This window comes from Lysinibacillus sp. NPDC093712 (genome assembly GCF_050280025.1).
Classification (GTDB): domain Bacteria; phylum Bacillota; class Bacilli; order Bacillales_A; family Planococcaceae; genus Lysinibacillus.
On the sequence record NZ_JBNNUU010000002.1, the window covers coordinates 686,705 to 744,375 of the forward strand.

Consider the following 57,671-nt stretch of genomic DNA (forward strand, 5'->3'; position numbering starts at 1 on the left):
GGATCGCTTTACAGCCTCACGAAAAATTTCTCTCGGATGCACAATCGACGCATTCAAGCCCCCGATAAAAATCGTTTTTTTATGAATGATTTGATTTTTTACATCAAGAAAAAGTACAACAAAATGTTCCTGACTAAGTGAGGTCATATCAGGCATTAAGTATGCAGCGGCATCTTGTGGAGAACGAACCGTATATTTGTCATCATTTTGCTTTTGAGACAAGCGCCTACCAAGCTCGATTGCAGCTAAAATTTGGATTGCCTTTACCTCTCCAATACCTTTTATGGCAACCATTTCTTCAATTGTCGCATGTTTTAAATGATGTAAACGTTCAAATGTACTTAAAACACGATTGGCAAGTACAAGTACTGATTCTTCCTTCGTGCCTGTCCTCAGTAAAATGGCCAGCAGCTCCTGATTGGATAAGCTCTTTGCCCCTTGCCTTAAAAGTCTTTCACGTGGTCGATCTGCTATATTGACGTCGCGAATCATCATTTCTGGTAAAACATCTATTGGCAATAGCTTCACTCCTTCGCAAATTGGATAATTTGTCGTGCTACCAATTGCGCAAACAACGATGCAAGTGGTAAGCCCACAACATTGTTATAATCTCCTTCAATTCGCTTAACTAAAAGGGTTCCAGCTGTTTGTATACCATAACCGCCTGCTTTATCATAAGGGTCTTCAGATGCTACATACGCTTCTATAAGCTCCTGCGATAAAGTATGGAATACCACAGCTGTTTCTTCCACAAATGTCGTTTCCAATCCATTTGGTTCAATGATGGCAACAGCAGTCATGACCGCATGACGCTTGCCTGATAAACGTGATAGGTGAGAAATTGCTTCCTTACGGTTTTTTGGCTTATGCAGTAGTTCATTGTCAAAGACGACAATCGTATCTGCTCCAATAATCGTTGCATTTGGTTCTTTTTGTGCTACATCCCGCGTTTTTAGAAGTGCCACACCTTTTACGTAATCTTGCATTGTTGTTGCTGTTACGCTTGTCTCCTCTACATTACTTGTCACAATTTCAAACGGAAGGTCAAGCATAGCAAGCAATTCTTTTCGTCGTGGTGAGGCGGAAGCAAGCACTAATTTATGAGTCGTTTCAAACATTATTTCACCATTCCTCCTTCTCTCTATCATAACGGAGAATGTGGTATTTGAAAATTTTCTAAAAATCAAGATAATGCACTTTTAGCTAAATTATCTACTTAAAATTTCGTTTGAAGACAAGCATTTTTTGATTTGTAATGCGCGAAAATTTGAAGGCGTACAATGCTTATATCACTGGAAATAGAGGATGCAGCCTTGCCAATGCTTTGCCAATCGGAAGGTAGCGTAGAATCATTTGCCGCCTCACTAAAATTTAATTTTTTAGTATTTTTATCAGCTAATACATTTGTTACTTCTGCAATTGTCGCCTCTTTACAACTATCGCCACTAACACTAAATGCTTTTTTAAATGTTGGGGGATCCTTTAAAAAAACTAAGTCATTTTCCGCTGTCACCATACTTGTCCAAACATAAAATTTACCCTCTACTTCTACTACTGCACTTTCTTGCAGTGTAGGATGTTCTGCTATAAATGCACTTGCACTTTCATAATTTGAAAATACACCAGCTTGACTCGCATAAAACATAGTTGAGGTCCCAGTACCTCCTGCTGTCGGTATTGTTTCTGAATCTGTCTCTGCTTGTGTTTCAGTTTCGTTTTTCGCTACCTCGCTGTCCTTTTTTAAAGAAAATTGGGTACTCGCCTGGAGAACGCCTAAAAAAATGGCTACACCAAAAAGCCCGACGATGCCACCAATTAGCATTGCGCGCACTATTTGTTTTCTTATTACCTGACTAACAATTTTCATACGTTCATCACCTCTTATTTCAACCTATCAAAATAAGGTTAAAAAAAGACGAGACTGCTGTCGTCTCGCCTAAAAAATTTATCGCTATTAATTACCAAATATCGTCCATAACTTTCAAAGCTCGTCACGTCACCCTATCTAGCCTATGTTTTGTGTTCTCTTGATCCATTGGGCTAGATATTATAGAAAGCAGTACATATAGCTTGTTTCAAACCTCTGTTAAATTCAGAAAAACTGTTATTTATCAAAAGTAATGTTACGTTGTTTTCAGTAGAACGATGACGAATTACTTGTCTTACTAGCAATTAGATAAACATAATTTGACGCAATGAGGTGAAAATGGCTTAACGTACCTAATTGTTTTGTTGTAGCAACCTACTACGCACTTCTGTTAACAAATATAAAGAGCCTGATACAATTGTTCTACATTTATTTTCTGATTGCTGCTGAATAAATTGAATATAATCACTTAAAACCGCTTTGTGCGGTGCATTACTTAGTTCTACCATATTTTTTGCTGACATTGCACGTGAATTATCAAAATCAACAAAATAAAAGCTATCACTTATTTGCTCAAAGTATTGCAAAACTTCTTTTACATCTTTATCACCCAATATGCCTATAACGAAAGTAACCGACTCATTAGGAAATTCAAGACGAACAGTTTCTACCAATTTCTCTGCACTAGCAGGATTATGTGCACCGTCAAAAATAATATAAGGCATTACTTCTTCAAATCGTCCTAAAATACTTGCCACTTTTATTCCATGGCGTATACTTTCTTCGTTAATAGCAACGTCTAGTGCTGTAGCCACTTCGATAAAAGCAGTGATGGCTAATGCCATATTATTTCCTTGATGTGGTCCTTTCATATTACGTGTAAGATTGGAGATACAGATGTTTTTTTCATTATTTTTATAGCACTCAAAATGATTCGATTGCTCTAGCGTAAATTGTTTTTTAAGCTCAAGAATTGGTGCTTGCTTTGCATGTGCAACATTATTAATTATTGCCCTCGCTTTTAAAGGTACCTCACCTATAACAACTGGACGATTTTGTTTAATAATCCCTGCTTTATGCTCAGCAATACTTTCAATTGTGGAGCCTAAAAATTTCGTATGCTCTAGCGCTATACTTGGAATAATGGAGACAATTGGCATCACTACATTGGTGCTATCCAATAAGCCCCCCATTCCCGCTTCAATTAAAGCCACATCGACATCACAATTAACAAAGTGTAAGAATGCAGCAACCGTTAATAACTCGAAATCTGTTAGTTTACCGCTAAGTCCAGCGCTTTTCATTTGTTGAAAAACGCGATCCATCTCTACTTCTGTAATGGGCTTTTTCATTACTTGTATTTGGTCATGCACATCTAAAATGCATGGAGACATAAACTTGCCTACTTTTAAGCCATGCTCCTGTGCAATTGACTCTAAAAATGTAAGTGTTGAGCCTTTGCCGTTCGTACCTGCAAGATGTACAATCTGTAGTTTTCTCTCTGGGTTTCCAACGAGTGCTAATGCCTCTTTAATAGCTTTTAGACCAGGCTTAATGATATCATCGCTTGTTAATGCCCATTTTTTCTTATATATATCAAACTGTGGAATCATCGTATTTCCTCCTGCAACCATTGGCGAACTTCCGCTATAAAATAAAGTGAGCCAGTAATAACAACAATATCTTGAAGGCCCTTGCTTTGTATAACAGAACGGACGATTGCCTGCCAATTTGCATCATATTGTTTGTCATTATGCGTAGACAGCATCGCTAATTTTTCAGCTGGCATAGCATTTGGCAGTCCAATTTGCGTAAAGGACATGGATGAAGCTATTCCATCCATTAAAGCAATACTATTTGCATGATCTTTATCAGACAGCGCTGCATAAATGAAGCGATAACGATGATTTGGATAAACAGTCTGAAGTGTTTGAATCAACGCGGCAGTTCCTTCAGAATTATGAGCACCGTCTAGCACGATATTATTGGGAAATTGTTCAAAGCGGCCTGCCCACTGTGCATTTTGCAACGCCTGACGCATTGATTGTTCTGTTAGTTGTATATGTCCTTGCTCACGCAAAATATCCATCGCTGTAATGGCAAGACTGGCATTAGCAATTTGATGCTCACCAGCCATTTTTAGTTGCATATCATTTATTTCAACATTTGCATTACGATAGTTAAAGGTTTGCATAACAATCCCTTGATTTTTTGCCACTACGTGAAAATCGTTTCCTAAAACAAGGCATTTCGCATGACGTTCTTGTGCAACTTTTTGAATAACATCAAGCGCCTCATCGTTTTTAACGCCTACCACAACAGGTACTCCTTCTTTAATAATACCTGCCTTTTCAAATGCAACTTTCGCATACGTATCGCCTAAAAATGCTGTATGCTCCAATGAAATTGTCGTAATAATTGAAACAAGTGGTGTGATAACATTTGTCGCATCTAAACGACCGCCAAGCCCTGTTTCAATTAGTGCAAAATCTACTTCTTCTTCAGCAAAATACTGGAACATAATAAGTGTTACGACCTCAAAAAAGCTCGGATAGTCCCCATTATAATGCGCCTCAATAATTGAAGCGATATTGTTCATATACTGTAAAAATTGCTCGTCAGAAATTTGCGTGCCATTGATAGTCATTCGTTCATTAACGCGCGTTAAATGTGGAGAAGTAAAAGCTCCTACTCGATAACCTGCATCCTCTATCATTTCCCTCAATACGTTTACTGTAGACCCCTTGCCATTGGAACCAGCTAAATGTATAGTTCGTAGCTTGTTCTGCGGGTCTCCCAAACGGGCCAATACTTCACGCATCATTACTAATGGCTCACGTTTAAAATCAACTGCTTTTAATGTAAAAATAAAATCTGTACATGCTTTTATCGTTGTAAACAAAAGAAACACTCCCTTTCACACTAGTATAAAGGGTGCCAGGCACACAAACAATTCAGACACAATTTTAAAAACACACAGAAAAGCACTTTAGGAGTGCTCATCTGTGTGTTTTCAACTAGTATATTTCAAATAAACAGCAAATTAATGTAATTGATGGACACCTAATAGCGCACCCATATCATCTAAAATAATTTTTGCATCATTATTCAAAAGTGGCAAAACATCCGATCTTTGCACTAATTCAAACGAGTTCTTTAATGTTCTTTTCAACATCGAAATATCAAAGTTTGAACAATACTCATTAATCTTATTAATAACTAGTAAATCTGTACGTGTTAATGTTTTCTTCACTTCATTTTGTCCATTGCTATTCGCTAAAACATGTTTAATAAGAACGCGCCCACTTGCGTTTAATAAGCGATAGTATTTCGCTTCCGATAGCTTTAGTAGATTTGCCTCTATCAGCCCTCTTGCATTAACAAAATCTGAATCATCACAGGCTTTGTTCACCTTCACAACTACTGTTCCAATATTTCCAGACATGATAAACCTCCATTTTTATTTTTCATAACTTTTTCATACCAAAGAAAAAAGCCATTCTAATCAACATAGAATAGCCATAAGATTAAATGACATTACTTTAAATGGTAACCAGGCAATCGTAGTTGAAAGAATACAATTCTCTCTTCACCTTAGACCCTAGGCTTTGCGCCCTAACCTTTCGGATAGTTTACCTTATCTATTATACTAACTACATTGTATAATACTATACATTTTTTCCTAACTCAACACATATCTTTTGGCTCACAAAACGAAAAACAGCAGATGACTTTTTCGCCATCTGCTGTTACTATCATTCACTATGTTATTACATATTTTTTAGTTCTTCTAAACGTTTTAATACAACGGCATGTTTTTCTTCATAGTCCGCTAATTTTTCGCGTTCTGCGTTGACCAACGCCTCTGGCGCTTTTGAAACAAATTTTTCATTTGACAGCTTACCAGTTACGAGCTTCACTTCTTTAGCCCATTTTTCTAATTCTTTTTCAAGACGAGCAATCTCTTCTTCCAGGTTGATAAGTCCCACAAGTGGTAAGAATAGCTCTGCCCCTGTTACTACAGCAGTCATAGACTGTCCTGGAGCCTCTAAGCCTTCACCAATTGTTAATGACTCTGGATTACAGAATTTTTCTAAATAGCCTTTATTGGCTTCAAGAATGGCAACCGTAGCAGCATCCTTAGCAGAAATGTATAATGGTACTTTTTTGCTCATTGCTGTGTTAACTTCCGCACGAATATTGCGCACTGAACGTATAATATCCATAAGAAGCTTCATATTGTCTGCTTCCTCTGCAAAGTGAAGGTCTGTGCGTACAGTTGGCCATGCTGCAACTGTAATCGACTCACCTTCATGTGGTAAGTGTTGCCAAATTTCTTCTGTAATGAATGGCATAAGCGGATGTAATAGACGCATTGTTTGGTCTAGTACATAAGCTAATATAGAGCGAGTCGTTTTCTTAGCAGCTTCGTCTTCACCATTCATTGGTAATTTCGCCATTTCAATATACCAAGAACAGAAATCATCCCAAATGAAGTTATATAGTTCACGACCTACTTCACCGAATTCATAGCGTTCTGCTAATGATGTTACACGTTCAATCGTTTCATTTAAACGAGTCAGAATCCACTTATCAGCCACTGATTTTTCACCAGTCAAGTCGATTTCATCATACGTCATACCATCCATGTTCATTAATGCAAAACGAGAAGCATTCCAAATTTTATTAGCAAAATTCCAAACAGACTCTACTTTTTCAGTTGTATAACGTAAATCTTGACCCGGAGAAGAGCCTGTTGCTAAGAAATAACGAAGTGAATCAGCACCGTATTTCTCAATAACATCCATAGGATCCACACCATTACCAAGTGATTTACTCATCTTACGTCCTTCACCATCACGTACTAATCCATGGATTAATACATCTTTGAATGGGCGTTGTTCTGTAAATTCAATTCCTTGGAATATCATACGAGAAACCCAGAAGAAAATAATATCATAGCCCGTTACAAGCGTACTTGTTGGATAGTAGCGTTGATATTCTTCATTTGCCTCGTCTGGCCAACCCATTGTAGAAAATGGCCATAGTGCAGATGAGAACCATGTATCTAATACATCTTCATCTTGTGTCCAATTTTCTACATCAGCAGGAGCTTCTTTCCCTACGTAAATCTCGCCTGTTTCATTGTGATACCAGGCAGGAATTTGGTGTCCCCACCATAATTGGCGAGAGATACACCAGTCACGGATATTCTCCATCCAACGAGAATATGTGTTTTCAAAACGTGATGGAACGAAATTCACTTTACCTTCCTCGTCTTTTTGAAGCTCTAAAGAGGCATCTGCCAGTGGTTGCATTTTAACGAACCATTGTGCTGATAGGTAAGGCTCTACAACCGCTCCAGAACGTTCAGAGTGCCCTACAGAGTGCATATGCTCTTCAATGTTGATTAAGACACCCGCTTCTTGTAAATCTGCTACGATTTGTTTACGACATTCAAAACGATCCATGCCATTGTATTTACCAGCAAGCTCATTCATTGTGCCATCTTCGTTCATAACAAGAATTCGTTCTAAGTTATGACGGTTACCAACTTCAAAGTCGTTCGGGTCATGGGCTGGAGTCATTTTTACAACGCCTGTACCGAATTCCATATCAACGTAATCATCTGCTACGATTGGAATTTCACGGCCCACAATTGGTAAAATAACTGTTTTACCAATTAAGTGTTGATAACGCTCATCTTTCGGGTGAACTGCTACACCAGAGTCACCAAGCATTGTTTCAGGGCGTGTTGTTGCAACTTCCACATAGCCCGAGCCATCCGCTAACGGGTATTTCATATGGTAGAATGCACCTTGAACATCTTGATAGATTACTTCAATATCCGATAAGGCTGTTTTCGCTGCTGGGTCCCAGTTAATAATACGCTCACCGCGATAAATTAAGCCTTTCTCATATAATTGAACGAAAACCGTTTTAACAGCATCTGATAGCCCTGTATCGAGTGTGAAACGTTCACGAGAGTAGTCTAATGCAAGGCCAAGCTTCGCCCATTGTGAGCGAATGTGCCCAGCATACTCTTCTTTCCACTCCCAAGTTTTTTCTAGGAATTTTTCACGTCCTAAATCATAACGTGTAATATTATCCTCACGCAGTTTTGCTTCTACTTTTGCTTGAGTTGCAATACCTGCATGGTCCATTCCTGGTAACCAAAGTGCATCATAACCTTGCATGCGCTTCATACGGATTAAAATATCTTGTAGCGTTGTATCCCATGCGTGACCAAGGTGTAATTTACCTGTTACGTTTGGTGGTGGAATTACGATGGAATATGGTTCCTTTCCGCTTTTAGGTTGTGCTTCGAAAAATTTACCTTGTAACCACCATTCATAGCGACCCGTTTCAATTGATTGTGGATCATATTTCGTTGGCATTGAAATGTTTTCTGTCATATTGTCTCCTCCTGTTGGTAAATAATTTTGACCTACGTCAGCTTTGGCAAACTAGATAACCACCCGTCTTGATTTTTCAGTGTATTCACACCGAATAAATCCGTGACAATTGCACGTGGCTTATTCGCTAATTAAATGCATACATCTTTTTAGCAAATAAAAAAACTCCTATCGTCAACAAAAGGACGAAGGAGTTTAAGTTCGCGGTACCACCTTTAATTCCAGCATTTTAAGATTAGTACTCTTACACACCACTATTTGTCATTTAATAAGTGCTCTAAATGCCCTTATCATCTCGAAATAATGATTCATGCTTGATTTACTTAAGCTTATTACAGCTGGCTCTCAATTCGTTAACGGTGTTTAACCGGCTTTAACTACTACTAGTTCACTAAAGCTGCTCGAGGGCTACGTTCAATTACGCACAAATAGAAACTTTTCAGCTACCGTTTCCTCTCTATAAATGCACAAATAATCTACTCTTCCCTGTCATAGCATCCATATTCGATTTTACACATTGTACCGCAAATTCATGTATTTTTTCAAGTGATTTCGTCAATTTCAGCTAGTCTTAAAAAGTAAATAGAAAAAGGAAGTGACTATTCATATGCGACGACGTAAGTATAACCCTTGGCTTTTACCACCTTGGCTACGACAATTCCGATTTTATTGTAGAACAATTATTGTACCGATTTGTGGTTTTCAGTTTATACGTGTCATAATCATCCCAACTTCTGGCGACCTTATCATCTTATTACTTTTACTGCTTCTATGCTATTTACTTTTGAAAGATGTCATTTGATACACGAACTTTGAGTGGTGTATAGCCTTCTGTTAAATCCCATATCATCGTCGGCACTTCATGCCATGAACTTGATTCTCGCACAGCAGTAAGGCTTGAAGACTCTCTAAGGACGATTCTTTGCTCGGCAGGTGCCGATTGTTTAGATTTTGAAGTAGCTGCACTAGCTTCTACAGTTGTCGGTTGCTTTACTTGAACAGATTGCGCAACAAATGCAGGCTCTTCCATCACATCATGCGTTGGTGCTTCTACAAGCTTTTCTTCTAAAGCATCGACGTGTTCGACTACTGGCACCGATTCGCTAAACGTACTTGTCACTGTCCATTCTAATTGGCACTTTTGATTGGTAAGTATCGGACGAATGTCTTTTACCATTAAGTCCTCAATCGATGCCTCTTTTGGTAAATCAACATTTAATGGGACCGCATACTCAAAATAACCTGTGTCTCCTTGAACATCAAGCGCATCAATACTTATTAAGTCTTCAGCATCCATGAAAGTTTGCATGTCTTGAAAATCAAAGCGTACATGCGCTGTAATATGATAAATACCATTTAATCTTAAAGAATCTTCTAATTGCATTGACTGCCATTGTGGCTTTATCTGTACAGCAGCAATTTCTGTTGGGCAACCGTACCCCGGAAAACAAAATGTCTCTCGCATATTCCAAGTTTTCTTTTCGATAATAATCCCTCCCTTTGCATCATATGAATTGCAATTGGAATGTATGCTAGCCATTCTATAACTAGCATGTTTGATTTCATACAAAAAGCATGCCTGAGAGAATCAGGCATGCTCAGCTTGTCGACAAAAGGGATTAAGAATAGAAATCTTAATCCCCTTTGTTGTTTTTATTGTGAAAAATAGGTTCTTACTTTCGTCTTGCCATACTCGAGCATCCCCTCTCTATGAAGCTATTTGCCATGTCCAAGTAGCAATTATAGTAGACTGCTAGCAATACATAAAAGTTGATTGGAGTGGAGGGCGGGCGACTCCTGCTCAGAACGCACAGTACGTAAGACGCAACAGACTTCGCGTTAGCGAGGGGTGCGGCTTACGATGTGCCCGCGGAAAGCGCCCGACCGTAGCGGAAATTAACGGCAGTAGACCTCTAAATTTATTTAATGATTAAAGCAGACGACTATCCAATATAATCATAAGTGCGATAATTGTACTGTATTTTAACTTTTCCCTTCGAAAGAGCGTGTTGACACTAGTTGATCGGAGTGGAGGGTGTGCCCGCGGAAAGCGCCCGCCCGTAACGGAAATCAACGGCAGTAGTCATCCCCTTTATTAGTTTTAAATAAAAAAAGACTATAGACAAACTCGAAAATCTTCCAGTTTGTCTATAGTCTGAACCATGCCTGAGAGAATCAGGCATGCTATTTTTACTTAAACGTTAACCATTTTAATTTTATTTGCTACACGATCAGTTAAAACTTGGGTAGCTTTTGGAACGATTGGCTTAAAGATAGGGTTTAAAATAGGACCAGCTAAGCCCCCTGCTGTTACTTCTAAAAAGCCTGTCATTTTTGTATTGTCTGCATCAATGCTTTCAGCAAGGAAATAACCGTTTCCTGTGAAATTATCTGATAACCCTTTTAAATTGAACGTTACTTTTGATGGTGCTGTCCACTCTAAAATTGTAATTTCTACTTCAACTGTTTTTTTCAGTACACCAACATTACCTTTAAATGTCCATGTAGATTGCTTATCATCTATCATTGTATGTGCATTATAGCCTGGGACAAGCTTTGCCCATTTTTCCATATCGCTAACAAATTCCCATACATGCTCGATTGCTACGGGTACTTCTACTGAATGTGTGCCTGTTGCCATTTTAATTCACTACTTTCTATTATGAATAGTTTTATTATAAACTAAAACGCCCACAATTTGGCTATGCTGAAAGTTTTAATTTTAATAAAAAAAGCCACCCTAAATGGATGGCTTTATGTTATTTTGCTAATTGTTCAAACACTTTATGGAAGGCTGCGACAGTTTTCGCAATATGCTCTTCTGTATGTGCAGTCGAAATAAATAATCCTTCAAATTGTGAAGGTGGTAAGAAAATACCTTCCTCTGCCATTAAGCGGAAATATTCCGCAAATAATTGTAAGTCAGACGTTTTTGCTGAAGCAAAATCTATTACTTCTTCATTCGTAAAGAAGAAACCAATCATAGAACCTGCACGATTAACAGTATGTGGAATATTGTATTTTGTAGCAGCTGCACGGAAACCTTCCTCTAATTGATCTCCTAATTTTTTAAAATACTCATAGGAGTTTGCATCAAGGCGTGATAAAGTTTCATAGCCTGCTGTCATTGCTAATGGATTACCTGATAGTGTGCCAGCTTGATAAATTGGCCCAGCTGGTGCTACTTGCTCCATAATTTCCTTTTTACCAGCAAACGCACCTACAGGCAGACCGCCACCAATTACTTTTCCTAGCGTTGTCATATCAGGTGTCACACCAAAATAACCTTGAGCACAGCCATAGTCAACTCGGAAGCCCGTCATTACTTCATCAAAGATTAACAATGCACCATGTTTAGTTGTTAACTCACGTAAACCTTCGAGGAAACCTGGTTGCGGCGGTACAACGCCCATATTACCTGCCACTGGTTCAACGATTACTGCAGCAAGCTCTGCACCAAATTTTTCGAATACTTGTTGAGCACCTTCTAAATCATTGTAGGCAACCGTTAATGTATTACGAGCAATATCCGCTGGTACACCAGGGCTATCAGGTAAGCCTAATGTTGCTACACCTGAGCCAGCTTTAATAAGTAATGAGTCACCATGACCATGATATGATCCTTCAAATTTCAAAATTTTATCGCGTCCTGTTACACCGCGCGCTACACGTAATGCAGACATCGTTGCCTCTGTTCCAGATGATACAAAGCGAATCATCTCCATACCAGGCAGACGATCCAATACTAATTTAGCTAATCGATTTTCTGTATAACTAGGTGCTCCAAATGAAGAGCCTTTTGCTGCAGTTTCAGCAATTGCTTTTACAACGTCTGGATGAGTATGACCTAAAATTAAAGGACCCCATGATAATACGTAGTCGATATATTCATTGCCATCAATGTCTTTAATAATTGCACCGTGACCAGATTCCATAAATATTGGGTCCATGTTCACAGATTTAAATGCACGAACTGGACTACTAACCCCACCTGGCATTAAGTTAATAGCTTCTGCATATGCTTGCTTTGATTTTTCATAAGAACGCGCCATTTATTTCTCCTCCAACCAACGTGCTACATCTTTAGCATGATATGTGATAATTAAATCAGAGCCTGCTCGCTTCATGCCTAGCAATGTTTCAAGCACGACTTTTTTCTCTTCAATCCAGCCATTAATAGCTGCAGCTTTAATCATTGCATATTCACCAGATACGTTATAGGCAACAATCGGTAATGTATAGTTATTTTTCATATCTCGAATAATATCTAAATAGCTAAGAGCTGGTTTCACGATTAAGAAATCTGCACCTTCTTCGATATCAGACTCTGCCTCACGGAATGCTTCCATACGATTTGAAGGGTCCATTTGGTACGATTTACGATCCCCAAATTGCGGTGCACCATCAGCGGCATCACGGAAAGGACCATAGTAGCTTGATGCATATTTTACGGCATATGACATAATCGGTACATTTTCAAATCCAGCTTCGTCAAGACCAGTACGTATTGCAGCAACAAAGCCATCCATCATATTCGATGGCGCAATAATATCTGCCCCTGCTTGTGCTTGTGATACAGCAGTGCGTGCTAAAACATCAAGAGAAGCGTCATTTAAAATCTGATTACCCTCGATTAAGCCACAATGACCATGGTCTGTAAATTCACAAAGGCATGTATCTGCAATAACTAAAAGATCTGGATGACGTTCTTTAATAAGGCGCGTAGCTTCTTGTACAATGCCATGATCATGGAAAGCACCCGTACCAACCGCATCTTTTTCCGCTGGTAAACCGAATAAAATAACAGAAGGTATACCTAAAGCAACAACTTCATCAACTTCAGCACCTAGGTTATCTAATGAAAATTGAAAAACACCTGGCATAGACTGAACTTCATTTTTAATATTTTCGCCTTCAATAACGAAAATCGGATAAATTAAGTCCTCTTTGTGTAAATAAGTTTCTTTTACCATAGATCGAATCGTTGCATTTGCGCGTAAACGACGATGTCTTTGAAATTGTAAATTTGTCATTTTCTTTCCTCTACTTTCGTTAATTCCTCGATGACTGCTTGCATCGTATAAACACTCGGCTTAATGTCTACAGCAGCACCGTGGTTTAAAATAGCTGCTTCTGTAATATGACCGATTGCTGCCACACGTACCTTTTCCCAACCAACGATTGATGCTATATCCATTGCATATACATCTACAGCTGAAGGACTTGCAAATATTACTGTGACGTCTGCATGCTCCTGAATACAATCAATAATTACTTGTTTTTGGTCGTGGCGCTCAATCGTTTCATAAACGGTCCATTCTTTGAGTTTAAAGGGCAAACCTTCCTTTAACGTTTTTTTCGCTTTTTCTCCACGAATAAATAAACAAGTTGGATTGTCCCCTGCAATAATTGGAAACTCTTTAACAAATATATCAGCACTAAATACTGAAGGCATGAAGCTAACTTGAAATCCTAACTTTTCTAATGCCTCGGTAGTTTTAGTTCCAATAGATGCAATTTTCCCTTGAAAATGACTTGCACGTAAATGACTGCGATCCATCTTCTTAGCAAAAGCATCTACCGCATTTTGACTCGTAAAGATTAGCCAGTTAAATTGACGCGCACATTCTAAATGCACGCCATCATTTATATCGATAATTTCGCAAGTTTCTATCAATGGGGCAAAAACTGCCTGACCACCTAAAGAGGAAATATCTTCTACAACTGTTGCTGTTTTAGATGTTCCTGTTAAAACGATTGTTTTACCCTGTAAAGGTAAACTATTGTGCATCTTGCTCTGCCTTCACACGTTGAATTAAATCATAGGCACCTTGCTTCGTTAACATCTCAGCAAGTTCTTTGCCAATTGTTTCGGCATCAATACCATTTACAGTCTCTTTATAGATTACAGATGCATCTGGTGCAGCAACTAAACCTGTAAGTGTAATTTCTTCCCCATTAAGCTTTGCATACCCTGCGATAGGCACTTGGCAACCGCCATCCATAGCTGCTAAGAAAGCACGTTCTGCATGTGCCTCTTGCCATGTAGCATTATCAGTTAATTTTGCTAGTTCAGCTAATAATTCAGCGTCATCTTTACGGCATTCAATACCTAAAGAACCTTGCGCTACTGCTGGCAGGCAATTTTCAACTGATAAAAATTCTGTTACGACATCATCGCTCCAGCCAAGTCGTTTTAACCCTGCAGCAGCTAAAATAATTGCATCATATTCTTCTGTTTCAAGTTTTGCTAAACGTGTATCTACATTCCCACGAATCCATTTTATTTCAATATCTGGACGCATCGTTAAGAGTTGAGCGCTACGTCGAAGAGAACTTGTCCCGACTATCGCTCCTGCAGGAAGATCTGCAAACTTCACATGACCTTTAGAAATAAATGCATCACGCGCATCTTCACGTGGTGGAATACAACCAATGACTAAACCTTCAGGTAGTACCGCAGGCATATCTTTCATAGAATGAACAGCAAAGTCAATTTCCTTATCAAAAAGTGCCTGTTCAATTTCTTTTACAAAAAGCCCTTTACCGCCAACTTTAGAAAGTTGAACGTCTAAAATTTGATCGCCTTTTGTCACAATTTCTTTTACTTCAAATTCAAACGGCGCACCTGCTGCCTTTAGCTCATTGATGAACCAATTTGTTTGCGTTAATGCTAATTTACTTCTCCTAGAACCTACAATAATTTTTCTCAACAGTCTCCAACCTTTCTTCTAATACCATAAATGGAATCGAGATAAGCTACTCCCTAAAAAGAAGTTTACAACAACTAATAAATATGCATAGATATGTACCCACGCATAATTAGTACCTGTCAGCTTACTTTTACGATTCACATATAAAATACAGCAATATAATACTAAAATGATAAAGGACCCTATTATCTTCGCATCAAAGATAGATAAACTCTCTAATCTTAATAATGCCCATTCAAACCCTAAAATTAAACTTATGAATAGCATTGGAATACCAATAAAAAATGATATGTTCATCCAATTGCTCGTTTGCTGTAGTGACGGCAAACGTGTCCATAGTTGTGACCACTTTTTCTTTTTTAGTAAACGATATAAGATTAAATACAATATCGCAAACACAAAAGTTAACGTAAAAGCCGCATACGATAAGATCGCAAATGAAATATGGATAAAGAGCATTTCTGAAATTAAAGTCTCTCCTACTGCACCCGTCGGTCTTTTCGGCATAAATGTGAATATAGTAGCAAATACAAATCCTAATATATTGATAATAAATACTGGTAAATCGACTCTCGCTATACAATGGAGAATAATCGACAGTGATACAAGTAACCAAGAATAGAAAAGAATCCCCTCATATAAGGATAAAATCGGGAATCGTTTTGTTTCTACAAAAGTTAAAATAATAATGGCACTTTGAATTACCCATACAAATGAAACAAGCCAAAAAGCAATTCGCCTTGTTTGTACTTGCTTATAAAAGTAATCAGTAAAGTAAAACACTAGACTGATCGCGTACAAGACGATCATTACTTCATAGAGCCTTGTCATTGTCAAATCAGCCAATGGACATCCCTTCTTTATATCAAAAAGTGCTAAAGTTACTATAAACAGTATCCCAGCCTAAAAAAAGACGTTTTCGTATCTTTAGTTTACCATACAGATACGAAAACGCCTCATGTAATTTCAAGTTCGCACACGTCAGCAAAACTACGCAATTAGCGCTATTGCTACATGACTCACATCGTGAATCTCAAGCGATTGTGGAGCTCGAATGTCTAGACATATCTAGAAAGAATACTTTGGTTCGGTAGGTGTTTGCGATGACTGTAAACGTTCTTTACGCTCAAGCTCTTGCTTGCTCATCATATCTACTTCTACTTCCACAGCATCTTCAATGCCAAAAATTTGTTGGAATAAACGTAACTGTTCATTTGCTTTTGATGAATTTGCCATTTCTTTAGCTTGTAAGATAGGCTCTTTTAACAATTGATTAATAATTGATTTTGTATGCTTGCTTAAAATCTTACGTTCACGATCCGTTAACTCTGGCATTTTATTTTCAATACTGATCATTGTTTCTTCTTGAATTTGATTTGCTTTTTTACGTAAAGCCGAGATAACTGGCACGACACCTAGCGTTGCAAACCAATCTTTAAATTGTACAACTTCTTTATCAATCATTTGTGTAATTTCTGCTGCTGCACGTTCACGCTCTGCTAAGTTTGCTTCTACAATACCTTGCAAATCATCGATATCATATAAGAAAACGTTTGGTAAGTCTCCAACACGCGGATCAATATCACGTGGTACCGCAATATCTACCATAAATAATGGTTTACCTTTACGTAAACGTTCAACAAGTTGCATTAATTCATAATCAATAACAAAATCTGTTGCACCTGTAGACGTAATTAAAATGTCCGCTTCAAGTAACGAGCATTGTAATTCCCTCATTGATTTTGCTTCGCCTTGGAATTTAGCAGCTAAAGTCTCTGCTTTTTCAAACGTACGGTTAATAACCGTTACTTTTCCTACGCCATTGCCATATAAATTTTCAATGGCAAGTTCGCCCATTTTACCTGCACCTAAAATAGCAACATGCTTGCGCTGTAAAGATCCAAAAATTTTCTTTGCTAATTCTACTGCTGCATATGAAACAGATACCGCATTCTCTCCGATAGCTGTTTCGCTATGTGCTCGCTTCGCAAATGTGACTGCTTGTTTAAATAACTGATTGTAGACCGTACCTGTCGTCCCAATCTCTTGTCCATTTAAGAAGCTTTTCTTCACTTGTCCTAAAATTTGAGTTTCACCAAGTACCATTGAATCAATTCCAGCTGTTACTTTAAACAAATGCTCTAATGCCTCATCTTCTTCTCGAATTGTTAAATAAGAAGAAAAAGTCTCCACAGGCAAGTTAAACCAATCTGCTAAAAATTGCTTTACATAGTGTCGGCCAGTATGCAATTGATCAACTACTGCATATATTTCTGTCCGATTACACGTCGAAACTATGACGTTTTCCAATATACTTTTTTGTTTTTGCAGCGCTTCCATTGCTTGTGGTAGCTCGCTCTCTATGAAAGATAGCTTTTCACGAATTTCAACTGGCGCTGATTTATAATTCAAGCCTACTACGATGGTATGCATGAATAACACCTCACACGTTCTAATTCACAAATCTCATTATAGCACAGTTCGACAATAGTTCATCTATAATTTGTGAACATGTCATGAAGAACTATAATTCATTTTCTACATTAGAATTATTATAAACTAAGTTTAACAAATTATACTGTCTGTTTCAAATTTAAAAACTGGACGCAAATATGCAGTAGCATCTTGTGTCGAAAATAAGAAAAATACAGTTGATGGTGAAGGTTTAAATAGAAATGAGCTCTACTTCACAACACAATAAAAATAGACTGTAGACGACTCAAAAAATCATTTGAGTTCATCTACAGTCTAGAATCGCTCTATATAAGAGCAGTGTTTTTAATTTGTAATTTTCACAGTTTGCTGCGAAATTACATTTCCGTCTTTATCATATGCTAGAAACTCGATGTCGCCATTAACTTTAAAGTCATACATAGTTTGTACATTTTTAGTCAACATAAACACACTATCACTACGCTTTTTAAGTTCAAATTGAACATCCCCGCTAACAGAAGAATAACGAACAATGACATTTGCAACATTTGAACAATTACCATCAATTCTTGCATTCATAGTAATATAACCTTTTCGTAATGTTACTTCCGCTTCTTCAAATAAGTCCTCAGGATTAATACAACTTGAAGGCGAAGTTTTACATAAAATCGAATCAATTATTTTTTGAGCAACCTGATGGAATTGTAAATTATCAATAGCATGATAGTAAATACCACCAGTTTCCGTAGCTATTTGTGTAAGGATTGCCTCATTGATTTGATTTTTCTTGCCCATACTTACAGTGTAAATTTTAATGCCTTTCTTTTTCGCATCATTGATTACTTTTGTCATTTTTGTTTTGCTTGTTTTACCATCAGACACAACAACAATGGACTTAGAAGTTTTTGTATCGTTCGAGAATTTAGTTAGAGCCAACTCTATACCCGCAAAGATATCTGTAGCACCTTTATCCGTCGATGTACGATATAAATCTTTCTTTAAGACATTTTCGGTGCTGCCCTCACCCAATAAGTTTGCACTTGTATTCGTTTCAATCACAATATTGTTTTTCGCTTTTATTTGATTAATCAGTTCCATCATTTTTGTACCACGATAATTCGTTTGGTCAATTCGTTTCATAGAGGATGAGTAATCAACTACATATGCGACTTCAGTTGCTAATGTACATGCATTTTTACTAAAGTAAGGATTTGTGAAAATTTCTTTCGTAATCGTTTTATCCGTAAGAGACTTCAATATTGTTGCATAACGTGGATCAATTTTATTGACGAGTGTTGCTTCTATTTTAGACTTGCCATAAATGATTGAGTCAAAATAAGCGACCGCAGTTCCAGGACCACCTGTATTATTCAAATAATCCGAAGTATTCGTGACGAAGGAAGCTGTTTTCTCAACACCATCAAATTTGATTTTTACAGTTCCTTGATAGTCGGTAATAATTTCTCCACCTGGACTCACTAACGTCACCATTACTTGTGTATATCTGTCCTTACCATTTGGCCTTGCGGCAGCGTCAGCACTTTCTTTTAACGCCTCTACACGTTTCTTATATGCTTCTACTTGTCCTAGTAATTTACCACCTTGGTATTTCAATAATACTGTACGCTCATAATTACTTAGGCTCGTTAAAATTGCATAAATTTTCATCACACTATCATAATGCTCTAATGTCAAATTCTTTTCTTCCGGCATATATTTTGGACTCATTAATTGAATGATTGCACCAACCGGATTGATGTTTTCAACTTGTGACGCAATATTATCATCGATTCCTTGGATGCGATAAATCGGACGACCATCTTCAGAAATCATATACATAATCTCAGTCTTAGCTGGCGTCGTCACTGAGTCTTTTAGTCGATCATTCAGTATTTTTTCAAATAAATATACCGAAATATTGTAGTTTTCAAATTGTAAAATTGCATTTTCATATCCGAGTGCTGGATACTTCGGATCTGAGCCACCATATTGTAAGTAGATATTTTCTACTTGACCAAGGGCATTTGTAACATTCGTTCGTTGCCCAATGCTGAATTTCTTTTCATCTGCATCCGGTTTTAACGGTACAGGACCATATACATCAATCAAATTTTCTGTGAAAAACTCAGGTGGCTTTTCATATTGTACATATGGTGGTGTTACACTTCCGTTATCATCCGTGTTCGTTGGGTCATACACTTTAAAATCAATGCGTAATTCTGGCTGTGGTAAGTAACGAACGTGTGCATTTATTTTTTCTCCAACAAGACATTTCATGCTAGGATCTGTATTGTTAATAAGCTCAAAAGTAATCGTATCACGCACTGATTTCGTTAACTTTTTCGCTTTAACAAATGCTGTTACTGTTGAGCCGTCAGATTGTACATTACGAACAGCTTCCCCAGCTGCATTTACAATATCCGCTCCATTTGAAGAAGTCACACGGAACGTATATGACTTATCATCGGCAATAGGGTCACCATTACATGCCTTTAAAGATACAGTAATTGGCGTCATATCCTCACCATTCGCAATTAAATCTGGTTTTTCAATTTCAATACTTTGTAATGCATTATTAACATAGTCGGGACCAGTAAAATCATTTTCATTATCCTTTGGTTCTTCAAACTCACCACTATTAGAGCCCATAAAACCTGCTGGCAAAGTAATTTTATCATTATCACGTCCTGCTGCAGATCGTTTCAATCCTTGTACAGCAAAGGAATTATTTTGCACAATACGATATAAGAACTCAGCTGCATCGCCGCGAGATAGTTTCGTAGAAGGATTAAAATCAGCAAATGTTTTTTTTCCAGTATTACCAGTTGAAATATCATTTGTATATAAATATTGTACAGCTTGTGGCTCATCCAAATCTAAACCTTGAAATGCAGCATAGATACGTGCAAAATGACCTCTAGTTATAGATTTTGAACGATTCGCCATGACATGTGTTCCATCAAACGGTAAATACAAATCACTATAAAAATTATAAGCAACGTTCTCGTTATAAGATAACGCATAGTTTTTATCAAGCTTAGCAAACATTGTTACTAGCTCTCGCTCAGTTACTTGTTCGTTTGGTAAAAAGTTATTCGCACTATTTAACGATAGTAAATCGTTATCGACAGCCCATGAGATAGCTTTGTATTTACTATTAGATGTTGGTACATCTTGAATCGTTGTAGCAGCCAGTGTGACTGATGGTGTTAAAGTCATAAAGGCTAGTACAAAACAGGCTAGTAATAGCAATGCTTTTTTCGCATACTTCATTCATTTCAATCCTTTCATTAGTTAAAGAATAAAATATCATCTCGATAGTTTTGTTTTAAATCATTTTCTAAATAGTTTAAGAATCGTTCAAGCACAACAGATGCTTGTGCACGCGTTAACGGTTGGTTTGGATTAAAACGCCCAGTTACTGGGTCGCCTGTCATTAGACCAAGCTCATTGACGATATAAATTCCGTCTCTTGAATAGTCTGGAATTTGAGCATCATCTTTAAATTCCGTAACATAGCCAGGTTCTGGTGCTTTATTTTCAAGCCCTAATGCACGTACAAATATTGCAGCTGCTTGCGCACGTGTAATCGCATTATCAGGTTTAAAATAATCTGGTGTCACACCTTTAATAATGCCTTTATTTACTGCTGATTCAATATATGGATAATCTTTAACAGTACGCTTAACATCCTTAAAGACACTTGTGGATGTTTTTTTTGTATTCTTTTCTTCCATTACACGGAGATCGACTGCTTTCCCAATCGCTATTGTAAAGTCAATTCGCTTCATCGGTGTGTTTGGTGAAAAGAAATTACTTGTATCTGAATAGATTCCTAAAGAATATAATTTCTCGATAGCACTTTTAGCATAATGATTAGATAAATCTCGGAACTTCGGAATTATAAGACGTTCAATTGTTGGCGTAAATTCAGTATCCAAATCAACTTTACCTTTTTTACCAGAAGCTAAGTCATACGTATATTCTGAGATTACGTCTTTCTCACTAACGACCGCATAGCCCCCATCGAAGCTAGCTAAACTACCTGGGTTTTCCTCATAATTGAGGACACGTGATTTACTAGTTGATAAACGGTTTTTCACATGGCTAGTTGTACCATCACTGTACGTATAAATAGATTCTGTAATTTGCGTTTCAGTTGCACCCCAGAAATTTTCGTAGCCTGCATGACGACTATCAGTATCTATCGTTACCGTATTTGTTTTTGCATTTTTTCCTGAGCCAGTTTGATAGGTATATGTTTTTCTTGAAATAACATTGCCTGAAAAATAATCAGAAGCTGCACGGTTATCCGTTACTGTACCTTGTGAAAATTGATAGTCTGCTAATGTATACGTAATTTTTCCATCAACAATTTTTTCAGAGTATTTTTTGACAACCCCATTGGATGTTTTTTGCCCAATCGTATCATAATTAACAACATCAGATTCATAAGCAATATTTCTTGTTAATGTCGCCCCATTACTTGCTGTTAGTTTTAAATTATATGTTTCTGTTAATTTACCTTTTGTTTCTTTTTGTGTAATCTTAATATCTTTACTCGTACCTTTAAAAATAATTGGTGTTCCAGTAATGAACACTGCTTCTTCATATGTATATTCATTTTTTACAGCACCTGTTGTTTCCACCGATGCAGCGGAGGCATCTACTAGAATACTTGTCCCCAAAACGAACACCATTAGAATGGCTAACATTACTTTATATAAATGGTTTCGCATCTGTTCTTTTCCCCTCTCTTTCTTCCCATGCATATGCACAGATGAAGCTATCTCGTATTGTAGAGATAGCTTCTATCTTGTTAATCAACTAAAATGAAATGTGCTTTTACAAATCGGTCAGATAATACGACTAAACGATCAGAAGGATTCAAATCAGATGGTTGAATGACTTTCCCTGCTTTAATCAGCGTAGCTTGATCAATATTCATATCAACCATTTGGCCAGCTTCATACCAACGGCCATTTTGCCATTGACTCACACTTTTCACATTAATAGTAGCTGGATATGTCGATTTTACTGACTGTAGTTTACCGACTAGCATTAGTGGGGCAACAGGTTTAGCATTATCTAACATGTGAAGAGCCTGAACATGCCCATTGTTTACATAGAAGTAACCATAATCGCCTTCCGATAAATACAGTTCAATATCTGGCATTACGCTGTACGTTTTATTACCATCGTCTACCATTGCTTTTGTTGTATTACTAACAGATAGTACGGTACTAGCTGTTTTTTTGAAAACATTTGATTCAATCTTCATTGCATCATCAATTTCAATTAAGTAGCCATCTGCTTGTGCTAAACGGCCATAATATAATTCATGCGAAGCTAAATTTGGTGACATAAAGCTATCACTTGTAACTTCTACTACTTGCGCATAATGATCGCGAGCAGTACCGTCTGTAATGACAAATGCTGTTCCATATGCCAATAATCCTGTTGGTTGAATAAAACGACCATTTCGAATTAAAATTGACCCATCATGGAAGTACAGCGTACCAGCAGTTTTAAGTTTTAATAATTGATAATCTGTATCGACTGCAATCATCGGCTCGTAGTACGTACGTTCATTGTTTTTCAACACGACAATCTTTTCAATAACTTCTTTACCAAATTGCTTCACCGTTGCGTAATATGCTTCACTGCCAATATAATTTTTCAATTGGCCCTTTTCAATTTTCGTATTCCCAACGTAAATTGGTACCTTTGTTGAAAAATTCATCGTTGAAAGAGCAGTTGTTGACGCTGAGCCAAATTGCCAGTTCACAAAGGCATTTTGATTTTTTACTGTTAATTTGTTCGCATTGATATTAACTGCTTGAATTTCACCTTTGTATAAATTTTCAACTAATGTCCCAGTCTCACTAATATCTACTTTTGTGACAATCGATGTACTTTTATTTTTTAAATTAAGCTTTACACGATCACCTACATACATCCCACTAATATCTACCGATGAAGAACCCTTTTGAAAAGCAGTATCCTTATTCAAATAATATGTAGTTTCTTTTCCAATATCCGGCTTCACTATTATGAACAAACCTTTTGGGTCGATGCTTGTGATTACACCAGCAATTATTCTAGGATTTTGAGCAACTGTCGTTGATTCTTCAGTAGTATTGGAAGTACCGCGGAGCTCAACCACACTACGAAGGTTAATTTCAGCCTCTACTTTCATGCCCATCTTAAAGCCCTCAATCGTAGTTTCAGTGTTATTAATGTACAGGCGGGCATTATTGTTAATATTGTATGTTACTTGACGGCCACTAGCATTTTCTAATGTAATTTTACTAAGCTGCCTTTCTACTTCCCCGTTTGAATTCGTATATTCTGAATAGGTTACATCAACGAAGGTTCCTGTTACTAACTGTGCGGCATGGACAGTCGGTAGTGATGGCAAACTAAGTGCCATTAACAACAGGACAATCAATATGTATGGAATCTTCTTCAATAATTCCCGCCTCCTTAAAAAATTGTTATTTATAAATAGTATATCGTATTATTGGTAGTTTTTCTTATTCAAAAAGTTACATTTTAACGTGTTTTAATATTTTTTTGAATCTACCATTAGACATAAAGATAGAGGTAGCTTCCAACTTCAAGCTACCTTGCCATCATCATACTTGGATGTCAATTGTATGTCCAGCTGTTGGATGTGGAGCATCTAGCATCTCAACTAGCTGTTCAGTATTTTGCTGTTGCATTTCCATTGCTTGCTTTGTAACAGCTAAAGATACATTTTGCATTAGATTAGATTGATGCATTGCGATTGATAAAGCTGCGATATCCATTTTAGTCCACCTCCTATTTAATTTATCGGCTAAACTTGCCATTCATCAAGTAATTTCCTCATATTTATCCATAACTTTCAGACTAGCAGCAGAACAGCTTATTCACTCCTTTTCATACAAAGAGAGCAAAAAAATATTGTGTATCGTTCAAAAATTAAGCAATAAAAAAACATCTACTGTGCTCCTAAACGCAATAGATGTTTTTTGATTACATTTTATTTTCAATCGTGCGCCAAGCTTCTTCAAAACCGATACCCTTTTCAGAAGAGAACACAATAAGTGGATCATTTTTATCCATATCTAGAGTTTCCTTGACAACTTTTTTGTGCTTATCCCATTTACCTTTTGGAATTTTATCTGCCTTCGTTGCAATGACAATACAAGGGATATTGTAATGTTTTAAAAAGTCATACATCATTCGATCATCAGCAGTTGGAGGATGACGTAAATCAACAATTTGAACTACCGCTTTTAATTCTTCACGGCCAGTGATGTAACGTTCAATCATTTTCCCCCATGCTTCACGCTCTGTTTTTGAGACTTTGGCATAACCATATCCCGGAACATCGACGAAAAACAGCTGTTCTTCAATTTTGTAAAAATTTAGCGTTTGTGTCTTCCCAGGTTTAGAAGAAATACGTGCTAACGCCTTACGCCCAATCATACGGTTAATAAATGATGACTTCCCAACGTTTGAGCGACCTGCTAATGCAAACTCTGGCAGTCCATCTTCTGGGTATTGGTCCGGTCTTACTGCACTTATGACCATTTCGACATTATGGACTTTCATTTCCTTAAAAACCTCCGTCCAGCGCAATTGCTAATACTTCATCAGCAGATGACACTAGTTTAAATGTGAGTTGTTCGCGTACACTTTCAGGAATATCTTCAATATCACGTTCATTATCTTTTGGACAAATGATTGTTGTTAAACCTGCTCTGTGCGCGCTTAATGTTTTTTCTTTCAAACCGCCAATTGGTAGTACACGACCACGTAACGTAATTTCACCAGTCATTCCTACTTCACGACGAATCGGACGATGTAAAATAGCTGAAACAATTGCTGTCGCCATCGTGATACCTGCAGATGGTCCATCTTTTGGTACTGCTCCCTCAGGTACATGGATGTGGATATCATGTGTTTCAAAATATTCTGAGTCTACATTGAGATCCTCTATTTTAGTTCGGACATACGATAATGCTGTTTGTGCGGATTCCTTCATAACATCTCCAAGTTTCCCTGTTAACTGAATTTTGCCCTTACCAGGAGTTAAGGAAACTTCGATTTGTAATGTGTCACCACCAACAGTTGTATATGCTAGTCCTGTTGCTACACCAATTTGGTTTTCCTCTTCCGCTTGTCCATAGCGGAAACGGTGCTTACCAAGATATTCGATTACTGATTTTGAATTTACTGTTACACGTTTCTTTTCTCCAGAAACAATAATTTTAGCAATTTTACGACAAAGTGTTGCTATTTGACGCTCTAGTCCTCGGACACCTGCTTCACGTGTATAGTAACGAATAATGTCCAACACTGCTTCATCTTTGATTACTACTTGCGTTTTCTTCAAGCCATGTTCTTTTAATTGCTTTGGTATCAAATGATTTTTTGTAATTTGCGCCTTTTCAATTTCTGTATAGCCTGCAATCGAAATTACTTCCATACGATCTAATAAAGGTCCAGGAATCGTACTTAAATCATTAGCTGTAGCAATAAATAATACGTTAGATAAGTCATATGGTTCTTCGATATAGTGATCGCTAAACGTATTGTTTTGTGCAGGGTCCAGCACTTCTAACATTGCGGCTGCAGGATCTCCTCTGAAATCATTTGACATTTTATCGATTTCATCAAGTAAAAATACAGGATTAATCGTACCTGCTTTTTTCATTCCTTGAATAATACGACCTGGCATCGCACCTACATACGTACGACGATGACCTCGAATTTCGGATTCATCTCGCACCCCGCCTAAAGAAATACGAATAAATTTTCGATCTAAACTTTCTGCAACTGAGCGTGCTAACGATGTTTTACCTACTCCAGGAGGGCCAGCTAAACATAAAATTGGCCCACGTAATGAATTTTTTAGCTGACGCACAGCTAAATATTCAAGCACACGTTCCTTTACTTTATCGAGTCCAGCATGATCTCTGTTTAAAATTTCCTCAGCATGATCAATATTCATTCGATCTTCAGTTGATTTCGTCCAAGGTAAAGACACTAACCAGTCAATATAGTTTCGTATTACTCCACTTTCCGCACTTGCACTAGGTAGTTTTTCATAACGATCAAGTTCTTTAAGCGCTGCTTCTTTTGCAGACTCAGGCATACCTGTTTCATCAATGAGCTTTCGTAATTCCGTCACTTCACCAGTTTTACCTTCTCGATCTCCAAGCTCTGTTTGGATAGCCTTCATTTGTTCGCGTAAGTAATATTCCTTTTGCGTACGCTCCATTGATTGCTTTACTTTTGAATTAATTTTCTTTTCAAGATCCAGGACCTCTTGCTCATCGTGCAGGCGAATAATTAAATGATCTAAGCGTTTCTTAACATTTAGCATTTCTAAAACTTCTTGTTTATCCGCAATTTTAATTGGTAAATGCGAGGCAATAATATCAGCAAGACGGCTTGGTTCTTCAATGTCTGCAACTGTATTAATTGTTTCTGTTGTTATTTTGTTGGAGGATTTCGCATATCTTTCAAAATACGTTAACAATGTACGCATTAAGGCCTGTGTTTCCACATCTTTATCGATTTTCTCCTCTTTAACATCAATATCCACAACTGTATATTTCTCTAATGCTTGATAGTTGGACCACGTTGCACGTGCTACACCTTCCACTAAAATACGTAGCGTACCATTTGGTAACTTTAGCATTTGCTTTACATAAGCCATTGTACCTACTTGATATAAATCCTGCTCTTCTGGCTGTTCATCGTGCATTTCTTTTTGTGTTACCAATAAAATCAATTGGTCCTCTAACATCGCTTGTTCTAGCGCCGCTACAGAACGATTTCTACCCACATCAATATGTAACACCATCGACGGGTATACTAAAAGTCCACGTAAAGGCAATAATGGTACATTTGTTGTTTTTTGAATTGTTACCATGCGGGTATTCACCTCCGTCAAAATTTTCTTGTTCACAATCCCGCGCTTCTAGTATGTGTTTAAATAACCGATTCACACTATCTATTCAAACGAGCCAAAAATTTCATCTATTTACAGTCGTCAGCTTTATGTATGAATAAAAAGCTGACTCCCGATATGTGCGAACATTGCACAATCGAAGTCAGCTAAGTTACTCTTTTTCTCATAACAATAGACGCTACGTCTGTTTATTATGCCGAAGTTTTTGTGTCGCTACCTTCATCGAGTTCAGTGCCATCTTCAAGAAGCAATTTCGGTTTTTCTTTTTCCGTAATTGTTTTTGCAGTAATGATACATTTTTTCACATCATCACGTGAAGGTAATTCGTACATTACATCAAGCATTGTTGACTCAATAATTGAACGAAGACCACGTGCACCTGTTTTACGTTCAATTGCTTCCTTTGCAATCTCAGAAAGGGCACCTTCATCAAACTCAAGCTCAACGCCATCTAGTTCAAGCATTTTTTGATATTGCTTCGCAAGCGCATTTTTTGGTTCCGTCAAAATTTGTACAAGTGCTGCCTCATTTAATTGCTCTAGGCTTGCAAGTACAGGTAATCGACCGATGAATTCTGGTATTAGACCAAATTTCAACAAATCTTCAGGAATCAATTTCGCCATTAATGAACCTTCGTCCACTTCTACTTTATTAGGATCTGAACCGAAACCAATTACTTTTTCACCTTGACGACGTTTAATGATGGACTCAATACCATCAAATGCTCCGCCTACGATAAATAAAATATTTGTTGTATCAATTTGTAAAAATTCTTGGTGCGGATGCTTACGTCCACCTTGTGGAGGTACACTTGCAACAGTGCCTTCTAAAATTTTTAGCAACGCCTGTTGGACCCCTTCACCAGAAACATCACGAGTTATCGACGGATTTTCTGATTTACGTGCAACTTTATCGATTTCATCAATATAGATGATTCCTTTTTCCGCACGTTCAATATCATAATCTGCTGATTGGATTAATTTTAATAAAATATTTTCAACGTCTTCACCTACATAACCAGCCTCTGTTAAAGAAGTAGCATCTGCAATTGCGAAAGGAACGTTTAGTATACGTGCTAATGTTTGAGCTAATAATGTTTTACCGCTACCTGTTGGGCCGATTAACACAATGTTCGATTTTGCTAATTCCACATCATCGATTTTACTATTAGTATTGATGCGTTTGTAGTGATTGTAAACCGCAACCGCTAAGGCTTTTTTAGCACGCTCTTGTCCAATTACATACTCATTTAAAATCGATTGGATTTCTTTCGGTTTCGGAATATCTTGGAAATCGATTTCTTCCTCAACACCTAGTTCTTCTACAACGATTTCTGAACAAAGTTCGATACATTCATCACAAATATAAACACCGGGACCTGCAACTAATTTACGTACTTGTTCTTGTGGCTTACCACAGAATGAGCATTTTAAATTGCCTTTTTCATCATTAAATTTGAACAATATGTTTCACCCCTATTCAAGCTACAATCTTACAAGATTATTGAACCATTATCAAATAAATTGATTGCAACATTTACGTCATGGCGCAAATGCGTCTAGATTTTGAAGTATTTTCAAAGTCTTCAAGCACGAGGACAGTTAGCTAGGAATCGGCAGTTTTTTGCGCTAAAAACATTAACCGCCGTATGCCCGCTTTCATGCAAATAGTTCGTGTTGATGCGACCATTCAGACTAACCCATGACCACTGATTGATTATTTAGCTTCTTTCCTTCGAGGTTTAGTTCCCTCACTCGTAAAACCTATGTGCGCTCTTCTTCCATTATAATGGCGGCGCTATAATTACTGCTACTTTTCGGCTCTACTACAATGATGTTAAAATTTAGCATCGTGTAAAAAGTTAAACAACAATACTATGTATAAGTAAATTAACTAAAGTGGCCTCCAAAAGTATAACAGTTAGTAAAAATCAGACTTACTTTTTGTCGTCCTTGACCTTGAGAGGTTGGGGCCCCTTTAGCCTAAACTAAAAAGCTATGTGTGATAAAACAAGGCACGGTTTTACGCCGTACCTTGTCTTCTTAATTTTTCTATCTAGTTACGCAAAATCTTATTCAGTAATTTTAGCGTTTTCTACTAAAAATTCAACTGTTTTTTGGATTTTAATGTCATTTTCAAGAACAGCAGTACCGCCTAGAGCGCCAGTAATTTGTTCTTTTGTCATATTGAATTGAGCAGCCATTTTTTCTAATTCAGCTTCAATATCAGCTTCAGTAGCTTCAATTTTTTCTGCATCAGCGATTGCTTCAAGAGTTAATGAAACACGTACACGGCTTTCAGCTTCTTCTTTCATTTGACCGCGTAAATCTTCTTCTGATTGACCAGAGAATTGGTAGTAAAGCTCTAAGTTCATACCTTGCGTTTGTAAGCGTTGACCAAACTCTTGTAGCATACGATCTGTTTCAGAGTTAACCATGCCAGCTGGTACTTCAAAGTCTGCATTATCAGCAGCTTTTTCTACTAATTCATCGCGAAGTGTAGCATCTGATTCTGCTTGTTTTTGAGTAGCAGTTTGTTCTTTAATTTTAGCACGTAATGCTTCTACGCCTTCAACTTCAGGATCTAATTCTTTTGCAAACTCATCGTTTAGCTCAGGAAGTACTTTTGTTTTCACTTCTTTAATAGTTACTTTGAAAGTAGCTTCTTTACCAGCTAATTCAGCAGCATGATATTCTTCTGGGAAAGTTACAGTAACATCTTTCTCTTCGCCAGCTTTTACGCCTACTAATTGCTCTTCAAATCCAGGAATGAATGAACCTGAACCGATTTCTAATGGATAGTCTTCGCCTTTTCCACCTTCGAAAGCTTCTTCGCCTACGAAACCTTCAAAGTCAATTACCGCTGTGTCGCCTTCTACGATAGCTTCATCTTCTTTAATTTCAAGTTCAGCTTTACGTGCTAATTGTTCTTGAATTTGAGCTTCAACTTCTTCGTCTGTTACTTCAACTGGAAGTTTCGTAACTTCTAAGCCTTTGTAGTCGCCAAGTTTTGGTTCTGGTTTCACTGTTACTTGAGCAGTGAATGAGAAGTCTTGACCATGAACGAAGTTTTCTGTACCAGAAATTTCTGGGTAATCAACTGGCATAATACCAGCTTCGTCGATTGCTTTCGCATAAGAATCTGGAACAATGATTTCTAATGCATCTTGATATAAAGATTCAATTCCAAAGCGTTGTTCAAACATTTTACGAGGCATTTTACCTTTACGGAAACCTGGTACGTTAATTTGTTTCACAACTTTTTTGAACGCTTGGTCCATCGCTGCATCTACTTCAGTAGCTGGTACTTCAATTGTAAGAGTACCGATATTTCCTTCTTGTTTTTCCCATTTTGCTGACATGTATAAATACCTCCAAAATAATCTAGTTTCAATTACGCATGACGTAATTGTGTTCGGATTTCGATTTCTCGATAATTTTTTGTAAATCCGCAACTTGTGTCAAAGACTTAGCATTTAGTTAAAGTTTTAATCCCCTACTAAATAGTAAAAGCCTTTGACATTCATCCACTTACTTGTTAAGTAGGGGACTTCGGTTGAATCAAGTTTAAATGTTAGACAATTTATTCGTAACTACGATTTTGACAACCATTTTAGTATATCATAGATGCGCATAGTTTCAACTTATTTCATACTTCATGGAGTTCTGTTAGTTTTTCTAACATTTGTAAAAAGTCGATGATTTCATAGTCCATTTCCTGCACCTTACCAAGCATTGCTTTTACAAAATCAATATAACTATAAGCAATATCATCGGCTACAAACGGATGCCATTCAAATGGATACGTAACAATTGCATGCTTAGCCATTAAATATTGTACCATTTCCAATGTTGATGGGTCTTGTTCTAATTCCGATTCTATAATTTTTTTTACTTCACCATACTGCTGTAATTGATTAGGTAACGCAAGATCAATCGGATTAATAGTTTTTGTTTGCTCAAATTTTGTAACAGTCACTTCGATTGAAACTTCTTGCTCTACTAGCAAAATAAGTGCAAGACTCTGCACAAACGGATGGATTTCCGAACATTCGATAATAGCCTTTAACGGCATTTTTAACTGCCTTACATTCGTATCCATTAGGCGATGCAACCGCAACGATTGTTCATTCGATGTTAGTGCTGTAAATTTTCCTAATTCATATTCTTGCGCTTCTATCAATTCTTGTACATCTTCTCGTTGTTGAAGATTTTTAGCGACTTCACTATTTATACTTTTTAAGCGTTCAAATTTTTCTAACTGTGCTTCTGGAAGAACTTTTTCCTCTATTAACGTAGTTATTATAGACTCAACTTGATGATATTCCTTTAACTGCATGCAAATCGTAATGTATAGTTCCATCACTTCAACATACATAGAAGTGCCCATAGCTAACAATTGCTCACATACTTCTTTGGCCTTCACATATAGTTTCAGCTCATATAAAGCATACGCATAGGCACTTAAAGCTTTTTCATCTCCCTTGTCATATAAAAACGCCTTTTCAAAACATGCAACTGCCTCTTCATATTGATATTTTTCCACATACATATGGCCCTCACGAATTAGCGTTTGGGTTGCACCAGGAAAAACAACAATATTGTCATGTTTAATAACATGGCGCTTTTGCTTTGTCATTTTTCTCACCTCTTTTAGTTCACTAGTTCCTAATTGTTTATTTTTAACAAAAATAATTGAATTTATATTCATATTTTGTAATGAATTGAATTATAATTAATAATACCTAACATTATTTACCTTATTGATAGAAAGTGCTTCAACCATAGTCATTGTTAGCTAGACGAAAACAAGTTGTTCACAAGGAGTGTAATACATGCCATTAATGGATACAATCATTGAATTCGATAGTCGCATCTCCCCCGCTTTCGAGGCACTATCAATTAAAGTCATATCGATTACAACAGCACACGGTCCGCTACAAGATTATTCAATTGACTTCGAATTTTTTACACGTACAAAAATTAATACGTTTACGAAAGAAGCAACGACACATATCTCAAGTATTCAAGGGACTATACCCGGTTCCATCTCAATTGGGCATCATCAGGAGTCACTTTATATTATTCCCCAAAGTGTTCACATTGAATGCAATTATAAGATTCTGCATATTGACACAAAAGATATGGAACGCATTTTACAGCATCCCAACCCAACGCTCTATTATAGTGAGTGGCTTTTAGATGCCATCAAAAATGCGAGTATCCTTGTTGAATTAAAATCGAATCAAAACACATTTATCGAATGGCCGCTCGGCATAAAGTCTGCTGTTATATTATAGGAAGCAAAACAAAAACCTTTTATGTAGATGATGCTTTTGAAACCGACTAGCCCATAAACTATTCTTATGTCTGAGGCATACTTGAAAAGTATGTCTTTTTGTCATGAATCAAACACCAATCCTTCATTCGTTGCGCTATAATCATATCAGCTTTCGATAGATTCTGGTATTCCTATTGCGAAAGTAACCATTAAAAAATTCACATCTGACAAATTTCTTTAGTAAAGAAGGTATAATAAAAAAATAGATTTATTATTGGAGGCAATTATCATGGATATAAAAGAAGCATTACAAACATTTTCTTCAATGACACTTACAGCAAGACAAGCGTTTTTTGAAAAAGAAGGCGACTGGCTATTGGAGGAAATGTTAACGCACATCGGTTCAACTGATGAAAGGCTACGTGACCACCTTATATATCGAACATTTATCGACCTGATCAGTGATAACTTACTAAATTCACAGCAACTCCAAAATTTGTTCGATACGGCAATAGGTGACGATTACTTATATGCAAACATCGGGGAACAAACGGAAGATAGTGTATTCACACGCTCCTTTTCAGCGTTACTTGTAGCTAGCATTCTTGCAAAAGATAGTGAGCTCCTTATTTTAAATGACACAAGCTTACAATCTTTCTTTAAAAAAATCGGTCGTTATTTGTTACTTGAAAAGGATACAAGAGGACACGTCGAAGGCAAAGGTTGGGCACACAGCATTGCACACGGGGCCGATTTAGCTGCCATGACAATTAAACACCCTAAGTTTGACTTGCAATATGCACCATCCATCTTACACGCACTGAAATTGGCAACTTGGAAAGATGTTGTCTATGTAAACGATGAGGAAGAACGCTTTGTAAATATCATTGAGGCATTATTAGCAAGAGACTATTCTGAAGAAGCCTTATCAGAATGGGTGGAGCAAGCTTTTGATAAATTCGAAATGCATTTGGTAACGCAAGGTTATAATGAAAGCTTTTTTAGCGGACGTACTTGCACATTAAATGCGATGAAGACATTATATTTCGCTTTAAAAATGAATAATCAAGCACCTAAACTTCAAAACACACTGTACATCCAAGTAGCAAAGTGGCTGAAGCTCGGTTCTTAACTTTTGATAGAGCATCCAAATCAAATTGGATGTTCTTTTTTCAGGAATCACCAATATTGATATACTAATTTCTGTTAAATATTGAAAGCGCTTAATTATGTTAACATAATTTTATCATTGTTCCAATATCCTTTCTCTTATCATTCCTTACATAGAAAATTTATCCTTTAATCTTCAAAAAAACGTCTTTTTATATACTCCTTTTTTAAAAAAAACGCAACTAAAAAGAATTAAAAACAGAGGTATAACAAGGACTTTATTACAAAACGTCGTCTAAAATGTGAAATAGGATTTTTCACAAATAATTTGTTTACTTAGTTAAATACGATAAACTCAGTATTTTCAACGTTTATACAGTGCTTATTTAACAAAACCTAAAAATACCAATAGCAAAATAGCTTTTTTTGTTCAAAAAATGTTCATATTCACCCCCCTTTCATTATCATATTTATAATTAATTATTTTTTTTTTTGGTGAAGCGGGCGTATAATCCTATATGCAAACAAAGTCATGATGTGACCATCGACATTAAAATTTTGTCCAATTTATGGTGCATAAATCATCATGTATGTGAACGCTTGCACCAGACCAATCAATTACAAGACATTATGTTTCATATTGAACCATGCCATTGTCATTGTAAATGCAACTGTACTTGATTGGTACATCAGATAAAAGAGGTGACCTCAATACCCACTATTTATAAATGTGAATCAAGACTACTACACATGAAATTTATGAATAGCCGTTTTATAGAAAGGAGTCAAACATGAATAAAAAATTAAGCTTAATGTTTTTAGTATTTGGCGCTATCGCAATCCTGTCTGGATGTGAACCATTAACAGTTTTCAATCCAAAAGGACCGAATGCTCAAACATTATCAAACACAATTATTTTATCCATTATTACAATGGCAGTTATTTTACTAGTCGTGTATGTGCTTTTTGCGTTTATGCTAACAAAATACCGAGCATCAAAAGCATCTGCCGATTATGAGCCACCTCATGAAGAAGGTAGTCACGTACTTGAAATTACGTGGACAGTTATTCCTATTATTATCGTAGCATTCCTAGCAATTGTTACTGTTAAAACAACTAGTACGGTAGAAACAACACCAGAAGGTTATGACAATAAAGAACCACTTGTTATTTATGCAGCATCTTCAAACTGGAAATGGCATTTTAGCTATCCAGAAGAGGGTATTGAGACTGTGAACTATGTAAACATTCCAACTGATCGTCCAATCGAGTTCAAATTGTATTCATTCGGACCAATCACAAGTTTCTGGATTCCACAGTTAGCTGGTCAAAAATATGCGATGAGTGACATGTTAACAACTATTCACCTTGCAGCTGATGAAGTTGGCTCTTTCATGGGTCGTAACTCAAACTTTAACGGTCGTGGATTTGCGGAAATGGAATTTGAAGCACAATCTATGACACAAGCAGACTTCGATCAATGGGTTGCTGATGTAAAAGCGAACGAAAAACCATTAACTGAAGAGAAATTCAAAGAATTATTAGCAGCTGAACACGTAGGTCGTTCAAGCTACTCATCTACTCACTTAGATTTCAGCCCAGCACCAATGGCACATGGTGATATGGATATGGGGGGTATGGACCATAGTGACATGGACATGTCTGACGAAGACATGAATCATGAAGATATGGACCATTCAAACACTGATGCCAAATCAACACATTCACACTAATTTTCAAATTTGAAAGGAGCGCATCCTATGAGTATGGAAGAATTATTCCATCCACTGCAAGAACCGATGATTTTAGCGGCAGCTATCAGTATCGTAGTTGGTGCAGTTGTTGTCGTAGCAGGCCTTACTTATTTTAAAAAATGGGGCTACTTCTATAAAAACTGGCTATCAACAGTCGATCATAAAAAGATCGGTATTATGTATATCGCCGTAGCACTATTAATGCTATTCCGCGGTGGTATCGACGCACTTTTAATGCGTGCACAAACAGCCGTTCCGGATAACGGACTTCTTGATGCACAACACTATAACGAGATTTTCACTACACATGGTTTAATCATGATTTTATTTATGGCGATGCCATTTGTTATCGGATTAATGAACATTGTTATCCCATTACAAATCGGGGCACGTGACGTTGCATTCCCACGTCTAAATGCAGTCAGCTTCTGGGCATTCGCAGCCGGTTGTGGCTTGCTGAACCTATCATTCATTATTGGTGGTTCACCAGATGCAGGTTGGACAGCTTACTTCCCATTATCAGGTACTGAATTCAGTCCAACTGTTGGGAACAACTACTATTCATTAGCACTACAATTATCTGGGGTTGGTACGTTATTGACGGGTGTGAACTTTATCACAACGATCTTTAAAATGCGTGCTCCTGGTATGACATTAATGAAAATGCCAATGTTCTCTTGGTCAATTTTAATTACAAACGTTATTATTGTATTTGCATTCCCAGTGTTAACTGTAGCACTTGCATTAATGATGTTAGACCGTCAATTCGGTACAAAATTCTTTGCAATGACAGACGGCGGTATGGATATGCTTTGGGCCAACCTATTCTGGGTTTGGGGACATCCTGAAGTTTACATCGTTATCCTACCAGCGTTCGGTATTTTCTCAGAAGTTATTGCAACATTTGCTCGTAAAAACTTATATGGTTACAAATCAATGGTAATGAGTATGGTTGTCATTTCGTTACTTTCATTCTTAGTTTGGGCCCACCACTTCTATACAATGGGTCACGGCGTTATGGTAAACAGTGTATTCTCTATTACAACAATGGCGATTGCTGTTCCAACCGGGGTTAAGATGTTTAACTGGTTGCTCACAATGAGGCACGGTAAGATTCAATTCACTACCCCAATGCTTTATGCGCTAGGCTTTATTCCGATCTTCACAATTGGTGGGGTTACAGGTGTAATGCTAGCAATGGCAAGTGCCGACTATCAATATCATAATACGATGTTCTTAGTTGCCCACTTCCACTATGTATTAATTCCAGGTACAGTATTTGGTGTACTTGCAGGTTACCATTTCTGGTGGCCAAAAATGTTCGGTTTCCGTTTAAATGAGAAATTAGGGAAAGCTGGTTTTTGGTTCATCGCTATCAGCTTCAACGTAACGTTCTTCCCTCTATTCATCTTAGGTTTAGATGGTTATGCTCGTCGTATGTACACTTATTCAGCTTCAACTGGTTATGGTCCATTAAACATGCTATCGTTCATCGGTGCACTTGGACTAGCAGTAGGCTTTGCGTTAATCTGTTATAACATTTACTACAGCTGGAAACATATGCCTCGTAACGAGAAAGCAGATGTTTGGGATGGTCGTTCATTAGAATGGGCTACTCATTCTCCAGTTCCTGAATACAACTTTGCAGTAGTACCAAATGTGACACGTTTAGACGAGTTCTGGTTCTCGAAAAAAGAAGGTCACGATATTACTGCAGGTAAAATTGAAAAGATCCACATGCCTAACAACACAGGTACTCCTTTCTGGACAAGTGGTTTCTTATTCCTAGCAGCATTCTTCGCTGTATTTAGTCTATGGACTCTAGCCATTATCAGCATGCTTATTGTATTTGGCTTTATGGCTCATCGTTCATTTGAAAAAGATCATGGTCGTTACATTTCAGTTGAAGAAATCTTGGAAACTGAAAAAAGTTTGAGAGGTGATAAATAATATGAAAATCGATTCTTCACTTCCATTAGAATATAGTACAGAGGAAAACCGCTTAAAGATTTTTGGTTTCTGGATCTTCCTTGGAGCCGAGATCATGTTATTCGCTACACTCTTTGCTGTCTATTTCACGCTACACAATCGTACAGGCAGCGGCCCAAATGGTGCTGAAATTTTCGAGTTAACACCAGTATTACTAGAAACATTTTTGCTACTAGCAAGTAGTTTTACAATCGGTCTTGGCGTACACGCTATGCGTCTTGGCAACAAAAAAGCAATGATGACATTCTTCATCATTACACTTATTTTAGGTCTTGGCTTCTTAGGTATTGAGATTGATGAGTTCGTCACTTATGTTCATGAAGGTGCTACAATTACAACAAGTGCATTTTTATCTTCATTAATGACTTTACTTGGTACGCATGGTGCCCACGTAACATTTGGTTTCTTCTGGGGCGTTGCAATTTTAATCCAAGTAGCAAGACGTGGCTTAAACCCACAAACGGCTAACAAAGCGTTTATTTTCTCACTGTACTGGCATTTCCTAGACGTTGTTTGGATTTTCATCTTCAGCTTCGTCTACTTGAAAGGACTGATTAGCTGATGAAGGAACTATTCCCAAAACAACATGTGATGGGCTTCGGCTTCTCACTTTTACTAACAGTTATCGCTTTAGCAGTTGTGAAATTTGATATGTCTTACAATATGGCATTTGCTATCCTCTTAGTGACTGCACTTGCACAAGCAACTGTTCAATTAGTATTATTCATGCACATCGGTGAATCTGAAGATAAAAAAACATTATATACAACAATTTTATATTCAGTGTTCGTAGCTGTTGTGACAATCCTTGGTACATTATTCGCAATGATCTGGGGTTACTAATAAAAAGAACCGAGAAAATGAAATCATTTTCTCGGTCTTTTTTTATTTATATCTAGCAAAAAAGCCAACCATCGAAATCTCGAAGATTGACTTCCTCTTGTCGAAAACTAATTCTCACTAGCTTTATATAATATTATTTTTATCTGCTTAGCGGACAATCAACACATCACATGATGCTAATCGGACAATACGCTCCGCTACTGAGCCGAGTACCATCTTTTCTAATTGATTTAACCCCGTTGCACCACATACAAGTAAGTCTACAGCTGGAAGTTTTGTAAGTATGCTTTTCGGCGAACCGGTTTCTACATTAGTTAATACTTCTGTTACGCCCGCTGTTTGAGCTTCTTTTTTTAACTTCTCTATTTTAATAAAATTCTCTTCTTTCAATTTCTCAGCATACTTCAAGTCATATGCCGTAACAGCCCCGAACGACTTCGTGTCAATGACATTCATTAATTGTAATGTTGCCCCATACTCTATTGCCAATTTTACTGCGCGCTCATAGGCTTTCAACGACTGCTCTGAAAAATCTATTGCAACAGCGACTGTCTTATAATTCGTAGCCATCATTACCCTCCTCATCTTTTCCAACCAATTCAAAGTTTTCAAAATCATTATATCATAATGGTATTCGATATAGTTTATCGTCATTATTTAGTGGAGTCCCACGTCCATCTGTATTATTGCTAACAAAATAAAGATACTGTTCATCCACTAGTATATCTCGAATTCTTCCTAGTCCCTTTATTATTTCCGTTTGGGTTTTCGTTTCAAGATTAAATTCCAAAACAGCGGCTCCTCTTAATGCAGCTACGTATAATTTATTGTCATAATAGTCGATGCCAGATGGAGCCCAAGTTGTGCTACTTCCTGATGTAAACAACGGTGATTTCATCCGTTGTCGAGTGTCAATCCCTTCTATTATTGGCCATCCATAGTTTTGTCCTGCTTCGATTTTGTTTATTTCATCATTGGCGCTGTTGCCATGCTCACTTGCGAATAATGTGCCATCTAACGACCACGTCAACCCTTGTGGATTACGGTGTCCATAACTATAAACAAATGAATTTGGAAATGGATTATCAGAGGGAACAGTTCCATCTAAATTAATGCGTAAAATTTTCCCTTCTAATGCAGACAGGTCTTGCGCTACAGACGATTGCAGCGCATCGCCCACAGTTGCGTAAAGCTTGCCGTCCGGCCCAATTTTAAGCCTCCCCCCATGATGGAATGTACCACTTATTATATGATCAAGGAGCAAATGCTCTTCATACCAAACATCCCCCTCTTGTCGAAGTGTCACAATGCGATTAAACTGTTTGTCTCCATCCACATACGTATAATAAGCATACGCAAGGTTTGAATCAGAAAAATCTGGTGCAAGTACAAACCCTAGTAATCCTGCTTCAGCAGCTGTCGCTAGTTGTTTTTTCAAATTGACTCGTTGTCTCTCCACTTCTCCCTCGTTAATTTTAACAATATGACCTGTTCTCTCCGTAACGTAAAACATATTTTTATATTTTTCGATAGCCCATGGTATATCTAAATTATCCGCTACTATTTCTAAGTTCAGATTGCTTTGTTCTAGATTATCTGTAACATTCTCCTGTCTGTGCTTCGTAGGCTGTTGTTGTGTATTTGTGGTACACCCAGTCAGCAAAATCATTATTAATAACAATAAGTTAATTTTTTTCCTCAATCACTTTCCCTCTTTTCTTGAAGTTTTCATTAACATATCAACTTCCTATGTTAATAGTAAATGATATATTTACTTTCCATTTAAATACCATTAAACTATTATGTACATATTTAACTAAAAAATGATATTAAAAGGAGAGAGACATGGAGGAAGTAAAAGTCGTCTATGCTTTAATTAAAAACCTCAAGAATCAAATACTGATGGTTCATAATCACGAAGGTCATTGGTCGCTTCCAGGCGGGAAAGTTGAGGCAGATGAAACACTATTTGAAGCGACAATCCGCGAAGTCAAAGAAGAAACAGGCTATATTGTTGAAATAGGAAAATTACTCGCAGTTAATGAAACAAAATTTACAGTTAGGAATCATCATGCATTATTTTTCACTTTTGAGGCGCAAATAGTAGAAGGTGTAGAAGAAATAACGTTACCTAATGAAATTTTTCACATTGAATGGGCACCTATTGATATAGCTAGCACTAGAATGCCGTATTATATAGGTGGAATTGATAATCTCTATAAAAATCATGCTCTTTATCACAACGAAGGGACGCTATAGCAAGAATTCTTTCCTTACGCGTCACGGCAGGCTGCTAGCGTATTATTTAATATTGTTAAAGTTTTAAGCATAATAAAAGCCACTACTTATTAAAAGTGTGACTAACGTATTACTATTGGTGTAAAGGCTAGTGAAAATACGGAAGTACTTTATCAGCTACTACCTTTTCACCAACTTGTATCCATTTGCTTTTATCATGTATATGACCATCTTTATCAAGCGGGGTTTGGAATTGACTAGCACCCGTAGCATCAAGCAATGATCCTTCATCATAATCTAACCCTACATTTGTGACATGTTTAATAACAAAGGGATTTTGAAAGCGGATTTGTGCATCATAAAAATCTAGTTCACCCTGTGTCACGATAAACGGTACGCGTAAATAGATTGTTTCGCCTCCATCGCTCGATAAAATCGTATCAAAGCTTCCTTTGTGATACTCCCAATTGCCTCCAATTGTAAAACCATGCCTCTCGATTTGATCACGTAAATAGCCAAAACTAATTTCTTTTCCGACGATATTAGATTCAATTTGTAACAATTGCATGCCCTCCTTTACTTTTGATTTCAGTCTATCCTAAAGTGACAAAATACAAACAACTTATACGACATGATTTGAATTACTTTGTCGCTTGTTCATTTAATTCCCCACATATGATAAAACCTGTTTTGAACAAAGTTTTCAAAACAGGCTCTCCTTTATAGCTTCTATATCAAACTATCAGGCTTTTATCATATGAATTGGTCTCCCTATTATTACTTCGGCTGCCTCCATTGTCATTTCCCCTAATGTTGGGTGAGCGTGTATCGTGCATGCAACATCTTCTGCTGTCATCCCCGTTTCAATTGCAAGCGTCAGTTCAGCGATCAGATCAGATGCACCAGCACCTACGATTTGAGCACCGATTAATACGTCATCTTCTTTACGCGTAACAAGCTTCACGAAGCCTTCTGTTTGGTTCAGTGCAAGTGCACGACCATTTATTGCGAATGGGAATTTCGCTGCAGTATATTCGATATCTTCAGCTTTAGCTTGATCTTCGTTATAGCCCACTGTCGCCATTTCTGGATCAGTGAAGCATACAGCAGGAACAGCTAAATAATCTACGATTGACTTCTCGCCAGCGATTGCTTCAGCAGCCACTTTCCCTTCATAAGAAGCTTTGTGTGCAAGCTGTGGCCCCGCTACGATGTCACCAATTGCATAGATGTTTGGAATGTTTGTACGGCATTGTTTGTCAACATTAATTAAACCACGTTCGCCGAATTCAATGCCAACACCTTCAAGACCCATTTCATCTGTATTTGGACGACGACCAACAGTTACTAATACGTAATCAGCTTCGACTTTTTTCTCTTCTCCGCCAACCTCATATGTTACAACTACGCCGTTTTCTGTTTCTTCAACGCCTTTTGCAGATGCGTTTACTTCAATTTCAACGCCTTTCTTTTTAAGGCCTTTTTTCACGATTTGCGTCATTTGTTTTTCGAAACCAGCTAAAATGTCTTTGCCGCCTTCGATAATTGTTACTTGTGAGCCTAAGTTTGCATAAGCTGAACCTAGTTCTGTTCCGATGTAGCCTCCGCCAATAACAACTAATTTACCTGGTACTTCTTGTAAAGAAAGTGCGCCAGTAGAGTTTAGGACACGATCAGAGAATTTAAAAGTTGGAATTTCAACTGGACGAGAACCTGTTGCGATAATCACATTGTTAAATGTGTAAGTTTCTGTGCTCTCCCCCTCGATGACACGTACAGTATTTTTATCTACAAAATTTGCCTGCCCCTTCACTATGTCGATTTTGTTGCCTTTTAGCAGACTTTCAACGCCGCCTACTAATTTAGAAACGATCCCCTTTTTAAACTCTTGTACTTTTGTCCAGTCTAGTTTTACTTCTTGGACAACTACCCCCATATCTTCTGAATGCTTTGCTTGCTCAAAACGATGACCTACAGAAATCAATACTTTAGATGGAATACAACCGACATTCGAGCATACTCCTCCAAAAAATCCCTTCTCTATAATTGTTACATTTTGCCCCATTTGAATAGCACGAATAGCCGCCACATACCCTCCAGGACCTGCACCAATCACGAGTGTATCAATATTTTTCATTTACTATATCCCCCTTATTACTCTCTATAAATTGAAAAACGTAATTCCAAAAAAACGGATCTTTCACACAATTATGGTGACCCTTTGTTTCCACTTTAATTACTTGTTTAAAGTTGCTAGCATTTTTTAAAACTCCCAAATTTGAAATGGGTACTTTTTTATCTTGCATTGAGTGAATAGCAAGAGACGGTGACTGTTGATTTTTTAATATTTTTTCAAGACGCCATTCTTTTCTAGCTTTTAAAAAAACACCTCCTCTTAATAAAAACCAACTAACAAATAGCCAACCAATTGGCATATAAGGTAGTGTTACTTTTTCCGCCATTGAATTGCTAATACTTTTTAGTGATGTAGGCATTGAGTCCGTGATAAGAGCATGTATTCTTGAATCTTGGGCATTAACAATACTTGCAGCTATTCCTCCCATTGAATGCCCTAAAACATAAATAGACTTACAGCTAATATCTGGTCTTTCTGTCACATAATCAATCGTGGATGTAATCGTTTGGACAAACGATTCAATACTTACTTGTTTTTGCACGGAGTCACTTTGCCCATGACCAAGTACATCTATCATTACAACGTCATAGCCACTAGCTACTATTGGGTCTACATATCGCAACATATCAGACTTATTAGAGCCCCACCCGTGAATCAGTAGAAAACATCCCTTACCCTTGTCACTTCTAATATACCAACCCCTGACAGCTCCTATTTCCATCCTAATTTCGATATTTTCAAAAGTGGATTGCGGATATTTTTTATCCTTTTTTCGTTTTGGTGTAAAAATATGCAAAATGATATAGCTTCTCAAAAATAAAATAAACACGAAGAAAGCAAAAAATAATAAATAGCTCATTCTAACCCTCCAAAAAAGATACCAAATAGTCTCTTTTTAATTATAAAAAAGACGGCTTTATTGCCGCTCTGTAGCTATCATTGAAATATATTGCCTCAAATGATTTATTAAAACCTCCGTTAAATGCTCATCCTTTTTTAATCTATCTAATACAAGCCCACCTTCAAGTGTCGACACAATAAATATTGCTGTTTCATATGGCTGTATCGATTGCTTCAACTGCTGTTGTCTCATGCCATCCTTTATTATTTTTACCAACCACATGACCATCATATCCATTGCTTCAGTAATCGATGGCAGCAACGCACTGCCTTCTAAATCATCCATTTCGGTTGCTGCGTTAAAAATAGGGCACCCTCCTACTATCGGTTTTCCTTCACTTAATTGTAAAAAGCCTTCTACAAATGCAAGTAATTTGTCCGTTGCATGATCATGTTGAGCAACACTTGCCATTAGATGGTTTTTCATTGTTTCGGTTGAGAACTGAAAAGATTCGAGCATCAGTTGCTCTTTATCTTTAAAGTGTCGATATATCCCCCCTTTTTGAATATTTGTTTCGTGAATAATGTCGCTCATCGTCGTTGTCATGTAACCTTTTTTGTTAAAAATCGTAGCAGATTTTCGAATAATATTAAGCCTTGTTATTTCACCTTTTTTCATGTGCACCTCCAAAAAAAGATACCTTTTAGTCTCTTTTAATATAACGGAAGTCCGATACAAACTCAAGCCCTTTTTAACAGCAACGAAATATTAAATCGCTCATAAGTTTCTGAACAAGCTTTTAAAGCGCTTTAACTTCATAATAGAAGGTTTGTTTCCACGTAAAAGGTTCTGTTTACTTCACATGCATTCTAGACGCTTTAGAGGGACGTAATCAAAGGCTACTACTTAAATTTCATTCAAAAAAAAATGTAGGCAAACTCAAATTTCTTTGAGTTTACCTACATTGTGTATCGTAAGTTTAATAAAAATTAAAGTTTTACGATGTTTGTAGCTTGAGGACCACGTTGGCCGTCTTCTACTGAAAATTCAACTTTTTGACCTTCGTCAAGTGATTTGAAACCTTCACCTTGGATAGCTGAGAAGTGAGCGAATACGTCGTTTCCGCCTTCTACTTCGATGAAACCGAAACCTTTTTCTGCGTTAAACCATTTTACTGTACCTTGTTGTGTCATTTAAATGACCTCCATTAATTGTATTTAATAATATCCGATTTCCTCAAAAGAAAAAAATTCACATATTACAAAAAGTACCGAACAAAACACGATAACTCTTTGTAACATGTGAATTATTGTTTCTGTGCAAACGATGTTATTAAATTTATTATATAATATAAAATCTCACTTGTCTAGTACAAATATAAATTAATTTCATTTTCTTTATTATTAAATTTCCTCTACTCTGTATGGTTTCAAAAAAGGCCCCCGTACAAATTACTTGTACAGGGCTAGTCTAGCTAATAATCCTTTTTTATTCCTCGTTAAACCATAGCTGATCTTGATTATCTACATCGCCATTGTAATTGATTAATATTTCTTCCCCTGCTTTGATGTCTTTGTAAGCAAAGAAATCGAATGTCTTGTTTCTAAAATTAATCTCATACGTTGCATTCGGTTCATAAGAATGATTAAACAACATGCCATAGCCAAGAAGGATAGCGGATTGACCTATTCCATATTCAAAAGCATAATCAGCAAGCAATGTTTGCTCAATGTATTGATGCTCTTCATTTGGATAGGAAATGACCGGTGCTTCGTGTAAAAGCGCTCCTTTTTGGATATCACATGTAGCAAATACCCCTCTATTGAATTCTCCATTGCTTAATGGAGATGATTTGATTTCAATCATGTTTTGTCTCCTAATCACTTTTAAAATATACTTACTAACTGTACCACTAATTTGGTCAATGAGCTCATTTTTTTTATTTTTTTGGTCATTTTTTTAAAATAAATACATTTATTGTCTTTAAAAAGTGTAATAATAGGTATTTTAATGCATCTAGATTCCATGTTAAAAGGTAAAAATCGTGAAGCACTTTTCCATTCAAATGCGCTGCACGCGGTAATATTTTGAGTAAATCAATTTTTAATATTGTTTTTTAATAGATGATTGATAATAACCATGATTATCATTAAACCGATAAAAGTACCCGTACGATCTGGTTCAATGGAAAAAAATGTTGGAAGAATAAATAAATTGACTAGATTAAGGTCGCTAGCAACAATAAAAATTGATACATCATTTATTGTCTTCACTCCTTACTGTCTCCAAGGTACCCCTACAAGCTCATATATGTTCCCTGTTAAAGGGTTTCTCGCCATATGATATCCTACTCCGTATTAACTATCACCAGATATCGCTTTAAATCTAATTCCAGCAATAGCTGAAGCATAAGGAACAAATCTTGCAGGTTGATGTGTTCTTCTAATTATTGCACCAATGTCAGCAATTGCAGCTGTAGCTCCGGAAGCTACATCAATAATATCTGTTATTTTCTTTGTAATACATGAATCTAGATATAAGGAAGCTCTCTACTAATAGTAGCCTCTGCTTTTCCAACATAATTAAACATTGGTAATAATGTGGAAAGCAATAAATTTAATGATAACAAAATACATATTTTTTGTTTCATATAAAAAAATTCCTCCCATAAAATACTTGTAATTATGATAAATTTCATTACGAATATTTCAATTTTTTTGCTAATTCAACTTTTTACTATAAGAGCGTTTTAGCTCAATCAGAAACACTTCTTTTAAAACAATGACTTTCCTAATAGACCACGCTACGATTGAATCCAATAATTGTAACGACCCTTTACTAAACCTTTCGCAATAATGTAGTCACCTGCGATTACAACATTTTTAAATGTTTCATAGCTACCTCTAATATTTAAATCCCTTTGGTCATAAATTTTTGTGACCATTTGCGGTTGGCCGTTGACATAAATTGTATCATTTACTTTTAGCGGGAACTGAATCGCAATATTATGATTGTGTAGTTCGCTTTCTAAATGATACATTAGCTTCTTATTTACAAGCGTGTAGCTTAGTTCACCTACTATTTGTTTGCCACCGCTAATTTCGTCGTCATTTACAAGTTGCATATGTCCTTGCCAACGATTACTAGAAGTCGGTGAAAACTCGGCTAAATAGTAATAGGGTGCTGTTTCTGATAAGGAAATTTTTTTAGTTGCATCAAATAATAAACTCGACGGTTCCGCTAATGTTTGCAGTTCCTTGTCAATAATTGGAGTCTTTGATAAAGCACTAGCAGGGAGGTATCCATATACTTTATTTGAAGACACATATGCGCGACCATCTGCAGTTGTGAAATAGACTGTAACAGATGTGCCAGTCTTTAATGACTGACTTTGCCATCCAGGGCGAACGGATAGATCAACAATTTGTTTCACATATTGGATTGTTCCTTCAGGTAAGTTCGACACATAGTCTTGAGGTACATATCCCCATACATAATCGATTGTCGTATCAGTTCTTGGATTGTATTCTACTTTCACATAATCACCGCTTTGCTCGACCACTTTAAAAACAGCCCCATAAGGTGTATGCAAAATAGTTTTTGCTGAACTATTCGGTGCTTCTTTAATAGAAACGCCTTTTGCAGAATTAGCAAAAATAGACGTACCTACAGTAAACTTCACACCTGATACTTGTTGTTGGATAGCTAACGGCACTTCCTTATAAATAACTAAATTCGTTGCTTGTACACGATAGCCACCACTCATCTTATATACTTTGCCAACAGTCGAATACTCATGGCCATATACGCGATAAAACTCCCCTTTTTTCACAACGAGCGAAATAAACGTACCGTCGGCATTTTTTTTATATATTTTCACGTCTTTAGAAAATGTTAATTTACCCGTTTGTCCTTTAGTAATCTCCGCTCCATCCCATATAACTTTTGCTTCAGTATTTGATTGGAAGCTTACACACAAGATGAAAGTAAATAATACAATCCACTTTTTCATATCTACTACCACTCCTTCTAATCTATTTTAATAACATTGTAACGTAGCATTTTACTCCATTCCCTGAAAAGAGGTAGACATCGTCCATTGTACAAAGTAAAAATTCATACGAAACTTCTATAAGAAAGCAAAACGATACATTAATAAAAAGGCTCAGGCTCATGCCTATCGATGATCCCCATTGCCCGCCAATAACAGCACAGTTGTTGGCGTTACTAAATCAAATAGTTGCCCACAAGCAAAGGCTTCCTCATGAAAAGAAAGCCTCGCTACCAATTATTTTCTTATCAATTAAATGAACATACTATTTATGTGAGATGTCAGTGTCTATAAGCCATTTTCCTTTAAATTCTGCAACAGGGAGTGGACGGCTAAACAAGTACCCTTGTGCATAATCACAGCCAATCTCAGCCAAGAAGTGATATTCTTCCTTACCTTCTACGCCTTCAGCTATCACTTTCAAATCGAGTTGTTTGGCTATCGCTATAATGGTTTTTACGAGTGCTTTGTTCTCATCATCTTGATTCATGCCAATAACAAATGATTTATCAATTTTCAAGGAATCAAGTGGATATTTATTTAAATAACTAAGTGATGAATAGCCTGTTCCGAAATCATCCATCGATAGACTGATACCTAATTTTTTTAATGCACATAATTTTTCAATCATCGACTCAGCATACATTGCGATGCTTTCCGTTATTTCTAATACAATATAAGACGCATCAAGTTCAGCATTCTCTATTGCAAGTTGGACATTGTCTACAAATGTTGATTCAAGTAACTGCTTAACTGACACATTTATACTTATTTTCAATCGCTTATTTGTTTCACGATGCCAACGTGCTGTTTGTACAATTGCCGTATTCAATACCCATTTACCGATTGGAATAATCATGCCGGTCTCTTCCATAATGGAAATGAATTCATCTGGGGTTACTTGTCCAAGTACCGCATTGTTCCATCTGATTAGAGATTCCATACCAATAATTTCATTCGTTTTCACATCCATAATGGGCTGATAGTAAAGTTCAAATTCCTCATTATCGAGTGCTGTTCGTAATTGTTTTTCAATCATCATTTTCCTATAGAAATGTTGTTGCATTTCTGAAGTGAATAATTGATAGTTATTTTTCCCTCTTTCTTTTACATAGTACATGGCTGTATCTGCATGCTTAATTAATGTATTAGCATCATAGCCATCATTCGGGAACGTACTAATGCCAATACTCGGTGTAATGAAATACTCACTACCATCGATCCAAAAGCCTGTAATAAATTGTGCTAATAAGTCTTTAGCAAATGCCTCACTTTCAGTGGCATCATAATAGGGCAATAAGATTGTAAATTCATCTCCACCAAGTCGATAAATGTTAGCCCTGTTATGCTTTTCTTCTAATAGCATTTCAATACGTCTTGATACTTCTACTAATAATAAATCCCCTACATCATGACCAAGTGTGTCGTTGATATATTTAAAACGATCTAAATCGAAGAACAAAATTGCATTTTGACTCCCCTCCGCTTTAGCCTTTTCTAAAAGGGCGATTAAATCATCATTGAACATTCTTCTATTCGGTAACCCCGTCAAAGCATCATGATTTGCTTGAAATTTAATTTCATCTTCATACTGCTTGCGTTCGGTAATATCAGTTGATACAGCAAGTAACGTAGAACTTTCATGTAAATGAATAGGTACTTTTACAGTTTGGACCCATACGACTTCTCCCGAAGCAGCTGTAATAGCTTCCTCTTTTATGAAATGTTTTTCAGGTAGCTTGAACATACCTTTCTCTTGATCGAGGCTATCTTCCTCATCAGACAAATCAATTAGTAAATCAGTGTCCGTTTTCCCAATCATATCTTGAAAGCTCATGCCCATTAACTGCGCATAGGATTTATTCATCAAAGTATAACGACCATTTTCATCCTGCGCATAAATGTAGTTAGGATTTAAATCAATAACCCTAAATAAAAACTGCTTTTGCTCATATAGCTTTTTATTCATATTGTTTACGATTTCAAGATGCATGCGACTCGAAAGAATTAATATAGAAATTGCAAAGACTAAAACGGCAATTGAGCTGGGATACAATCTTGAACTAGGAAACATATTTAAGTAGCCAATGGTAAACCCAATGGCTGTGAAAATATTAAAATATAACAAAAACGAACGTTCACTCTTATTTTGTACATCTAAACTAATCAACAAACTAATAATGATACATACTATAAACAGAAGGACATTAAAATTAAAAATCCATGAGAGCTCGCCATCCACTGGAAAATAAAATATACTAGTATCCATTTTAATAAGTTCTAATTTACTAATCCCTTTAGAACTCCAACCGATTATGTAACCAAGAAGAGCAAATGCGTAAGATAGAAAAACGGTCGTACGATTAACAAGATAACGCCACTTTTTTTGATACTCATAAGGGAGTATTTCTTGAACAATGGTATAACCAATATAAAAAATCGTTGGTGTGACCATGATTGACCCAAATCGAAAAAGCTTGAAAAAGAACATTATAGTTTCTTCGGTAAACAGTCGATATGCGTACAAAAACGAAACATCTATGTGCCAAAATGAGGCTAAAAGAAGGAATAAAAAAATAATTTTAGAAAGTTTATTTTTTTTGAATAGCACTAAAATCGTAATCCCAACACAAACGGGAATAAATGATAATAAAAATAAAAATATAAAAAACATATAAAGAGCCTCCTATGTATGTGTCAGTAATAGACAAGCATTATTCCCGCTACTCCCATGAGTAGTAATACATACAGACTCTACCGCTTGATGTCTAGTTTCATAAACAATAGGTATGTCTTCAAACCCATGACCTGATGTTTTAATCGTTGGAGGTATAAACCCGTATTCCATTGATAATAAAGATGCAATAATTTGCATCGCACCCATTGCACCAAATGTATGACCTATCATTCCTTTAATTGAAGTAATAGGCACTTTAGAGCCAAATGTTTCTTTCAGAGTAAAGCGTTCTATCTGATCATTTACCTCTATACCTAACGCCTGACTGTTTATATAGCTTGGTATAGTATCTCCGACTGTTTCTTGAAAAACGTCTAGCATATGTCTACCAGTAATATCAGAGGTTAATAGTTTTTGTCCTTCATTTCTTGAAACAACACGTTCAACTTTTCCATATATCTTCTGTCCTCGTGTAATTGCTGATTGCCTACGCTCTAAAACCATTACACCAGCTCCCTCGGATAAAACGAAGCCGCGATGCTGAGTTGAAAACGGTACACCAGCTTTTTCGATAGAACTCTCCGTAGATAGTGACCTTATTTTTTTAAAGCCATTAATTGTCCATTGGCCTAATGGAGCCTCTGTTCCTCCTACAATACAAGCATCGACACTTCCAGACTCCAATAGCTGTTTCCCTATTAATATAGCGTCTAAACTAGCACTGCAGCCTGTTGTTACTGTAAATGCAGAACCACACGAACCGATTGCTTCGGCAACAGAGCTTGAAAGTGTGTGCGTATCAACAAGGGAAACCCCATGAATCGGAAACTTCCTTAAATCAAAAGCATCCGTAGCGTATTTTTCGATTTCAAGAATGGCTCCTGCGGATGTCCCCATAATTACTGCAATTCGATGTGGTTTAAAATCATTTACATTTGACATTTCAGATGCATCCAATGCAGCGGCAATGGCCATTCTTACAGAACGCGGATGGCGATGATAACTTACCCCGTTTATCTCCATGAAGCTATCTTCAATCAAACCCGCTACGATATTAGTGTGAGGCTGATGAGAATAGTTTAAAATGCCCTGAGTACAAATACCTTTTTCTAATACATTTAAAAAGCTAAATTTATCTAAAATTCCAGGAGCTTTAATGCCATATCCTGTTATGACTATGTCGTCCAAATATATCACCTTCACACTTTAACTTTATTCCATTATATACAACTAAATCGGACATAGTCTATATTCGGAAGCCTTAAGTTCTAAGTAAGTGACCTATTTGGATAATTTGTATCACTTTTAAGCAAATTATCGCAATAATTTAAGGTAAAATATTTCTTTTAATATAATAATTTACAAGGTAGAATAACATAAATTGTGAAGTGCTTGTATTAATTTACGATTTTTTGGTTATATTCAACCCATTTCTCCATTTCTCTTTCAACTGCTCGATTTTGCCATTCAAACCAAATGCCACTGCATTCACTGCAATGACTTTCTACGCCACTTTTATGATGCCCATCTTTACATGTAAAGAGCGTCTTTTTACGACAGCTATAGCAGTAAAGCTCTTTATCTTTAATAAATTCCAAATAAATCAACTCCAACTTTTTTACATAAAGTACTTTCCAAGTATTATGTAATTTATTCGTTACGAACGTTGATTTAAAATCGCCCTTCTCACAAACGAAATCAAGCCCTTCCAATCCTTGAAAGATTAGAAGGGCTTTTTATTTTGCAGAAAGCTTACTTTAAGATTATGCTCGCTTCTAGTTACCAATTTAAACCGCACTAGGTGGAATTATGCCTGCAATTAGAAGAAGAAAGAAAACTAGTCCAATTAAACAAAATAGTACGGAGGCAAAAAATATCGGTCCTTTCTTTGCGATATATTGCTCGCTTTTAAGAATAATGCCTGTTTGAGCAGTAACTTGCACTTCATTGAATCTAGCTATTGGACCACCACTACTCGAAAAGTAAAAAATACAGCCAGCAATTGCAAAGCCAATAAAGAACATTATTTCGATAAATCTAACGGAGAAAAATGATGCAATAAAGTACGTAATAATCGCTTCCACAAACAATGTTACAATTAAAATGATGTAATTTTTCTTTCGCATATACAACTCTCCTTTTATTCTTTTACTTTATATACGACTAAACTTGGTTTAAGTTCCAAATTTAAACAAAAAGTGCCTGGCACTCAAAAAAAAGCACTTCAAACCCTTAGATTAGGATTTGAAGCACTCCAATTCATGTGTCTGACACTTTATTTACTAGCTTTATAAGCACTTAAAAATTCTTTTACTTTTGAGCTATCTGCTGTTAGCTTTAAGCCTGTGTCAATAAGTGGAGAAACTGTTGATACTGCTGGTTTTTTATTACCTTGGTAGTAGCTAATAAATTCATCTTGGTTAATAGAGTAAAGGATTGCTTTACGTAAGTCTACCGATTTCGATACTTCGCGACCTTTTGGATTAACGAGTAAATAAGAGACAGCATTACTATCAGCTGTTTTTAAAGTTAAGTTTGCATCGCCTTTTACTACATCAATTTTAGTTTCTGGTACTGATTGTAATACGTCAATTTCACCATTACGAAGTGCAGATAGCGCACTGTCATTATCTTCAATGAAACGAACACTTATGTTATTAATTTTCGGCTCGTTGTCAGTACCCACTTGGTATGCAGGGTTTTTGACAAATGTTGCTTCGTAATCATTTTTTTGCACTAAAATGTAAGGTCCAGAAGCTGCTAAATGGTTTGCATAAGTTGCACCTTCAGTAACAGTTGCTTGGTCACCATATGCAACATTTACATTTGGATCATAGCTTGCTACGTCAAAAGTATTAACCGCTTTAACCGCCGCTTCAGACACGATCCCCCCCGATTGGTGAGCTAAATAATTCAGCACCTGTGGGAATGGATTTGGTGTTGTAATTTTCACAACTTGATATTTACCTGCTGCATTGTCTACGTTCGCTTCGTCCGTTACGACTTGAGCAATTGCTGCTGGTAGTTTATCTGATAGTTCATCTAAAACTGACTTTCCATCAGCTGTTTTCACAGATTCAAGTGAAGTAATATCTGAAACTACCTCTACGGAATCAATATTTTCATGAATAGAATATGTGCGGTGGTCTGGTACCGAATTTTGATCTTTCGCACGTTCTAATGAGAATACAACATCTTCAGCTGATACTAAATCGCCAGTATCCACTGCTTTGCCATTTTCCACTTTAGCAAAATTAATATCATCACGTAATACGAAATAGTACTCTTGGTTATTTTCAGAAATAGCATGATTATAAGATAATGAGCCGTCAGATACTACTTCATCGGTATCAGATAAATTCACTAATCGAACATACATATTCGTATTTAATGTATTAATTGAACCGTCATTCCCTTTGATCGGGTCTAGAGAAGTTAATGAGCCAATTGATTGATGCAACACTAATGTGTCTGTCGCATTTTTAGCAGTATCATTAAATGCAATTGATTCCCATACTTGAGCACGTGATTTTGGTAAACGTACAGTATCTGGGTTTACTTTTTTCGAATAAATACCTTGGAATTTTTGAGAAATGTATAAAGGGGCAATATAAGCATTATCAAATACTAATGCTTGCTCAAGCTCTTTATATTTCTCTTTGGCATCATCGCCAGTTAATGTACTAGCTTCATCAATTAATTTATCGACTGTAGCATCTGCAGTCACACTATAATCTCCACCAGTTTTAAATAACCCTCGTACTGCGTAATCTGGATTTCCTGTTACAGTCGTCCAGCTAGAAATTGCGACATCATAGTTACCAGCATCTTTTTGTGCTGAATATGAACCGAAATCTGGTTGAATATTTAATTTTACATCAAAGCCATTTTTCACTAATTGGTCGCGCACAATATTCATATCTTGTTCTTGTGCTGCCATACCTAGCACTTCAATAACGGGTTTTGTACTCGCTGTATCTGACTTATCACCTTTATTTTCAACATTCGATTTAGTTTCTACACACCCTGCTAAAGCGACCGCCGCAACGGTTGCTGATGCAGCAAGTGTGAATAATTTTTTGTTCATCTCTGTATTCCTCCAATAAATAATATTAGTTTGTTTTAGGATCAAGTGCATCACGTAACCCATCACCGAAAAAGTTAAACGATAAGACGAGTAGCATTATGCATAAACCTGGGAAAATAGCTACATAAGAATTTGTTTCTAAATACGTACTGCCTACTTTTAAAATATTGCCCCACTCTGGTATATGTGGCTCAATTCCAAGTCCAAGAAAGCTTAAACTACTTGTTGAAATAACTGCTCCACCAATTGTTAAAGTCGCTTTCACTATCATCGGAGCGAGAGAGTTCGGTACGATATGCTTAAAAATAATGGCAGCATCAGATACACCGAGTGCCCTTGCTGATTCAACAAATTCATAATTGGCAATTTGCATGACATTAGCACGCATCGTTCTGGCGTATGTTGGAATTGCCCCTACGCTTAATGCAATAATTAAATTTACTGTGTTTGCACCAAATGCTGCAATGATTGCAATCGCCAGTAGGATACCTGGGATAGCATATAAAATATCGAGTAAACGCATAATGATGTTATCTGTGTTTTTTCCATAATAGCCTGAAAATGCGCCAAGTGCTCCTCCTATTACAGCTGGGATAATAGTTGAAAAGAAGCCAACAATTAAAGAGATTTGAGCTCCAAACACGATTCTTGAAAATAAATCTCTACCAAAGTTATCAGTCCCTAGTGGATAATCCAAAGAAGGTGTTTGTAATAACGCACTATAATTATTTTGCACAGCAAAATCGTAATCAAATGTCCATGAACTAACGACCGATAGCGAGAACATAAATATAATAAAGAACATGCCGAATACAGCCATCGTATTACGCAATATTTTATTCCATATTTTCTGCCACTTTTCAACGGCAGATGGATCCGTATTTTTGGCTTTTTTAATTAATGTCCAGCCAAGTAGGAATGAGAAAAGATTTCCTGTTAGTGCAGGTAAAAGCAATACTACCCCAAGTGGTATCATCCATTTAGGGGCATCGCTTACTGTAACGTATCGAGCTACAAGTACAGCCATCACCGCATAAAAGACCGCGAGTACTAAAAATGCTCCCATTGCTAATAAAAACGTATCGACCACATAAGGCTTAAATAGATTCAATGCCGAAATAAGAATAATAAAAATCTGAGTAATAAATGCATATATAGCAAAAGTATATTCTGCAGTTTTATTTTTCGTTGCCAGCATAAAACCGAAGCCTGCTGCAAATACATTGCCCACTAGGACTGTCAGCATTAATGGATAACCAAGCAGTCGTGTACGTGTTTGAATTTCGCGTTCTTTTGCTAAATCTTTTTTTATTTGAAAAGATGTAAACAATATATATAATGTCGTACAGGCATAAATAACAAAAATCGTAAGGACATAAGGTCGCCATACCCCATTTACAAAATCAAAACTATTTAGTAAAAACAGCACTGAAAAAATAGCAGAAAAGGCAATGGTAAACTGTGCATTGACATATTCTTGCGTTATTTTCATAAGCAGTTTTACATTCGATATGAATTTCACAATATACCCTCTCCTAAGATTTCTTCATTTTTGAACGAATGCGTGGATCAAAGAACGCATATAACACATCAATCACCATATTGACAATCGAAATTGTAATGGCAATATAAACAACCCCACCAAGGATGGCAGGAATATCCGGAATGAATTGCTTATCTACTATATAACTGCCGATTCCACTAATATTAAATACTTTTTCAGTAACAGAAGCACCGCCAAGCATACCACCAAATAAAAGACCAATTACGGTAACGATCGGAATCATCGCATTGCGAATCGCATGCTTTGTAATGACTTTGCGCTCACTCAGCCCTTTCGCTTTTGCCGTAATAATATAATCCTCATGAATTACCTCAAGCATGCTTGATCTTGTCATTCGTGCAATCGATGCTGTAATAGAAGTACCTAATACAACAACCGGCATGACAATGGATAACCAATTATTCGGATTATACGTAGCAGGGAACCATTGTAATTTTAATGAAAACGTTAAAATAAAAATGAGTCCTTGCCAGAAGCTCGGTATTGATAAACCAATAAGTGCGATAAACATAAACGCATAATCTGCAAACGAATTCGGTCGGACCGCTGAAATAATCCCAACAGGAATTGCAATCGCCACCGCCATCAATAATGAAAATAGCGCAATTTCCAATGTTACTGGAAACTTATTCATAATACTTTGCGTAATATTTTCTTTACCTTCAAAAGAATTTCCTAAGTCAAACGTAAATAGTCCAGATAAGGAATGCCAGAGCTGCACTAAATATGGCTGATCTAATCCATAAATTTTATTAAAATTTGCGACTTGTTCCGGTGTTGCCTCGATACCTAACAAATTACGTGCAGGATCAAATGGCGATAAGTATAAAATAGTAAATACTAATGTCGCCACACCAACAATGACAAATGCACTTTGGAATAAGCGCTCAACGATAAATCGACTAAACGCATTACTGCATAGAATTAGGAAACAATACATTAAAATACCCGGAATAAATGACACAGCTAAAAAAATCGGATTTTCGAGTAGTTCACTAAAATACTTTTTATATGATTGTTTTGCAATTCCTTCATTTAGTAGTATTTTTTCTACTTCTCTATTAAGCTTTTGTTCCGTTAGTTGATTAACTATTGATGCAAGTTGCTGTTCATTCAGCGATTTATTAAAAAATGCTGCCTTCGTTTGTTCCTGCTGCCTATATTCCGCTTCCCATGCTTGAGTTTTCCCTTGCGAAATAAATTGTTCTTTCGTTTGTGCAAACATTTGAGCATATGAATGTTTATCTTTTTTTAACAAATATAAAAAATATGTAACAATATGCACTGGAAATCCTAGTAAAAATAACACAAAAGAATAACTATTTTTTCTCGTCATTTCATTAAAATTTTGCTTAAAGTAATAATTTTTATTAAACTTTCTAATATTCTGAAAATTATTCATGTATTTCCTCCTTTCTTCGCTTACTATAGTAGTAAGGTATGAAAATAAAATGATAAAATTTACATTACACTCTATATTGTACAATACCTACCTGTATAGTATAGTATGTATGAACGACTACAGTTCGTCAATAAGAATATTTGAAATTTATTAAAGGATGAGCATTCGATGAGTGAAAAAATTCTTGAAATACAAGATTTACGCGTTTCTTTTATTACGGGAGAAAGCGAATTTGAAGCAGTAAAAGGTGTTAATTTTTATGTCAATAAAGGAGAAACAGTCGGCATTGTTGGAGAATC

General features: G+C 36.6%; 48 protein-coding genes, 1 riboswitch and 1 other annotated feature (2 of these 50 running past the window's edge). Of the genes, 8 read left to right on the top strand and 40 right to left on the bottom strand.

All coding sequences use genetic code 11. From position 1 onward, the window contains the following. The 24 genes from radC to ACQKNX_RS11035 all read right to left on the bottom strand — a co-directional run. Positions 1-492: the 5' portion of a RadC family protein gene (radC, locus tag ACQKNX_RS10920; protein WP_401009863.1), read on the bottom strand. Its footprint begins 180 nt before the window's first position; the window shows 492 of its 672 coding nt (coding positions 1-492); its start codon is at positions 490-492; its stop codon lies beyond the left edge, outside the window. Between the two features lie 32 nt (positions 493-524). After that, complete coding sequence (locus ACQKNX_RS10925; RefSeq protein WP_427428890.1) at positions 525-1,118, bottom strand: Maf family protein; 594 nt, start codon at positions 1,116-1,118, stop codon at positions 525-527. 98 nt (positions 1,119-1,216) lie between these two features. Next, positions 1,217-1,867 carry a hypothetical protein gene (locus ACQKNX_RS10930; RefSeq protein ID WP_427428891.1) on the bottom strand — a complete coding sequence of 217 codons (651 nt, stop codon included), beginning with the start codon at positions 1,865-1,867 and terminating at the stop codon, positions 1,217-1,219. A gap of 353 nt (positions 1,868-2,220) precedes the next feature. After that, positions 2,221-3,480: a bifunctional folylpolyglutamate synthase/dihydrofolate synthase gene (locus tag ACQKNX_RS10935; RefSeq protein WP_427428892.1), complete on the bottom strand. Its 1,260-nt coding sequence runs from the start codon at positions 3,478-3,480 to the stop codon at positions 2,221-2,223. After that, positions 3,477-4,769, bottom strand: coding sequence for a bifunctional folylpolyglutamate synthase/dihydrofolate synthase (locus ACQKNX_RS10940; RefSeq protein ID WP_427428893.1), 1,293 nt, complete (start codon positions 4,767-4,769; stop codon positions 3,477-3,479). Before ACQKNX_RS10940 ends, ACQKNX_RS10935 begins: the two co-directional genes overlap by 4 nt. Positions 4,770-4,910: 141 nt before the next feature. Next, positions 4,911-5,312: a hypothetical protein gene (locus ACQKNX_RS10945; RefSeq protein WP_427428894.1), complete on the bottom strand. Its 402-nt coding sequence runs from the start codon at positions 5,310-5,312 to the stop codon at positions 4,911-4,913. Positions 5,313-5,412: 100 nt separating this feature from the next. Further along, positions 5,413-5,514, bottom strand: a riboswitch (cyclic di-GMP riboswitch). A 123-nt stretch (positions 5,515-5,637) separates the two neighbouring features. Further along, on the bottom strand, positions 5,638-8,283 hold the full coding sequence (locus tag ACQKNX_RS10950) for a valine--tRNA ligase (protein ID WP_427428895.1): 2,646 nt from the start codon (positions 8,281-8,283) through the stop codon (positions 5,638-5,640). Between the two features lie 178 nt (positions 8,284-8,461). Further along, positions 8,462-8,785 (bottom strand) — a binding site (T-box leader). Positions 8,786-9,061: 276 nt separating this feature from the next. After that, positions 9,062-9,823: a valyl-tRNA synthetase gene (locus tag ACQKNX_RS10955; RefSeq protein WP_427428896.1), complete on the bottom strand. Its 762-nt coding sequence runs from the start codon at positions 9,821-9,823 to the stop codon at positions 9,062-9,064. Between the two features lie 654 nt (positions 9,824-10,477). Beyond that, positions 10,478-10,924, bottom strand: coding sequence for a CoxG family protein (locus ACQKNX_RS10960; RefSeq protein WP_427428897.1), 447 nt, complete (start codon positions 10,922-10,924; stop codon positions 10,478-10,480). A gap of 118 nt (positions 10,925-11,042) precedes the next feature. Continuing rightward, positions 11,043-12,335 carry a glutamate-1-semialdehyde 2,1-aminomutase gene (gene hemL / locus ACQKNX_RS10965; RefSeq protein WP_427428898.1) on the bottom strand — a complete coding sequence of 431 codons (1,293 nt, stop codon included), beginning with the start codon at positions 12,333-12,335 and terminating at the stop codon, positions 11,043-11,045. Next, positions 12,336-13,316 carry a porphobilinogen synthase gene (gene hemB, locus ACQKNX_RS10970; RefSeq protein ID WP_427428899.1) on the bottom strand — a complete coding sequence of 327 codons (981 nt, stop codon included), beginning with the start codon at positions 13,314-13,316 and terminating at the stop codon, positions 12,336-12,338. Next, complete coding sequence (locus ACQKNX_RS10975) at positions 13,313-14,074, bottom strand: uroporphyrinogen-III synthase (RefSeq protein ID WP_427428900.1); 762 nt, start codon at positions 14,072-14,074, stop codon at positions 13,313-13,315. The genes hemB and ACQKNX_RS10975 overlap by 4 nt, the downstream gene beginning before the upstream one ends. Then, entirely contained in the window at positions 14,064-14,996 is a 933-nt protein-coding gene (gene hemC, locus ACQKNX_RS10980) for a hydroxymethylbilane synthase (protein ID WP_427428901.1), read from the bottom strand. Before hemC ends, ACQKNX_RS10975 begins: the two co-directional genes overlap by 11 nt. Positions 14,997-15,014: 18 nt before the next feature. Continuing rightward, complete coding sequence (gene ccsA / locus ACQKNX_RS10985; protein WP_427428902.1) at positions 15,015-15,842, bottom strand: cytochrome c biogenesis protein CcsA; 828 nt, start codon at positions 15,840-15,842, stop codon at positions 15,015-15,017. A 222-nt stretch (positions 15,843-16,064) separates the two neighbouring features. Continuing rightward, positions 16,065-17,429 (bottom strand): glutamyl-tRNA reductase, encoded by a 1,365-nt coding sequence (gene hemA / locus ACQKNX_RS10990; protein WP_427428903.1) that lies wholly within the window; start codon positions 17,427-17,429, stop codon positions 16,065-16,067. Positions 17,430-17,774: 345 nt separating this feature from the next. Further along, a complete protein-coding gene (locus tag ACQKNX_RS10995) occupies positions 17,775-20,702 on the bottom strand; it encodes a VWA domain-containing protein (RefSeq protein WP_427428904.1) in 2,928 nt (975 codons plus the stop codon). Positions 20,703-20,719: 17 nt separating this feature from the next. Next, positions 20,720-22,168, bottom strand: coding sequence for an S-layer homology domain-containing protein (locus ACQKNX_RS11000; RefSeq protein WP_427428905.1), 1,449 nt, complete (start codon positions 22,166-22,168; stop codon positions 20,720-20,722). An 80-nt stretch (positions 22,169-22,248) separates the two neighbouring features. After that, complete coding sequence (locus tag ACQKNX_RS11005) at positions 22,249-23,901, bottom strand: hypothetical protein (protein ID WP_427428906.1); 1,653 nt, start codon at positions 23,899-23,901, stop codon at positions 22,249-22,251. A gap of 166 nt (positions 23,902-24,067) precedes the next feature. Beyond that, the gene (locus ACQKNX_RS11010) at positions 24,068-24,241 is read right to left on the bottom strand and encodes a YjfB family protein (RefSeq protein ID WP_172772228.1); all 174 of its coding nucleotides are present in this window, start codon (positions 24,239-24,241) and stop codon (positions 24,068-24,070) included. A 208-nt stretch (positions 24,242-24,449) separates the two neighbouring features. Beyond that, positions 24,450-25,031, bottom strand: a complete 582-nt coding sequence (gene yihA / locus ACQKNX_RS11015) for a ribosome biogenesis GTP-binding protein YihA/YsxC (protein WP_340823298.1) — start codon at positions 25,029-25,031, stop codon at positions 24,450-24,452. A gap of 4 nt (positions 25,032-25,035) precedes the next feature. Beyond that, on the bottom strand, positions 25,036-27,360 hold the full coding sequence (gene lon, locus ACQKNX_RS11020) for an endopeptidase La (protein ID WP_427428907.1): 2,325 nt from the start codon (positions 27,358-27,360) through the stop codon (positions 25,036-25,038). 230 nt (positions 27,361-27,590) lie between these two features. After that, the gene (clpX, locus tag ACQKNX_RS11025) at positions 27,591-28,862 is read right to left on the bottom strand and encodes an ATP-dependent protease ATP-binding subunit ClpX (RefSeq protein WP_172772230.1); all 1,272 of its coding nucleotides are present in this window, start codon (positions 28,860-28,862) and stop codon (positions 27,591-27,593) included. A gap of 608 nt (positions 28,863-29,470) precedes the next feature. Further along, positions 29,471-30,760 carry a trigger factor gene (gene tig / locus ACQKNX_RS11030; RefSeq protein ID WP_427428908.1) on the bottom strand — a complete coding sequence of 430 codons (1,290 nt, stop codon included), beginning with the start codon at positions 30,758-30,760 and terminating at the stop codon, positions 29,471-29,473. Between the two features lie 287 nt (positions 30,761-31,047). Continuing rightward, complete coding sequence (locus ACQKNX_RS11035; protein WP_427428909.1) at positions 31,048-32,037, bottom strand: DUF3196 family protein; 990 nt, start codon at positions 32,035-32,037, stop codon at positions 31,048-31,050. 196 nt (positions 32,038-32,233) lie between these two features. Here ACQKNX_RS11035 and ACQKNX_RS11040 point away from each other — a divergent pair, with 196 nt between their 5' ends. From ACQKNX_RS11040 to qoxD, 6 genes are all read left to right on the top strand, one after another. Further along, a complete protein-coding gene (locus tag ACQKNX_RS11040) occupies positions 32,234-32,698 on the top strand; it encodes a hypothetical protein (RefSeq protein WP_427428910.1) in 465 nt (154 codons plus the stop codon). 270 nt (positions 32,699-32,968) lie between these two features. Beyond that, positions 32,969-33,811: a DUF2785 domain-containing protein gene (locus ACQKNX_RS11045; RefSeq protein WP_427428911.1), complete on the top strand. Its 843-nt coding sequence runs from the start codon at positions 32,969-32,971 to the stop codon at positions 33,809-33,811. 769 nt (positions 33,812-34,580) lie between these two features. Then, on the top strand, positions 34,581-35,522 hold the full coding sequence (gene qoxA, locus ACQKNX_RS11050; RefSeq protein ID WP_427428912.1) for a cytochrome aa3 quinol oxidase subunit II: 942 nt from the start codon (positions 34,581-34,583) through the stop codon (positions 35,520-35,522). 27 nt (positions 35,523-35,549) lie between these two features. Next, positions 35,550-37,493, top strand: coding sequence for a cytochrome aa3 quinol oxidase subunit I (gene qoxB, locus ACQKNX_RS11055; protein ID WP_427428913.1), 1,944 nt, complete (start codon positions 35,550-35,552; stop codon positions 37,491-37,493). Position 37,494: 1 nt separating this feature from the next. After that, positions 37,495-38,094: a cytochrome aa3 quinol oxidase subunit III gene (gene qoxC / locus ACQKNX_RS11060; protein ID WP_427428914.1), complete on the top strand. Its 600-nt coding sequence runs from the start codon at positions 37,495-37,497 to the stop codon at positions 38,092-38,094. Next, positions 38,094-38,375 (top strand): cytochrome aa3 quinol oxidase subunit IV, encoded by a 282-nt coding sequence (gene qoxD / locus ACQKNX_RS11065; RefSeq protein WP_427428915.1) that lies wholly within the window; start codon positions 38,094-38,096, stop codon positions 38,373-38,375. Before qoxC ends, qoxD begins: the two co-directional genes overlap by 1 nt. Before the next feature lie 147 nt (positions 38,376-38,522). On the opposite strand, the gene ACQKNX_RS11070 is transcribed toward qoxD, so the two are convergent. Continuing rightward, positions 38,523-38,945, bottom strand: a complete 423-nt coding sequence (locus ACQKNX_RS11070; RefSeq protein WP_427428916.1) for a universal stress protein — start codon at positions 38,943-38,945, stop codon at positions 38,523-38,525. Positions 38,946-38,997: 52 nt separating this feature from the next. Next, the gene (locus tag ACQKNX_RS11075) at positions 38,998-40,077 is read right to left on the bottom strand and encodes a PQQ-dependent sugar dehydrogenase (RefSeq protein ID WP_427428917.1); all 1,080 of its coding nucleotides are present in this window, start codon (positions 40,075-40,077) and stop codon (positions 38,998-39,000) included. 143 nt (positions 40,078-40,220) lie between these two features. Between ACQKNX_RS11075 and ACQKNX_RS11080 the strand changes: the two genes are divergently transcribed. Then, a complete protein-coding gene (locus ACQKNX_RS11080) occupies positions 40,221-40,634 on the top strand; it encodes an NUDIX hydrolase (RefSeq protein WP_427428918.1) in 414 nt (137 codons plus the stop codon). A gap of 127 nt (positions 40,635-40,761) precedes the next feature. On the opposite strand, the gene ACQKNX_RS11085 is transcribed toward ACQKNX_RS11080, so the two are convergent. From ACQKNX_RS11085 to ACQKNX_RS11150, 14 genes are all read right to left on the bottom strand, one after another. Beyond that, entirely contained in the window at positions 40,762-41,175 is a 414-nt protein-coding gene (locus ACQKNX_RS11085) for a YugN family protein (RefSeq protein ID WP_340823280.1), read from the bottom strand. 180 nt (positions 41,176-41,355) lie between these two features. Continuing rightward, positions 41,356-42,750, bottom strand: coding sequence for a dihydrolipoyl dehydrogenase (gene lpdA / locus ACQKNX_RS11090; protein WP_427428919.1), 1,395 nt, complete (start codon positions 42,748-42,750; stop codon positions 41,356-41,358). Continuing rightward, positions 42,737-43,609 carry an alpha/beta hydrolase gene (locus tag ACQKNX_RS11095; protein ID WP_427428920.1) on the bottom strand — a complete coding sequence of 291 codons (873 nt, stop codon included), beginning with the start codon at positions 43,607-43,609 and terminating at the stop codon, positions 42,737-42,739. The genes lpdA and ACQKNX_RS11095 overlap by 14 nt, the downstream gene beginning before the upstream one ends. 57 nt (positions 43,610-43,666) lie before the next feature. Then, complete coding sequence (locus ACQKNX_RS11100) at positions 43,667-44,269, bottom strand: TetR/AcrR family transcriptional regulator (RefSeq protein ID WP_427428921.1); 603 nt, start codon at positions 44,267-44,269, stop codon at positions 43,667-43,669. 311 nt (positions 44,270-44,580) lie between these two features. After that, positions 44,581-44,784 carry a cold-shock protein gene (locus ACQKNX_RS11105; protein WP_038187584.1) on the bottom strand — a complete coding sequence of 68 codons (204 nt, stop codon included), beginning with the start codon at positions 44,782-44,784 and terminating at the stop codon, positions 44,581-44,583. A 295-nt stretch (positions 44,785-45,079) separates the two neighbouring features. Beyond that, the gene (locus tag ACQKNX_RS11110) at positions 45,080-45,457 is read right to left on the bottom strand and encodes an SET domain-containing protein (RefSeq protein WP_427428922.1); all 378 of its coding nucleotides are present in this window, start codon (positions 45,455-45,457) and stop codon (positions 45,080-45,082) included. Positions 45,458-46,394: 937 nt separating this feature from the next. After that, positions 46,395-47,603 (bottom strand): hypothetical protein, encoded by a 1,209-nt coding sequence (locus ACQKNX_RS11115; RefSeq protein ID WP_427428923.1) that lies wholly within the window; start codon positions 47,601-47,603, stop codon positions 46,395-46,397. Between the two features lie 304 nt (positions 47,604-47,907). Further along, positions 47,908-50,316 carry an EAL domain-containing protein gene (locus tag ACQKNX_RS11120; protein WP_427428924.1) on the bottom strand — a complete coding sequence of 803 codons (2,409 nt, stop codon included), beginning with the start codon at positions 50,314-50,316 and terminating at the stop codon, positions 47,908-47,910. A 12-nt stretch (positions 50,317-50,328) separates the two neighbouring features. Beyond that, positions 50,329-51,507, bottom strand: coding sequence for a beta-ketoacyl synthase N-terminal-like domain-containing protein (locus ACQKNX_RS11125; RefSeq protein WP_427428925.1), 1,179 nt, complete (start codon positions 51,505-51,507; stop codon positions 50,329-50,331). A 209-nt stretch (positions 51,508-51,716) separates the two neighbouring features. After that, positions 51,717-51,917, bottom strand: a complete 201-nt coding sequence (locus ACQKNX_RS11130) for a hypothetical protein (protein WP_427428926.1) — start codon at positions 51,915-51,917, stop codon at positions 51,717-51,719. 189 nt (positions 51,918-52,106) lie between these two features. Beyond that, positions 52,107-52,445, bottom strand: coding sequence for a hypothetical protein (locus ACQKNX_RS11135; RefSeq protein ID WP_427428927.1), 339 nt, complete (start codon positions 52,443-52,445; stop codon positions 52,107-52,109). A 149-nt stretch (positions 52,446-52,594) separates the two neighbouring features. Further along, positions 52,595-54,406, bottom strand: a complete 1,812-nt coding sequence (locus ACQKNX_RS11140; RefSeq protein WP_427428928.1) for an ABC transporter substrate-binding protein — start codon at positions 54,404-54,406, stop codon at positions 52,595-52,597. Between the two features lie 25 nt (positions 54,407-54,431). Further along, the gene (locus ACQKNX_RS11145; RefSeq protein WP_427428929.1) at positions 54,432-55,928 is read right to left on the bottom strand and encodes an ABC transporter permease; all 1,497 of its coding nucleotides are present in this window, start codon (positions 55,926-55,928) and stop codon (positions 54,432-54,434) included. A 13-nt stretch (positions 55,929-55,941) separates the two neighbouring features. Further along, positions 55,942-57,372, bottom strand: a complete 1,431-nt coding sequence (locus tag ACQKNX_RS11150) for an ABC transporter permease (RefSeq protein ID WP_427428930.1) — start codon at positions 57,370-57,372, stop codon at positions 55,942-55,944. A 168-nt stretch (positions 57,373-57,540) separates the two neighbouring features. Here ACQKNX_RS11150 and ACQKNX_RS11155 point away from each other — a divergent pair, with 168 nt between their 5' ends. Next, on the top strand, positions 57,541-57,671 hold the beginning of the coding sequence (locus tag ACQKNX_RS11155; protein ID WP_427428931.1) for an ABC transporter ATP-binding protein. 1,606 nt of this gene lie beyond the right edge of the window; 131 of the gene's 1,737 nt are visible here — the first part of the coding sequence; it begins with the start codon at positions 57,541-57,543; the stop codon falls past the right edge of the window.

What these genes read in the sequence shown, in the direction of transcription:
- ACQKNX_RS11100 (WP_427428921.1), bottom strand. Translation starts at nt 44,269, where the DNA reads ATGAAAAAAGGTGAAATAACAAGGCTTAATATTATTCGAAAATCTGCT.
- ACQKNX_RS11150 (WP_427428930.1), bottom strand. Translation starts at nt 57,372, where the DNA reads ATGAATAATTTTCAGAATATTAGAAAGTTTAATAAAAATTATTACTTT.
- ACQKNX_RS11135 (WP_427428927.1), bottom strand. Translation starts at nt 52,445, where the DNA reads ATGCGAAAGAAAAATTACATCATTTTAATTGTAACATTGTTTGTGGAA.
- qoxA (WP_427428912.1), top strand. Translation starts at nt 34,581, where the DNA reads ATGAATAAAAAATTAAGCTTAATGTTTTTAGTATTTGGCGCTATCGCA.
- ACQKNX_RS11010 (WP_172772228.1), bottom strand. Translation starts at nt 24,241, where the DNA reads ATGGATATCGCAGCTTTATCAATCGCAATGCATCAATCTAATCTAATG.
- ACQKNX_RS10950 (WP_427428895.1), bottom strand. Translation starts at nt 8,283, where the DNA reads ATGACAGAAAACATTTCAATGCCAACGAAATATGATCCACAATCAATT.
- ACQKNX_RS11095 (WP_427428920.1), bottom strand. Translation starts at nt 43,609, where the DNA reads ATGAGCTATTTATTATTTTTTGCTTTCTTCGTGTTTATTTTATTTTTG.
- ACQKNX_RS11080 (WP_427428918.1), top strand. Translation starts at nt 40,221, where the DNA reads ATGGAGGAAGTAAAAGTCGTCTATGCTTTAATTAAAAACCTCAAGAAT.
- ACQKNX_RS11120 (WP_427428924.1), bottom strand. Translation starts at nt 50,316, where the DNA reads ATGTTTTTTATATTTTTATTTTTATTATCATTTATTCCCGTTTGTGTT.
- ACQKNX_RS10960 (WP_427428897.1), bottom strand. Translation starts at nt 10,924, where the DNA reads ATGGCAACAGGCACACATTCAGTAGAAGTACCCGTAGCAATCGAGCAT.
- yihA (WP_340823298.1), bottom strand. Translation starts at nt 25,031, where the DNA reads ATGAAAGTCCATAATGTCGAAATGGTCATAAGTGCAGTAAGACCGGAC.
- ACQKNX_RS10930 (WP_427428891.1), bottom strand. Translation starts at nt 1,867, where the DNA reads ATGAAAATTGTTAGTCAGGTAATAAGAAAACAAATAGTGCGCGCAATG.
- hemA (WP_427428903.1), bottom strand. Translation starts at nt 17,429, where the DNA reads ATGCATACCATCGTAGTAGGCTTGAATTATAAATCAGCGCCAGTTGAA.
- ACQKNX_RS11035 (WP_427428909.1), bottom strand. Translation starts at nt 32,037, where the DNA reads ATGACAAAGCAAAAGCGCCATGTTATTAAACATGACAATATTGTTGTT.
- ACQKNX_RS10975 (WP_427428900.1), bottom strand. Translation starts at nt 14,074, where the DNA reads ATGCACAATAGTTTACCTTTACAGGGTAAAACAATCGTTTTAACAGGA.
- ACQKNX_RS11040 (WP_427428910.1), top strand. Translation starts at nt 32,234, where the DNA reads ATGCCATTAATGGATACAATCATTGAATTCGATAGTCGCATCTCCCCC.
- qoxC (WP_427428914.1), top strand. Translation starts at nt 37,495, where the DNA reads ATGAAAATCGATTCTTCACTTCCATTAGAATATAGTACAGAGGAAAAC.
- ACQKNX_RS10925 (WP_427428890.1), bottom strand. Translation starts at nt 1,118, where the DNA reads ATGTTTGAAACGACTCATAAATTAGTGCTTGCTTCCGCCTCACCACGA.
- ACQKNX_RS11105 (WP_038187584.1), bottom strand. Translation starts at nt 44,784, where the DNA reads ATGACACAACAAGGTACAGTAAAATGGTTTAACGCAGAAAAAGGTTTC.
- qoxB (WP_427428913.1), top strand. Translation starts at nt 35,550, where the DNA reads ATGAGTATGGAAGAATTATTCCATCCACTGCAAGAACCGATGATTTTA.
- ACQKNX_RS11000 (WP_427428905.1), bottom strand. Translation starts at nt 22,168, where the DNA reads ATGCGAAACCATTTATATAAAGTAATGTTAGCCATTCTAATGGTGTTC.
- ACQKNX_RS10935 (WP_427428892.1), bottom strand. Translation starts at nt 3,480, where the DNA reads ATGATTCCACAGTTTGATATATATAAGAAAAAATGGGCATTAACAAGC.
- ACQKNX_RS11140 (WP_427428928.1), bottom strand. Translation starts at nt 54,406, where the DNA reads ATGAACAAAAAATTATTCACACTTGCTGCATCAGCAACCGTTGCGGCG.
- ACQKNX_RS11115 (WP_427428923.1), bottom strand. Translation starts at nt 47,603, where the DNA reads ATGAAAAAGTGGATTGTATTATTTACTTTCATCTTGTGTGTAAGCTTC.
- ACQKNX_RS11110 (WP_427428922.1), bottom strand. Translation starts at nt 45,457, where the DNA reads ATGATTGAAATCAAATCATCTCCATTAAGCAATGGAGAATTCAATAGA.
- ACQKNX_RS10945 (WP_427428894.1), bottom strand. Translation starts at nt 5,312, where the DNA reads ATGTCTGGAAATATTGGAACAGTAGTTGTGAAGGTGAACAAAGCCTGT.
- qoxD (WP_427428915.1), top strand. Translation starts at nt 38,094, where the DNA reads ATGAAGGAACTATTCCCAAAACAACATGTGATGGGCTTCGGCTTCTCA.
- ACQKNX_RS11070 (WP_427428916.1), bottom strand. Translation starts at nt 38,945, where the DNA reads ATGGCTACGAATTATAAGACAGTCGCTGTTGCAATAGATTTTTCAGAG.
- lon (WP_427428907.1), bottom strand. Translation starts at nt 27,360, where the DNA reads ATGGTAACAATTCAAAAAACAACAAATGTACCATTATTGCCTTTACGT.
- hemB (WP_427428899.1), bottom strand. Translation starts at nt 13,316, where the DNA reads ATGACAAATTTACAATTTCAAAGACATCGTCGTTTACGCGCAAATGCA.
- lpdA (WP_427428919.1), bottom strand. Translation starts at nt 42,750, where the DNA reads ATGAAAAATATTGATACACTCGTGATTGGTGCAGGTCCTGGAGGGTAT.
- ACQKNX_RS10995 (WP_427428904.1), bottom strand. Translation starts at nt 20,702, where the DNA reads ATGAAGTATGCGAAAAAAGCATTGCTATTACTAGCCTGTTTTGTACTA.
- ACQKNX_RS10955 (WP_427428896.1), bottom strand. Translation starts at nt 9,823, where the DNA reads ATGGCTAGCATACATTCCAATTGCAATTCATATGATGCAAAGGGAGGG.
- hemL (WP_427428898.1), bottom strand. Translation starts at nt 12,335, where the DNA reads ATGGCGCGTTCTTATGAAAAATCAAAGCAAGCATATGCAGAAGCTATT.
- ACQKNX_RS11045 (WP_427428911.1), top strand. Translation starts at nt 32,969, where the DNA reads ATGGATATAAAAGAAGCATTACAAACATTTTCTTCAATGACACTTACA.
- tig (WP_427428908.1), bottom strand. Translation starts at nt 30,760, where the DNA reads ATGTCAGCAAAATGGGAAAAACAAGAAGGAAATATCGGTACTCTTACA.